This is a genomic window from Micromonospora sp. CNZ322 (genome assembly GCF_007827755.1).
The window spans coordinates 706,252-763,540 of record NZ_VITD01000001.1 but is presented as its reverse complement, the minus strand read 5'-3'; the positions used below and the strand labels follow the sequence as shown (position 1 = coordinate 763,540).

Annotated in this window: 51 protein-coding genes (2 of these 51 running past the window's edge); 22 read left to right on the top strand and 29 right to left on the bottom strand. The window is 71.6% G+C overall.

Annotated elements, in window-relative coordinates:
- Window positions 1–56 carry the 5' end (the start) of a hypothetical protein gene (locus tag FB453_RS34760; protein ID WP_225855241.1) on the bottom strand. Its footprint begins 238 nt before the window's first position, so 56 of the gene's 294 nt are visible here — the first part of the coding sequence; the start codon lies at window positions 54–56; the stop codon falls past the left edge of the window.
- A gap of 502 nt (window positions 57–558) precedes the next feature.
- Here FB453_RS34760 and FB453_RS03475 point away from each other — a divergent pair.
- From FB453_RS03475 to FB453_RS03460, 4 genes are all read left to right on the top strand, one after another.
- Window positions 559–4,194: a nitrate- and nitrite sensing domain-containing protein gene (locus FB453_RS03475; RefSeq protein ID WP_145787412.1), complete on the top strand. Its 3,636-nt coding sequence runs from the start codon at window positions 559–561 to the stop codon at window positions 4,192–4,194.
- Window positions 4,191–4,595 (top strand): roadblock/LC7 domain-containing protein, encoded by a 405-nt coding sequence (locus tag FB453_RS03470; protein ID WP_030329023.1) that lies wholly within the window; start codon window positions 4,191–4,193, stop codon window positions 4,593–4,595. The genes FB453_RS03475 and FB453_RS03470 overlap by 4 nt, the downstream gene beginning before the upstream one ends.
- Before the next feature lie 98 nt (window positions 4,596–4,693).
- Window positions 4,694–5,071, top strand: coding sequence for a DUF742 domain-containing protein (locus FB453_RS03465; RefSeq protein WP_091397239.1), 378 nt, complete (start codon window positions 4,694–4,696; stop codon window positions 5,069–5,071).
- Window position 5,072: 1 nt separating this feature from the next.
- Window positions 5,073–5,666, top strand: a complete 594-nt coding sequence (locus tag FB453_RS03460; RefSeq protein WP_007455465.1) for a GTP-binding protein — start codon at window positions 5,073–5,075, stop codon at window positions 5,664–5,666.
- A gap of 273 nt (window positions 5,667–5,939) precedes the next feature.
- On the opposite strand, the gene FB453_RS03455 is transcribed toward FB453_RS03460, so the two are convergent.
- On the bottom strand, window positions 5,940–8,384 hold the full coding sequence (locus FB453_RS03455; RefSeq protein ID WP_145787410.1) for a transposase: 2,445 nt from the start codon (window positions 8,382–8,384) through the stop codon (window positions 5,940–5,942).
- A 39-nt stretch (window positions 8,385–8,423) separates the two neighbouring features.
- Complete coding sequence (locus tag FB453_RS03450; protein ID WP_112588239.1) at window positions 8,424–9,365, bottom strand: DNA primase; 942 nt, start codon at window positions 9,363–9,365, stop codon at window positions 8,424–8,426.
- Window positions 9,366–9,525: 160 nt separating this feature from the next.
- Here FB453_RS03450 and FB453_RS03445 point away from each other — a divergent pair, with 160 nt between their 5' ends.
- A complete protein-coding gene (locus tag FB453_RS03445) occupies window positions 9,526–9,864 on the top strand; it encodes a PadR family transcriptional regulator (RefSeq protein ID WP_091394524.1) in 339 nt (112 codons plus the stop codon).
- 21 nt (window positions 9,865–9,885) lie between these two features.
- Here FB453_RS03445 and FB453_RS03440 read toward each other — a convergent pair whose 3' ends face one another.
- The 7 genes from FB453_RS03440 to FB453_RS03410 all read right to left on the bottom strand — a co-directional run bounded on the left by FB453_RS03440 (window position 9,886) and on the right by FB453_RS03410 (window position 18,017).
- On the bottom strand, window positions 9,886–10,560 hold the full coding sequence (locus FB453_RS03440; protein WP_145787407.1) for a permease prefix domain 1-containing protein: 675 nt from the start codon (window positions 10,558–10,560) through the stop codon (window positions 9,886–9,888).
- A 68-nt stretch (window positions 10,561–10,628) separates the two neighbouring features.
- Window positions 10,629–12,416, bottom strand: coding sequence for a thiol reductant ABC exporter subunit CydC (gene cydC, locus FB453_RS03435; RefSeq protein ID WP_145787405.1), 1,788 nt, complete (start codon window positions 12,414–12,416; stop codon window positions 10,629–10,631).
- Window positions 12,413–14,089 carry a thiol reductant ABC exporter subunit CydD gene (gene cydD / locus FB453_RS03430; RefSeq protein ID WP_145787403.1) on the bottom strand — a complete coding sequence of 559 codons (1,677 nt, stop codon included), beginning with the start codon at window positions 14,087–14,089 and terminating at the stop codon, window positions 12,413–12,415. The genes cydC and cydD overlap by 4 nt, the downstream gene beginning before the upstream one ends.
- Complete coding sequence (locus tag FB453_RS03425) at window positions 14,086–15,093, bottom strand: cytochrome d ubiquinol oxidase subunit II (RefSeq protein WP_145787400.1); 1,008 nt, start codon at window positions 15,091–15,093, stop codon at window positions 14,086–14,088. Before FB453_RS03425 ends, cydD begins: the two co-directional genes overlap by 4 nt.
- A gap of 10 nt (window positions 15,094–15,103) precedes the next feature.
- A complete protein-coding gene (locus FB453_RS03420; RefSeq protein WP_145787397.1) occupies window positions 15,104–16,357 on the bottom strand; it encodes a cytochrome ubiquinol oxidase subunit I in 1,254 nt (417 codons plus the stop codon).
- 271 nt (window positions 16,358–16,628) lie between these two features.
- A complete protein-coding gene (locus FB453_RS03415) occupies window positions 16,629–17,534 on the bottom strand; it encodes a M56 family metallopeptidase (protein ID WP_112588227.1) in 906 nt (301 codons plus the stop codon).
- Window positions 17,535–17,543: 9 nt separating this feature from the next.
- On the bottom strand, window positions 17,544–18,017 hold the full coding sequence (locus FB453_RS03410; RefSeq protein ID WP_112601951.1) for a BlaI/MecI/CopY family transcriptional regulator: 474 nt from the start codon (window positions 18,015–18,017) through the stop codon (window positions 17,544–17,546).
- A gap of 94 nt (window positions 18,018–18,111) precedes the next feature.
- On the opposite strand from FB453_RS03410, the gene FB453_RS34755 reads away from it, so the two are divergent.
- The gene (locus FB453_RS34755; RefSeq protein ID WP_486480140.1) at window positions 18,112–18,237 is read left to right on the top strand and encodes a hypothetical protein; all 126 of its coding nucleotides are present in this window, start codon (window positions 18,112–18,114) and stop codon (window positions 18,235–18,237) included.
- 184 nt (window positions 18,238–18,421) lie between these two features.
- Here FB453_RS34755 and FB453_RS03405 read toward each other — a convergent pair whose 3' ends face one another.
- The 3 genes from FB453_RS03405 to deoC are packed head-to-tail and all read right to left on the bottom strand — an operon-like array spanning window position 18,422 to window position 21,635.
- On the bottom strand, window positions 18,422–19,246 hold the full coding sequence (locus FB453_RS03405) for an aldehyde dehydrogenase family protein (RefSeq protein WP_145787395.1): 825 nt from the start codon (window positions 19,244–19,246) through the stop codon (window positions 18,422–18,424).
- On the bottom strand, window positions 19,239–20,669 hold the full coding sequence (locus FB453_RS03400) for an aldehyde dehydrogenase family protein (RefSeq protein ID WP_145787393.1): 1,431 nt from the start codon (window positions 20,667–20,669) through the stop codon (window positions 19,239–19,241). The genes FB453_RS03405 and FB453_RS03400 overlap by 8 nt, the downstream gene beginning before the upstream one ends.
- Before the next feature lie 6 nt (window positions 20,670–20,675).
- Complete coding sequence (gene deoC, locus FB453_RS03395) at window positions 20,676–21,635, bottom strand: deoxyribose-phosphate aldolase (protein ID WP_091394490.1); 960 nt, start codon at window positions 21,633–21,635, stop codon at window positions 20,676–20,678.
- A 133-nt stretch (window positions 21,636–21,768) separates the two neighbouring features.
- Between deoC and upp the strand changes: the two genes are divergently transcribed.
- Together upp and FB453_RS03385 are read left to right on the top strand one after the other, a co-directional pair.
- Complete coding sequence (upp, locus tag FB453_RS03390) at window positions 21,769–22,401, top strand: uracil phosphoribosyltransferase (RefSeq protein ID WP_124862038.1); 633 nt, start codon at window positions 21,769–21,771, stop codon at window positions 22,399–22,401.
- Between the two features lie 72 nt (window positions 22,402–22,473).
- Window positions 22,474–23,151 carry a GOLPH3/VPS74 family protein gene (locus FB453_RS03385; RefSeq protein ID WP_145787391.1) on the top strand — a complete coding sequence of 226 codons (678 nt, stop codon included), beginning with the start codon at window positions 22,474–22,476 and terminating at the stop codon, window positions 23,149–23,151.
- A 13-nt stretch (window positions 23,152–23,164) separates the two neighbouring features.
- Here FB453_RS03385 and FB453_RS03380 read toward each other — a convergent pair whose 3' ends face one another.
- Window positions 23,165–24,832: a phospho-sugar mutase gene (locus tag FB453_RS03380; protein WP_145787388.1), complete on the bottom strand. Its 1,668-nt coding sequence runs from the start codon at window positions 24,830–24,832 to the stop codon at window positions 23,165–23,167.
- 48 nt (window positions 24,833–24,880) lie between these two features.
- Window positions 24,881–26,947: a serine/threonine protein kinase gene (locus FB453_RS03375; RefSeq protein ID WP_145787385.1), complete on the bottom strand. Its 2,067-nt coding sequence runs from the start codon at window positions 26,945–26,947 to the stop codon at window positions 24,881–24,883.
- A 206-nt stretch (window positions 26,948–27,153) separates the two neighbouring features.
- Here FB453_RS03375 and FB453_RS03370 point away from each other — a divergent pair, with 206 nt between their 5' ends.
- Together FB453_RS03370 and FB453_RS03365 are read left to right on the top strand one after the other, a co-directional pair.
- Entirely contained in the window at window positions 27,154–28,737 is a 1,584-nt protein-coding gene (locus FB453_RS03370; protein ID WP_112601946.1) for an acyl-CoA mutase large subunit family protein, read from the top strand.
- A 456-nt stretch (window positions 28,738–29,193) separates the two neighbouring features.
- On the top strand, window positions 29,194–30,453 hold the full coding sequence (locus FB453_RS03365) for an amidohydrolase (RefSeq protein ID WP_112601945.1): 1,260 nt from the start codon (window positions 29,194–29,196) through the stop codon (window positions 30,451–30,453).
- Here FB453_RS03365 and FB453_RS03360 read toward each other — a convergent pair.
- Window positions 30,410–31,372 (bottom strand): DUF4349 domain-containing protein, encoded by a 963-nt coding sequence (locus tag FB453_RS03360; RefSeq protein WP_145787382.1) that lies wholly within the window; start codon window positions 31,370–31,372, stop codon window positions 30,410–30,412. The genes FB453_RS03365 and FB453_RS03360 overlap by 44 nt on opposite strands.
- A 93-nt stretch (window positions 31,373–31,465) precedes the next feature.
- On the opposite strand from FB453_RS03360, the gene FB453_RS03355 reads away from it, so the two are divergent.
- From FB453_RS03355 to FB453_RS03340, 4 genes are all read left to right on the top strand, one after another.
- Complete coding sequence (locus FB453_RS03355) at window positions 31,466–32,098, top strand: MBL fold metallo-hydrolase (protein ID WP_112588209.1); 633 nt, start codon at window positions 31,466–31,468, stop codon at window positions 32,096–32,098.
- A 4-nt stretch (window positions 32,099–32,102) separates the two neighbouring features.
- On the top strand, window positions 32,103–33,086 hold the full coding sequence (locus FB453_RS03350; protein ID WP_112588207.1) for a hypothetical protein: 984 nt from the start codon (window positions 32,103–32,105) through the stop codon (window positions 33,084–33,086).
- A 104-nt stretch (window positions 33,087–33,190) separates the two neighbouring features.
- Entirely contained in the window at window positions 33,191–33,925 is a 735-nt protein-coding gene (locus tag FB453_RS03345) for an SCO6745 family protein (protein ID WP_112588205.1), read from the top strand.
- Between the two features lie 62 nt (window positions 33,926–33,987).
- Window positions 33,988–34,947, top strand: coding sequence for a GNAT family N-acetyltransferase (locus FB453_RS03340; protein WP_145787380.1), 960 nt, complete (start codon window positions 33,988–33,990; stop codon window positions 34,945–34,947).
- 75 nt (window positions 34,948–35,022) lie between these two features.
- Here the strand turns inward: FB453_RS03340 and FB453_RS03335 are convergent, their stop codons facing one another.
- The gene (locus FB453_RS03335) at window positions 35,023–35,478 is read right to left on the bottom strand and encodes a gamma-glutamylcyclotransferase family protein (RefSeq protein WP_091394460.1); all 456 of its coding nucleotides are present in this window, start codon (window positions 35,476–35,478) and stop codon (window positions 35,023–35,025) included.
- A gap of 106 nt (window positions 35,479–35,584) precedes the next feature.
- Here FB453_RS03335 and FB453_RS03330 point away from each other — a divergent pair, with 106 nt between their 5' ends.
- Window positions 35,585–36,988: an NAD(P)H-quinone dehydrogenase gene (locus FB453_RS03330; RefSeq protein WP_091394456.1), complete on the top strand. Its 1,404-nt coding sequence runs from the start codon at window positions 35,585–35,587 to the stop codon at window positions 36,986–36,988.
- Here FB453_RS03330 and FB453_RS03325 read toward each other — a convergent pair.
- A complete protein-coding gene (locus FB453_RS03325) occupies window positions 36,966–37,586 on the bottom strand; it encodes a DUF998 domain-containing protein (RefSeq protein ID WP_145787377.1) in 621 nt (206 codons plus the stop codon). The genes FB453_RS03330 and FB453_RS03325 overlap by 23 nt on opposite strands.
- Before the next feature lie 186 nt (window positions 37,587–37,772).
- Window positions 37,773–38,402: a DedA family protein gene (locus FB453_RS03320; RefSeq protein WP_145787375.1), complete on the bottom strand. Its 630-nt coding sequence runs from the start codon at window positions 38,400–38,402 to the stop codon at window positions 37,773–37,775.
- A gap of 508 nt (window positions 38,403–38,910) precedes the next feature.
- Between FB453_RS03320 and thrS the strand changes: the two genes are divergently transcribed.
- Window positions 38,911–40,128, top strand: coding sequence for a threonine--tRNA ligase (thrS, locus tag FB453_RS03315; protein ID WP_145787373.1), 1,218 nt, complete (start codon window positions 38,911–38,913; stop codon window positions 40,126–40,128).
- Window positions 40,129–40,167: 39 nt separating this feature from the next.
- Here thrS and FB453_RS03310 read toward each other — a convergent pair whose 3' ends face one another.
- The 4 genes from FB453_RS03310 to FB453_RS03295 are packed head-to-tail and all read right to left on the bottom strand — an operon-like array spanning window position 40,168 to window position 44,951.
- The gene (locus tag FB453_RS03310; protein WP_373861103.1) at window positions 40,168–42,273 is read right to left on the bottom strand and encodes an ABC transporter ATP-binding protein; all 2,106 of its coding nucleotides are present in this window, start codon (window positions 42,271–42,273) and stop codon (window positions 40,168–40,170) included.
- The gene (locus FB453_RS03305) at window positions 42,270–44,003 is read right to left on the bottom strand and encodes an ABC transporter ATP-binding protein (RefSeq protein WP_112588189.1); all 1,734 of its coding nucleotides are present in this window, start codon (window positions 44,001–44,003) and stop codon (window positions 42,270–42,272) included. The genes FB453_RS03310 and FB453_RS03305 overlap by 4 nt, the downstream gene beginning before the upstream one ends.
- Window positions 43,997–44,479 (bottom strand): MarR family transcriptional regulator, encoded by a 483-nt coding sequence (locus FB453_RS03300; protein ID WP_145787371.1) that lies wholly within the window; start codon window positions 44,477–44,479, stop codon window positions 43,997–43,999. The genes FB453_RS03305 and FB453_RS03300 overlap by 7 nt, the downstream gene beginning before the upstream one ends.
- Before the next feature lie 25 nt (window positions 44,480–44,504).
- A complete protein-coding gene (locus tag FB453_RS03295) occupies window positions 44,505–44,951 on the bottom strand; it encodes a DoxX family protein (protein ID WP_112601938.1) in 447 nt (148 codons plus the stop codon).
- 83 nt (window positions 44,952–45,034) lie between these two features.
- On the opposite strand from FB453_RS03295, the gene FB453_RS03290 reads away from it, so the two are divergent.
- Window positions 45,035–45,595, top strand: coding sequence for a TetR/AcrR family transcriptional regulator (locus tag FB453_RS03290; protein WP_145787369.1), 561 nt, complete (start codon window positions 45,035–45,037; stop codon window positions 45,593–45,595).
- 139 nt (window positions 45,596–45,734) lie between these two features.
- On the opposite strand, the gene FB453_RS03285 is transcribed toward FB453_RS03290, so the two are convergent.
- Together FB453_RS03285 and FB453_RS03280 are read right to left on the bottom strand one after the other, a co-directional pair.
- Complete coding sequence (locus tag FB453_RS03285; RefSeq protein ID WP_112581885.1) at window positions 45,735–47,174, bottom strand: GuaB1 family IMP dehydrogenase-related protein; 1,440 nt, start codon at window positions 47,172–47,174, stop codon at window positions 45,735–45,737.
- Window positions 47,175–47,333: 159 nt separating this feature from the next.
- Window positions 47,334–47,930 carry a LysE/ArgO family amino acid transporter gene (locus FB453_RS03280; protein WP_145787367.1) on the bottom strand — a complete coding sequence of 199 codons (597 nt, stop codon included), beginning with the start codon at window positions 47,928–47,930 and terminating at the stop codon, window positions 47,334–47,336.
- 70 nt (window positions 47,931–48,000) lie between these two features.
- Here FB453_RS03280 and FB453_RS03275 point away from each other — a divergent pair, with 70 nt between their 5' ends.
- Window positions 48,001–48,894, top strand: coding sequence for a LysR family transcriptional regulator ArgP (locus tag FB453_RS03275; RefSeq protein ID WP_145787365.1), 894 nt, complete (start codon window positions 48,001–48,003; stop codon window positions 48,892–48,894).
- Between the two features lie 15 nt (window positions 48,895–48,909).
- Here the strand turns inward: FB453_RS03275 and FB453_RS03270 are convergent, their stop codons facing one another.
- Window positions 48,910–50,661: an ATP-binding protein gene (locus FB453_RS03270; protein WP_145787363.1), complete on the bottom strand. Its 1,752-nt coding sequence runs from the start codon at window positions 50,659–50,661 to the stop codon at window positions 48,910–48,912.
- Window positions 50,662–50,811: 150 nt separating this feature from the next.
- Here FB453_RS03270 and FB453_RS03265 point away from each other — a divergent pair, with 150 nt between their 5' ends.
- The 3 genes from FB453_RS03265 (at window position 50,812) to FB453_RS03255 (ending at window position 53,278) form a co-directional block, all read left to right on the top strand.
- Window positions 50,812–51,423, top strand: coding sequence for a PadR family transcriptional regulator (locus FB453_RS03265; protein ID WP_112581892.1), 612 nt, complete (start codon window positions 50,812–50,814; stop codon window positions 51,421–51,423).
- 121 nt (window positions 51,424–51,544) lie between these two features.
- Window positions 51,545–52,504, top strand: coding sequence for an ATP-binding cassette domain-containing protein (locus FB453_RS03260; protein ID WP_112581893.1), 960 nt, complete (start codon window positions 51,545–51,547; stop codon window positions 52,502–52,504).
- 18 nt (window positions 52,505–52,522) lie between these two features.
- Complete coding sequence (locus FB453_RS03255) at window positions 52,523–53,278, top strand: ABC transporter permease (RefSeq protein WP_091394415.1); 756 nt, start codon at window positions 52,523–52,525, stop codon at window positions 53,276–53,278.
- A gap of 96 nt (window positions 53,279–53,374) precedes the next feature.
- Here the strand turns inward: FB453_RS03255 and FB453_RS03250 are convergent, their stop codons facing one another.
- From FB453_RS03250 to mycP, 3 genes are all read right to left on the bottom strand, one after another.
- Complete coding sequence (locus tag FB453_RS03250) at window positions 53,375–54,028, bottom strand: O-methyltransferase (protein WP_145787361.1); 654 nt, start codon at window positions 54,026–54,028, stop codon at window positions 53,375–53,377.
- Complete coding sequence (locus FB453_RS03245; protein ID WP_112624412.1) at window positions 54,025–54,693, bottom strand: Maf family protein; 669 nt, start codon at window positions 54,691–54,693, stop codon at window positions 54,025–54,027. Before FB453_RS03245 ends, FB453_RS03250 begins: the two co-directional genes overlap by 4 nt.
- Window positions 54,694–54,945: 252 nt before the next feature.
- Complete coding sequence (gene mycP, locus FB453_RS03240; RefSeq protein ID WP_145787359.1) at window positions 54,946–56,118, bottom strand: type VII secretion-associated serine protease mycosin; 1,173 nt, start codon at window positions 56,116–56,118, stop codon at window positions 54,946–54,948.
- An 842-nt stretch (window positions 56,119–56,960) separates the two neighbouring features.
- On the opposite strand from mycP, the gene FB453_RS34000 reads away from it, so the two are divergent.
- A protein-coding gene (locus FB453_RS34000; protein ID WP_186718022.1) for a hypothetical protein crosses the window boundary here: on the top strand, window positions 56,961–57,289 show its 5' portion. Its footprint extends 181 nt past the window's final position; the window shows 329 of its 510 coding nt (coding positions 1–329); its start codon is at window positions 56,961–56,963; the stop codon falls past the right edge of the window.

Sequence of the window (57,289 nt, the reverse complement as noted above, 5' to 3'; positions counted from 1 at the left end):
AGGCCGCGGCGACGGCACTCCTCGACGATCTCGGCGGCGAAGATCCCTTCGGCCACGAAAAGTGGCGATCCGGCGACATCAAATGGCCGGGTGGCCACCCGTCGATCGGCACCGATCGCATAAACCGGCACATCGGCTCGGCCCTCGCGGGCAAGTTGGGCAATGATTTCCACCGCACTGGGGGCGTCCCAGGAGTGCGGCGATTCCCAATCCACCTGGCCGTTTCGTCTCGGCAACGTAGGGTCATCGCCGTCTTTGTAGAAGTCGTCCAAGCACAACACCGGCAAGCCGGTTTGCTGCGCTATGTACGACTTTCCGGACCCAGATGGGCCGGCCAGTAGGACAACTCGGTGCGGATGTTCCATTACCTTCAGTTACTCCGGCCAGACAGACTGCTATCAAATCGCATCAACATCTCATCACACCTTCGGTCTGGGACAACCTGGGCTTTCTTCTTGTCGACCGGCGTGATGGAATCTCGGGGGTCCGACCCGCCGGGTCGGTCGCTGGGCGTTGCCCGGGGCAACGCGTTCAAGCTGTAATCGCGAGGGCGGTGACGTGAGCAAACGGCCAAAGACGGCGGGCTCCTTCCTGTCGCGGCTGCGCCGGCCGGCCAGCCGGCTCCGGGACATGCCGATCTGGTCCAAGCTCGGTCTCATCATGATCGTGCCGACCATCGCCACGGTCGTGGTGGGCACCAGTGGTCTTATCGACCACGTGGAGACGCTCAACAATGCCAACCGAGCTGGCGACCTGGCGAATCTGTCGAGTTATTCAGGTGACCTGGTCGACAGCCTGCAGGACGAGCGGACCGCCGCCGTGCTGCTGCTGGGCGCGGACGGGACGCAGCCGACGGCGCAGTACCAGGAGGCATACAACCGGGTGAACTCCCGGGTGGATCAGGATGCGATCCCCTACCGGCAGCAGCGGACCGAGATCGAGGACCTGCCGGGCAGCCTGGAGAGCCTGCTCGACAGCATCGACCAGAACCTGCAGGACCTGTCGGGTGTCCGCAGCCAGGTGTTCAACGGGAAGCTCGCGCTCACCGAGACCGTGCAGGCGTACGAGGGTCTGATCAGTGACCTGCTCGCCATCCGCGACTCGTCCACGCAGCTCGCCGGTGACAACCAGCTCAGCGACCGGATGCGCGCCGCCGCGGCGGTCGCCCGGGAGAAGGAGTTCCTCGCCGTACGCCGGGTCGTGGTGCACCGCGCGCTGGGTGTGAAGGGCAAACAGCGCATGACCCCGGCACTGCGCAGGGACTACGTCGCCAGTGACACCGGCCAGCAGCAGGCCCTGCAGAGCTTCAAGGCCGTCGCCACCCCGGACGACGCGAAGTTCCACGACCAGACCGTCGCGGGCGGCGACCGCCGGCAGGCACAGAACTACACCGGCTGGATCGACGGCAACACCACCGGCAACATGCGCGGTGCGCCGTTCGGCCCGGACCAGTGGGAAGCCGCCATGACGGCCAACGCCAAGCTGATCCGCACCGTCGAGCGGAAGCTCGACAGTGAAGTGGTCAACCAGGCCGACACCCTCCGCTCGGACGTGCAGCGCCAGGTCTTCCTGGAGACCGGCCTGCTGCTCAGCATGCTGCTGCTGGCGATTCTCTTCGCCTACCTGGTGGCCCGCTCCATGGCCCGCTCACTGCGTGAGCTGCGGCAGGGCGCGCTCTCCGTGGCCCAGTACGGCCTGCCACAGGCCGTGGCCCGTCTGCGCGACCCGCAGGTCGTCGGGCAGCTCTCACCGGTGCAGCTGGCCAACCAGATCGCCGAACCGCTGCCGGTGCGCAGCAAGGACGAGTTCGGCCAGGTGACCGAGGCGTTCAACGCCGTCCACCTGGAAGCCGTCCGTACGGCCGCCGAGCAGGCGGCACTGCGTGCCTCCGTCGCGACCATGTTCGTCAACCTGGCCCGTCGTTCGCAGATCCTGGTCGACCGCCTCATCGGGCACCTCGACCGGCTGGAGCGCGGCGAAGAGGACCCGGACCGGCTGGCCGAGCTGTTCCAGCTCGACCACCTGGCCACCCGGATGCGCCGTAACGACGAGAACCTGCTGGTGCTCGCCGGTGCCGACTCCACCCGCGTGCAGCGTGAGCCGGCCGCCCTCATCGACGTGCTGCGCGCCGCGCAGTCCGAGGTCGAGCACTACACCCGGATCGAGTTCGGTGTCATCGACCGCGACATCGAGGTCGCCGCGCACGCGGTCAACGACCTGGTGCACCTCGTCGCGGAGCTGTTCGACAACGCCACCGCGTTCTCCCCGCCCGACTCGCAGGTCATGGTTGAGGCCCGGCGTGTCGGCGACCGCTCCTCGCTGTACGTCGAGGACCGCGGTATCGGCATCAGCGCCGAGCAGTTGCACGACCTCAACGAGCGGCTCGCGACGCCGCCGCAGGTGGACGTGGCCGTGTCCCGGATGATGGGCCTGGTCGTGGTGGCCCGGCTGGCGTCCCGGCACGGTGTCCGGGTCGAGCTGCGCCCCGGCAACGATCGCGGCACGGTCGCCGACGTGACCCTGCCCACCTCGGTGCTGGTGCCTCGGGCGCTCACCGGTCGGGTGCAGCAGCCTCCGGCGCTGCCGGCGGCCGGTGCTCCCCAGTTCGGTGGTCCGCAGTCCGGTGGGCCCGCGCCGGTCTTCGGCGCGCTGCCCGCGCTGGGCAACGGCCCTCGCCCGAGCGAGTCCGGCAACCAGGTCACCCTGGGCGGTCGCCCGTTCGACCCCGCGACGCGCAACGGTGCCGGCACCCCCGCCAACGGTGGCGCGTACCGGTCGATGCCGGCGTGGTCCGATCTGACCGGCGCGGCCGGGACGAACGGCGTCAACGGCGGCGACGGGTTCACCCCCCGGTCGGCCAATGGCCAGGGCACCGACCCGCTGCCGCAGCGCCGGGGCGGGGACGAGACCCCGACCACCGGCCAGCAGCCGTCCATTCCGCGTCAGCTGCCGAGCAGCCCCGAGGCGCACCCGTACTCGGCGCCGCCGGTCTCCGCGCAGCCCTACTCCGGTGCGCCGGTCTCCGCCTCGCCGGCCTCCGGCCAGCCGTACTCCGGGCAGCCCTACTCGGGTGCGCCGTACGGCGGCGCGCCGGTGTCCGCCGCTCCGGCCTCCGGGCAGCCGTACGCCGGTCCGCCGGTGTCCGCGTCGCCGGTCTCGGCCTCGCCGGCGTCCGGTCAGCCGTACTCGAACCAGCCGTACTCGGCGCCGCCGGCCTCCAGCCAGTCGTTCAGCGGCTTCGCGCCCCGGTCCGCCCCGCCCGCGCAGGCACCCAACGCCCCGGCGCCGCCGGCCTGGCCGCCAGTGCCGGGTAGCGACCGGGACACGGCCACCCCGCCGGTGCCCGAGCGGCTCGCCGCCGCGCTGGACATGACGACGGAGCTGCCGCGGGTGCCGCGACCCGGCGAGCAGCCGGCCGCAGCCCAGCCTCCGGCTCCTGCACCGACCCCGGCGGCAGCGCCGGCGCCGGCTCCGCAGACTCGGCCAGCACCGCAGACTCGGCCGGCACCGCAGCAGCCGCAGGCACAGAACCGTCAGCGGTACGCGGATGAGACGATGGAGCTGCCGATCTTCCGGGAGCTCGAGTCGGCCTGGTTCCGTACCCGTCGCCCGGGCTCCGAGGAGACCGCGGCCGGTGCCCAGCCAGCGACGAACGGCGACTCCGCGACCCAGCAGTTCGCCACGGTCGAGGCCACCGGTCGGGCAGTCCACAAGACACCACCCGGGACGACAGGTAACACACCGATGGCAGACACTCCGACGGTCGGAGGAGCGCCGCGGGACAACGGCTCCACAGCGAACGAGGGCACCCGCCCCAGCCTCGCCGAGAGCCTGCCGAACCGCCGGCCCCAACCGCAGAGCAACGGCTGGCAGACCGCCGCCGACGACGGCTGGCGTGCTGCCTCCGCGGCGGCCGGCGCGGCGCCGGTGAGCGAGACCACCACGACCGGTCTGCCGAAGCGCAAGCCGATGGCGCAGCTGGTACCCGGTGCGGTAGAGAAGCCCACCACCTCGGTCCAGCGGCGTTCCCCGGAGGCGGTTCGTGGTCTGCTCTCCGCCTACCACCGGGGCGTGCAGCGAGGGCGTAGCACCTCGGACAACCCGACCAGCCCGGAGGCGACTCCGGGAGGGCAATCCTCGCAGTCTGGCTCAGGCCCGGTGGCCGGGAGCGGGCAGAAGGAGCAAGAAGGATGACAACTACGCAGGATCTTGGTTGGCTGCTGGCCAACTTCGCCGACCGGGTGCCCGGCGTCGCGCATGCGGTCGCCGTATCGGCGGACGGCCTACTCCTCGCGTCGTCACGGGATCTGCCGCGCGACCGGGCAGACCAGCTCGCCGCGATCTCATCGGGTCTGGTCAGCCTGACCCAGGGGGCAGCACGCTGCTTCGAGGGAGGCGCGGTGTTGCAGACCGTCGTGGAGATGGACAATGGCTTCCTGTTCCTGATGTCCATCTCGGACGGCTCGTCCTTCGCCGTGCTGGCAGCTCGCAGCTCCGACGTGGGCCAGGTTGGCTACGAGATGGCGCTGCTGGTCGACCGGGTCGGCGACGCACTGACCCCGCAGCCGCGTGCGGCTGCGGGCATGCTGGGCTGACGTCTCGCCGATCGTGAGGTCGGCACGACTGCAAAAACGACAACGACGGGTTTCACCGGTGGGAGCCGGTAACGGGTGCGAAGGAGGTGAGCGGCGAGATGGCCGATCGTGACGAACCAACCGGAGCGTTGGTCCGTCCATACGCCGTGACCCGTGGTCGCACCCGTCCCCGGCTCGACATCGCGCTGGAGGCGCTCGTCGAGACGACGGTGCGCGGCCGGGCCCTTGCCAATGGCAACGGTGGCCAGGGCCGCGAACACCAGTACATCGCCGCGCTGTGTGACGGACGCGTGCAATCGCTCGCGGAGATCGCGGCGCGGATGCAGCTCCCGCTCGGTGTGGCCCGGGTGCTCATCGCCGACATGGCGACGGACGGCCTGGTCGCGGTCCACGAGCCGACCATTTTGGACGACTCCGACGACGCGGTGGGCACTGAACTGCTGGAGAGGGTGCTGAGTGGACTTCGCAGGCTCTGACATGTCGCACCGCCCGCCGAACCCGAGCGGCCGCGTGACGTCGGCGAAGATCGTTATCGCCGGTGGATTCGGCGTCGGTAAGACGACGCTGGTCGGCTCGGTCTCGGAGATCACGCCGCTGACCACCGAGGCCATCATGACCTCCGCTGGCGTGGGCGTCGACGACACCCGGCAGGTGCCGGGCAAGACGACGACCACGGTGGCCATGGACTTCGGCCGGATCTCGATCGACCGTGACCTGATTCTGTACCTGTTCGGTACGCCGGGTCAGACCCGTTTCTGGTTCATGTGGGACGAACTGGTGCGGGGTGCGATCGGTGCGGTCGTGCTGGTGGACACCCGCCGGCTGGCCGACTGCTTCGCGGCGATCGACTTCTTCGAGCACCGACGCCTGCCGTACCTGGTGGCGATCAACTGCTTCGACGGGATGCAATACCACGACCCGCAGGACGTCCGGGACGCCTTGGCGATCTCGAGCGACGTGCCGGTGGTGGCCTGCGACGCCCGTAACCGGGAGTCGACGAAGCACGTGCTGATCTCGCTGGTCGAGTACGTGCTGACCATGCGCCGTACGCGCGCCGTCGCCCCGGCCTGATCGGGACGCTGCACGCCCCGGTGGTGGCTCCGGCCGCCACCGGGCGCTGCCAGCCGCCCCGGTGCGTGCCTCCGCGCTGGTTCGTCGCTCAGACGAGCCAGCGCGCCGCCAAGCCGCCTCCTGACGACCTGGAAGCTGTCGGCCCCTTCCCGGGGCACAGGCCCACCCACGGTCCTCGCGAGGCGGCTTCTGCGTGCCCGGGGGGATCACCCTGCTAACGCGGAAGCGCCCCCAGCCAGCTGGCTGGGGGCGCTTCCGCGTGTGAGAAGGGGATCAGGACTGGTAGCCCGCCGAGCGGTACTCGTACTCCCGGTCGTCGTCGCGGTCCCCGTGGTCGCGGCTGAAGTCCCAGCCGCCGGCAGCCTCGCGACCGGGCCGGCCACCCACCGCGAAACCGCCGATCTCCTGGCCGCGACGCCAGCCACGGAAGTAGCCGGTCGTGTTCTCCGCGAGGCTTGCCGCATCACGCACTATGCGCAATGGGCGCTCCTCGCGCAGAGGCGAACCCGGCACCAGGTTGGCCTGCGGCACGCGCTTCGGCAGCCCGGCGTTGGTCTCGGCGCCCACCGCCGGGCGGGCGGCCTGCTCCGCGGCCTGCCAGCCGGTGTCGGCCGTGGTCGACCAGTCCAGGTCGGACTCCTCGGGCTGCCCCACGAACCAGGCCGACTTGGCCTGCGCGAAGATCAGCAGATCGCCGTCGCCCTCGTCGGCGACCGGCGGCGGCCGGTGCTCCATCGGCGGTGGCCGGTGCTCGACCGGGGGCGACGGCCGGTGCTCGGCGGGGCGCTCGGTGCGGGCGGCCGCCCGACCGTTGCGAGCGGCCTGCTCGCGGTCGACCAGGCGCAGCGGTGGCGTCTCCAGGTGCTGGTCCGCGGGAGGGCTGAGCCCCTCGCGCAGCGCCCGGTCGGCCAGCGGCGGCGGCTCCACCAGCCGCAGCATCGGCGGCTCCGGTGGCAGGTCGTCCGCCAACCACGGCGGGGTGACCCGACCGTCGGCCCGACCCGGGTCGGTCGGGGCGTCGACACCGCGGCTGCCGCCGTACGAGTAGGCCACCGGGTTGTTCGGTGAGCTGTCGGACGGGTCTTCCGGGTTGTTGACCAGTGGCCAGTTGGCACGGGAGCCGGGCGGCGGGGCCTCCTGACCCGGTCGGGGGGTCGGCACCGGAATGCTGAGATCGGTGGCGCTGAACCCGCCGGTGGGTGCCTCGTCGACCGGACGTTGCAGGTGGCTCGGCCGGGGCTCGCCGTTGGTCTTGGGGCGGGGCGGAATGACAGTCCGCTGCCGCTCGGCCCGCGCGTTGTTGATCGCGGCAGTGGTCAGCGTCGGCCGGAACGGCTCACCGGCCTCGGCCGGCGGCACCATGCCGCGCTGCGCCGGCGCGATCGGGGTGATCCCGGGCGGCGGAGGCGGCGGCGAGGAGACGGGCCGGTTGGTCGGGCCGTCGATCCGGCTGGGAAGCGGCTCGCTGCGACTGGGCAGCGTGGACGCCGGCGGACCAGCCATCGCCGCCGGAGTCATCGGCGCGGGTGCGACCGGCGGCGGCGTGACCGGCGCGGGGGCGACCGGCGGTGGCCCGAGCGGGCGGGGCGACGCCAACGGCGCGTTACCGGGGACCGGCTCGGGACGGCTGCGCCGCCCGACAGCGGGTGCCGGGTCGGCGGCTGGCGGGGTGGGTCGGACCGACCGCAACCCGGCGTTGGTGCCGGCCAGGCCGGTCAACCCGGCGTTGGTGCCGGCCAGGCCGGTCAACTCGCCGACGGACTCGCCACGGCGGGCCGCGGCCCGGCGGCCGGGTGCCTGGACAGGCGTGCTGACCCGTGAGCTGAGCGCGCTGACCAGCGCCTCACAGCCGGCGTCGCAGGCCCGTACGGAGGCGACGGCCTGGCGGACCGTCTCGGCCACCGCGGACGTGAGCGCCCGGTTGACCGCAGCACGTCGGGGTGTCTCGGAGATGGCGACCCGCAGGGCGGTGACCGCCTCGTTGATCTCCTCGGCATCGGCGACCCCGTCGGCGGCGAGGTGCGCGGCGATGGCATCCGCCGCGACCGACACCTCGCGGCCCCGGGCCACGGTGCCGCCGAGCATGCCCGGCTCGGGCAGCGCGTCCAGCACGGCCAGGGAGACCGGCTCGGCCGGGTCCGGGTATGCGCGCAGGGCCGCCGGGTAGAGCTCACGCAGAACCTCGCGCAGCGCCACGGCGGCGGAGTGTCGGCCACTGGCCAGCGCGGCGTGCGCGGAGAGCACCTGCTTGTAACCGGCGAGGTCCCGGGGCGCCGGCAGGGTGACGGCGGAGAGCGCCCCCGCCTGCAACGCGCGGGCGAGGCCGACCGCCCGCCGTTCGGCCGGAGGTGACTGCATCTCCTCAAGGGAGTCGTCGTCGGCGAACCGCTCGGCGAAGTCGTCCACCGAGTCGTCGTCGGCGATCGCCAGGGGTCGCCCCGCCGCGCTCAGCAGCGAGGTGACCGTGTGGTCGTCGCTGTCGGCGGCGATGGCCGCACCGCTCGGCCCGCCCGACCGCTCCACGAGCAGCGCGACGAGCTGGGCGTAGCCAGCGGCGTCATCGCTGATCTCGCAGACATGCAGCAGACGGCCTGCGTCGTCGACCACAGCGGACGTCAGCGTCGAACCGGCGGAGGCCGGTCGGTCAGCCGGATCCGCCGAGGCCAGACCGCAGTAAACGCGCACGAGCGCCACGGCGTCGTCCTCCTCCCGGGACAGGTCTTTCCTCTGCCAGCAACTGATGCTCCCCGGTACGGGTCAGTCGCGCCAGTCCACCACCGCAGAGATCTTGCCGACAATGGTGCGCCAACCCAAACTTGCGGTCTGCGCCCCGATCTTCTTCAGCCGTCGCCGAGCCATGAACGCGCCGATCCCACCGTTGGCGGTGCCACGCAGCGCCTCGTCCAGGTCGTCGAGGCTGGAGCCGGCGGAGAGCATGTCGAGTACCGCAGGCAGCCGCAATGCGTACGAGAGGTCACGCGCGGCCTCGCCCGCCTCGATCAGCAGGGTCGAATCCCACGTGTCGTGCCCGCCGCGCAGGTTCTCCACGACCAGGTCGAGCTCGTAGGTGTCCTCGTCGAGCGGAGCGATATCTGCCGGCTCCACCCGTTCGGACAATTCATTCCAGCTGTCCAGTTGGGACAGATCGTTTGGCGCACCGGATCGGATGAAACTGACAAGCGACTCGGGGGTCTTGAACAGCAGCAGCTTGCCTCGGTGGCTGAGGAAGACCGGCACCTCCTCGTCGTCCGCCTCGTCCGTGACGGCCTCGTCCGACTCGTCGTCGGTCTCGGTGGCGGCGCTGTCCCGGCGGCGCGTCGACTCGTCGTCCTCGTCGGCGAACTCCTGGGCCAGCTCCTCGTCGAGGATGACGACGGTCTCGTCGTCCTCCTCCTCTTCGATCGCCTGGCGGCGGGCGAGGAACGGGTCGTCCTGGTCGCGCTCGGTCACGTCGGTGGGAGTCAGCGAGCTGGCCGGTCGGTACGCCCGGAGCGTGAAGCCGGTGCCGGCGGGCAGGGCGATCTCCACTGGGTCGATGCGCAGCTCGTCCCAGAGTGAGCGGTCGGTCGACGCCGACGCGCGCTCGGTCTCGTCTGGCTCGGCCGCGCCGGTGGTGTCGTCGAGCTCGGGCTCGTCGGCGTCGGGCCGTTGGGGCGACTGGCGGGCCACGCTGACCTCCGTGTGCTTCGGGTTGCCCACCCACCGGGGTCTCTGACCGGCGAGTGACTCTGGGCACATACCCTAGTCGGCAGCCCTGGGTGACCGATGCCCGCACCCCGGTGGCCGGTTGGCGCACGGGTCCGACCTGCTGGTCGTCACCGCTGGCGAAGCGGCGGTTCGACAAGTAGCGTAGCTACGTATGAAGGCCCAGGCGCTGCACGGCCATCTCGACGCTCTCCTGCTCGCCGTGCTCGAACAGGGCGCGCTGCACGGCTACGCGATCATCGAGGCGCTGCGCGCCCGCAGTGACGGCAGTCTGGATCTGCCCACCGGCACCATCTATCCGGCACTCCGTCGCCTGGAACGCGCCGGCCACGTGGCGAGCACCTGGAGCACTGTCAGCGGCCGGGAACGGCGGACGTACCAGCTCACCGACTCCGGCCGGCGGGCGCTGGCCGGGGAGCGGGCCGGCTGGCGCGAGTTCCAACTGACCGTCGGCCGGTTCCTCGATCCTGGCAGCCCGCCCACCCCGGCCTGATCCGCTCGGATCCGCCGCCGATCAGCGGGTGGTGGCCAGCAGCCAGCCGCGCGCCGCGCGGGTCAGCGAAAAATACCCGCCGCCCACCAACACCGCCCCGATCATCATCGGGGGCCAGTGCGCCGCCGCGTCCCAGAGGTTGAGTGACCAGGTGAAGAGTGCGCTGCCGGCCACTATGCCGAGGACCAGGACGCCGGTCAGGCCGGCGCCCACCGCGCGCTGGGCCAGAGCCAGGCCCGGCCGGGACGCCCGCGCGCTCGCCCAGACCACCAGCAGACCGGCCACCGCGAGCAGCAGCGCACTCATCCAGATCCAGTCGACCGAAGCGGCGAGCAACTGGTAGCCGGCCGGAGGGGGCGGCCCGCCACTCCAACTCGACCCCCGCCAGGTCAGATCACCGGCGACCACCCCCACCCCGGCGATCGCCAACATCCGCAGAGAGAGCCCACGCAGGGCGCCCACCGCCAGCTCGGCCTGCCAGGATGGGAGCAACTGCGCCGGTGAGCCGAACTCCACCACCGCCCGGCGCTGCGCCTCGGTGGGGGGCACCCCGCTCTCGCGGTACGCCTCGACGGCGTCCAGCAACCCGTGCCGGGCCTCGGTCAGCAGGTCGGACTTGAGCCGCGCCGGCCCCTGCAGTCGAGCGGCCAGCTCCCGCAGGTGCTCGTCGACCATCACGTCCTCACCGCGCCCCATGGCACCACAGTGCCACGGACTCCGGTCGGTCGACGTCCGGGAGAACCCTGGTCCGCCCCCGAGTCGGGTCAGGGGGCGAGCGCCAGGTAACCCCGCTCGGCAGCAGCCTGGAGCAGCCACTGGTCCCGGTACCAGCCCGGGGCCGTTACCAACTCGGCGTGCCGACCGCGCTGGATCACTCGCCCGCCGTCCAGGACCACGATCTCGTCCAGCTCGGCCAGCCCGCTGAGCCGGTGGCTGATCAGCAGCACCGAGTGCCCGGCGGGGGTGGCGGCGAGGGCGGACGCGAGCACCGCGTCCGCGGCGGTCGGGTCCAGACCTTCGGTGGGCTCGTCGAGCACCAGCACCGGCGGCGCGGCGAGCAGGGCCCGGGCGAGCGCCAGCCGCTGCCGCTGCCCGCCGGAGAGTTGCCCGCCCTCCTCACCGACCAGCGTGTCCCAGCCAGCCGGCTGAGCGCGGACCCAGTCCAGCAGGCCGGCGGCGGCGGTGGCCGCGGTCAGCTCCTCCTCGCCCGCTCCGGCCCGCCCGAGCAACAGGTTCTCCCGCACCGTGGCATGGAAGACGTACGCCTCGGCCAGCAGCCCGCCGACCGCGCGCGGCAGCGCCTCCTCGGCGTACGCCGAGAGGTCGTGACCGTCCAATGTGACCCGGCCGGACGCGGGCCGGACGGTGCCGGTCAGCACAGCGGCCAGGGTGCTCTTGCCGGCGCCGCTCGGGCCGACGACAGCGATCCGGCGTCCCGCCGGCAGGTCCAGGCTGACCCCGTCCAGGGCGGGCGCCGCACCGGCCCGGTACCGCACCGTCACGTCCACGAAGCGCAGCTCGTGCGGGCCGGTCAGATCCGCTGCACCGGTCGCCGGCGGCGCGGTCGGCGGGTCGGTGTCGAGCAGGTCGGCCACCCGGGTCAGGCCGGGCCGCAGCTGGGTCCACTGCCGGGCCGCCGCTACCAACGCCAGCGTCACCTCGACGGCGGCCAGTGTGCCGACGGCCAGGACGCCCACCAGCACCCCCGGCACGTCCGCGGCGAGCGCGACCAGCACCACCGCTGCGGCGGTCACGCCGGCGGCCAGCACTCCGGCCGCGTCCACCGCGAACCCGGTGGCGGCGAGCTGACGTTCCAACCGGGCCAGCCGGTGGGCGCGCTGCTCGGCGGCGCGCAGCGTGACGTCGGTCGCCCCGAACGCGGCCAGGTCGGCCGCGCCGTGGGTGAGGTCGATCGCGTCGGTGGCCAGCGCACCCCGCAGGGGGGCCACCTCGGCCGCGCTGCGGCGGGTGACCGCGGTGGCCAACGCGGGCAGCGCCACACCGGCGACCAGCAGCCCGACGGCGAGCGCGCCGGCGGCCGGTGGTGAGATCAGCGCTGCCACGGCGACCGCCGACACACCGACCACTGCCGCCGCCGAGGCGGGCACCAGCACCCGCAGCAACAGGTCCTGGACGGCCTCCACGTCGGAGACCAGTCGGCTCAGCACGTCCCCCGAGCGGTGCGCCGTGCCACGGCGGGCCGCCAGGGTGGCGAAGACCCGGGCCCGGACGTCGGTGATCATGCGGAGCACCGCGTCGTGCCCGGCGAGCCGTTCGGTGTAGCGGAACACGCCCCGGCTGATCGCCAGCGCCCGGACCGCGACGATCGCCACGGTGAGGCGGTCCAGTGGAGGCTGACCGGCGGCGCTCATCAGCAGCCAGGTGGCGGTGGCCATCAGGGCCAGCCCGGCGAACTCGGTGGCGGCCGCCAGCAGCCCGGCTCCGACCAGGCGGCCCAGGTACGGCCGGGCCAGTCGCAGCACTGCCCGCTCGGCGGCGGCCCGCCCGGCCGGTGCCGCGTCGGCCACCACCGGCCCGTGTTCGGCGGTCATCGGGCGGCCTTTCCGGTCGGTGCGGGCGTCAACTCGGTGACCCGACCGTCCTCGATGCGCAGGATCCGGTCGGCGTCGGCCAGCAACGCCGGTCGGTGCGCGACCAGCAGCGCCGTCCGCCCGGCGACCAGGCGACGGGTGGCGTCGAGCACCACCGCCTCGGCCGCCGTGTCGAGTCGGGCGGTGGGTTCGTCGAGCAGCACCACCGGGGCGGCGCGCAGGAACGCCCGGGCCAGCGCCACCCGCTGCCGCTGCCCACTGGACAGCCCGTGACCGCGTTCACCGAGCAGGGTGTCCAGGCCGTCGGGCAGGCCGGCCACCACGTCGTCCAGGGCGGCGTCGTGCACCGCGGCGGTGAGTACGTCGGCAGTGGTGTCCGGCGCGCCGAGGCGGATGTTGTCAGCCAGCGAGGCGGCGAAGAGGTGCGCCCGCTGCGGCACCCAGGCGAGCTGCCGGCGCCAGGCGTCCGGGTCGGCGGTGGCGAGGTCGACCCCGTCCACCGTGATCCGGCCGCTGGTCGGCGCCACGAAGCCCAGCAGCAGGCCGAGTAGCGTGCTCTTGCCGGCGCCGCTGGGCCCGATGATGGCGATCCGTTCACCGGGCCGGATGGTCAGTGTCACGTCGCGCAGGGCGGTGGTCCGCTCGTACGCCACTGTCACGCCCTCGAACCGGATCTCGGCCCGAGCGTTGGGGACGGAGGCACCCTCGGCGGCCCGGGGCGCGGTGGGTGCGGCGGAGACCGTCAACGCCTCGTCCAGCGCGGCCAGCCCCTCCATGCTGGCGTGGAAGCGGCTACCGGCGGCCCGTAGCGGTAGGTACGCCTCCGGGGTCAGCAGCAGCACCAGCAGCGCGGTCTGCAGGGCCAGCCCGCCGCCGAGCAGGCGGATGCCGACCGGTACCGCGACCAGCGCCACCGAGAGGGTGGCGACCAACTCGAGGACCAGCGCGGAGAGGAACGCGATCCGCAGCGTCTTCATGGTGGCGACGCGGTGACCGTCGGCCATCCGGCGCACCACGTCGGTCTGCGCCCGGGCCCGCCCGAACGCGCGCAGCGTGGGCAGCCCGGCGACCATGTCGAGGAAGTGCCCGCCGAGCAGCGCGAGCCGCCGCCACTGCCGCTCGGTGGCGGCCTGCGCCTGCCAGCCGAGCAGCGCACCGAAGACCGGGATCAGCGGCAGGGTCACCGCGATGATCACCGCCGAACTCCAGTCGGCGAAGACGACCCGGGCCAGAACCGCCAGGGGCACCGTCACGCTGAGCACCAGTTGCGGCAGGTACCCGGTGAAGTACGCGTCCAACGCGTCCAACCCACGCCCGGCCAGGGTGGCGATCTCACCGGCCCGCTGCCCGGCCACCCACCCGGGCCCGTGCCGGCCCACCGCGCCGAGCAGCTCGGCCCGCAGCGTGGCCTTGACCGTGGCGGCGACCCGCGCCGAGACCGTGCCCTGCGCCCAGACCACTGCCGAGCGGGCGGCCACCGCGACCACGAAGCCGGCCAGTGCCGGTCGATCCAGCCGACCGTCGATCGCGGTGGCCAGCAGCGACGCGAGCGCGGTGGCCTGCGCCACGATCAACCCGGCGGCCAGCACCCCCAGGAGCGCGAGCACAGCAAGATCGCCCCGGGCCGCAGGGACCCGGCGCAGCAGACGCGGGTCGAACGGACGGCGGCTCACCAGTACACCGGTGCCCTACCGTCGGTCCGTCCTCGGAAAACCCACCAGCACATCGCCTGGAAGCCTAGTAGGGCCGGAAGTAGCGGCAGCGCCACCCAGCCCAGCAGCCGCAGTGTCGGCGCGCTGGCGGCGGCGTCGGCCACCCGCAGCGAGGCGTCCGGATCGGTCGTGGACACCAGCACGTAGGGCCAGAGAGCGGCTCCGACCAGCAGCACCGGCAGCGCCAGGGCCGCGCCGGTGGCGACCAGAGCCCACCCAGGCCGCTGCCGGGTCAGCGCCGCGCGGGCCGCCAGCAGCGCCGCCACGAGCAGCACCGGCAGGAGTACGGCCACCGCCGGCCGCTGCACGGCGTCGCGTACCCGGGCGGAGAGCAGGCCCACGACTGTGGCCAGGGCGACAGCTGTGAGCGCCACCGGCACCAGCCGGCGGGCCGTACGGCCGACCACGGCGGCGGCCTCGGCCGACAGTCGCACTGTGAGGAAGGTCGCCCCGTGCACCGCGACCAGGGTGACCATGGCCAGCCCGGCGGCGGCCGCGAACGGGGTGGCCAGGTGTGTCACCCCGGCGACGTGCCCGTCGGCCTGGAGGGGTACGCCCTGCAACAGCGCGGCGAGCAGCGCACCCCAGCCCAGCGCGGCGAGGGCGCTGCCGATCACCACGACGCGGTCCCAGCGGGCCCGGATCCGTTCGTCGTCGGGTCGGCTGCGTAGCTGTACGCCGACGGTGACCAGGATGACGCCGACCAGGGCACCGGCGACGACCGGATAGCAGCCGGCGAGCAACTCGCCCTCCAGGAGGGGGAACGCGCCGAAGAGGATGCCCACGGCGGCCACCAGCCAGACCTCGTTGCCGAGGAAGAACGGGCCGAGCGCGGTGAGCGCCTCCCGCCGCCCGGCCGGGCCGACGCCGCGGGCGAGCAGCAGCCCGACGCCGTAGTCGTAGCCGGCGAGCACCAGGTAGCTGGCGAAGAAGAGGCCGAGCAGGGCGTACCAGGCGAGGTCCACTGTCTACTCCTCAGAGGAGGGCGGGTTCGGGGTGGGCCGGCTCGCTGGGCGGTGCCGGCGGGCGGCCGAGCGCCGGGTCGGCCGCACCGCGCCTGGCGTGCCGGGCGAGCAGCACCCAGTTGGTGACGGCGAGGGTGCCCAGCAGCAGGCTGAACCCGATCAGCGAGGCGAGCATCAGCGGTGCGCTGACCGGGGAGACGGCCTGCTCGGTGGGGAGCAGCCCGTACGCCACCCAGGGTTGACGGCCGACCTCCCGGGAGATCCAGCCGAGGATCACCGCGATGAACGGCAGCGGCAGGGCGAGCAGGATCAGCCAGAGCGGGAAGCGCAGTCGGATGACCCAGTCCCGGAAGAGCAGGGGCAGCAGGAGCCATACGCAGCCGAGGGTGAAACCGATCAGGATCATGAAGCCCAACCCGACGCTGGCCAGCACCGGCGGGGTGTAGTCGCCGGGGCCGAACCGCGTGGTCCACTCGGCGATCAGCGCCTGGCTCTCCGGGCCGTCGCCGCCGAACTTGGTCGGCTGCACCGCGCCCACTGGGCCGAACTGGGCGAAACCGAAGCCCTGCACCATCGTGATGGCCAGTGCTGCGGTGACCAGGCCGATCCGCAGCGAGGTGCGGAAGAGCGCGAAATCCGGGGTACGCCGGATCAGGTGCCCGGCGCTGACCGCCGCCATCAGCATCCCGCCGACCAGCAGCGCCGCCGAGACGACGTGCCCGAAGGCCATGCCGAGGCTGGGGTTGGTGAGCAGCGCGCCGAAGTCCGTGAGGTGGGCGATCCCGTCGCGGACCTCGTAGCCGACCGGATTCTGGAGCCAGGAGTTGGCCACCATGATCCAGAACGCCGAGGCGTACGCGGTGATCGCCACGCCCCAGAGCAACGCGAGGTGGACGCCCTTGCCGAGCCGGTGCCAGCCAAAGATCCACATCCCGAGGAACGTGGACTCCAGGAAGAACGCCACAAGCGTCTCGATGGCCAGCGGTGCGCCGAAGACGTTGCCGACGTAGCGCGACAGGCCGCTCCAGTTCAGCCCGAACTGGAACTCCATCACGATCCCGGTGGCGATGCCGAGCACGTAGTTGATCACGTAGAGCTGGCCCCAGTAGCGGGTCAGTCGCTCCCACTTCGGGTTGCCGGTGAGCACCCAGGCGGTCTGCATGCCGACCAGCAGGGTGACCAGCCCGAGCGTGACGACCACGAACAGGAAATGGATCGAGGTGGTGGTGGCGAACTGCAGGCGGGCGAGGAGCAGGGTGTCCATGACCAGCCCTCCATGGCGTTGGCTGCCTTGTCGTAGCCACCCTACACGTAGTTTGCCTACTGGTAGGAACTACTACGCCCTGTCGTAGGCAACCCTACTACGGCGCGTAGTAAATCCGGGAGATCGCGCTCGATCCTGGATGTAGTGGTCTCGCGGCCCGGGGATGCCAGTCGATCCTGGATCGGGTGCGATCTAGCGAGGGGGGCCGGGGGCGCGGGGCAGCGCCCTCCGCGCGGGTCTGCGGGGTGGGCTCGGTGGCGCCTTGTTGGCGTCAGCTCAGGAAGAGGGTGACCGGGAGGGCGACCAGGGTGGTGGCGACCGCGAGGGCGGTGGCACCGAGAACCCGGGGCGGCCGGTCGCTGACCAGCAGGCGCTGCACCCGTACGTCGAGATCCCGGTCGCCCATGCCGAGCGCGCCGGCGGGGGTGATCCGGTGCCCGGCGGCGGCGAACCGGCGCAGCGCACCCGCCAGCGGAGCCTCGGCGTGCAACTCACGGGCCTTGTCGTCGGCCCGCATCTCGACCAGCAGGGCGACCCGCTCGTGCGCGTCGCGCACCCAGCCGAACCACGGCAGCGCCCGGCACAGCGCGGTGAACGGCAGCAGCACCAGGTCGTGCCGCTCGTGGGCGTGCGCACGCTCGTGGCTGAGAACCGCGGCCAGCTCGGCCCGGTCCAGCAGGCTCAGGGTGCCGGCGCTGACCACCACCTGCGGCTTCACGCCCGGCAGGCAGTACGCGGCGGCGCTCGGATGATCCAGCACCAGCGCTCCCGGCGCGGCCGGGTCGTTCCGGGCGACCAGGGAGAGCAGGTCCCGGTGGCGACGCTGGGCGCGTACGGTGCCGTGGATGCTGCGCACTGTCGTCGTGACCAGCACCGCCCCGATGCCGAAGCCCACGCCGACGCCGGCCAGGTGGAACGTGCCCACCCCGATCGGCAGGGCGCCGTGGGCGAGGTCGTTGGCCAGGGCGAGCAGTGCGCTACCGGTCGGCCGGCCGTACGCGCTCAACCCGAGCGCCATCGGCAGGCCCATCGCCGAGAGGCCCAACGCCAGCCCGACGGCCTGCCAGCAGATGATCGCCACCCGGGGGCTGCGCCACGTCCAGGTGGAGCGGGCCAACACCTGGGCGGTCAGATAGCAGGCCAGCATGGTGGCGGCGAAGTGCACGGCGTAGGCCATGGCGCGCGCCTACCGCTCCGCTGCCTCGCCGGCGGGTCGTCGGCCCGCCGGCCCGTCCACCCGGTCGGTCAGGGTGTCGGCCCCGCCCGCGTCGCCGCCGGTGGAGCCCGGCCCGGTCAGGCCGGCCTCGCTGCCCAGGGCCGCTCGCAGCACCTCGGCCTCGGTGCCGGTCACCGAGCGGGCGAACCGCACCAGCGCGGCGTCCCGGCTGCCGCCCAGGTCGAGGGCGTCGAGCATGAGTTGAGCGATGTGCGCCTCGCGGCTGGCCGCCGGACGGTACCGCCAGGCCCGCCCCTCCCGCTCCCGTTGCACCATGCCCTTGCCGGCGAGCCGGTCCAGCACTGTCATCACAGTGGTGTACGCCAGCTCACGGCCATCGAGCGCGTCGGCCACCTCGCGCACGGTCACCCCGTCCGACGTGCCGGGAACCACGTCCCACAGCACGTCCATCACCGCACGCTCAAGATCGCCCAACCGAGTCACGAACCAATCCTACCCCCGGTAGTAGACCCCTTACCGACCCGACCAGGCCGTCCCCACTCCACCCACCCAAGCCGTGATCATGAGGTTGACCGGCTTGACGGAGATCGAACACCCCGCCAATCCCATGATCACCGCAGAGATCGGCGGAGAGCCGGTCAAGATCCAGACAGGAACAGGGTTGTTGCTGCCTCAGGCGCACGAGAGGCAGCAACAACCCTGAAGTTGCGCGGATCTTGACGGCGCCCGCTGACCGGCAACCCAACCCGAGGCAGTGCCCCGAGCTGACCCACCCGACGAACCCGGTCCACGTCAGGTTTTCCGGGGGAGCCCGCCCACGCAGGGATCAAGCCTGACCGCCCGGAGTGGGCGGGCTCCCCCGGAAAACCCAAAGGCCGGGAACGAAATCACACCCCCTTGGGATGCCACACAGTCTTCGTCTCCAACAGCGCCGTCATCCGATCCAGGCCCGGGTCGACCGACCAGTCGTGGTCGGCCGGGGCCGGTCGGAGCACCCGCTTGAGGTTCTCCGCCGCCTTGACCTCCAGATCGGTGCCGAGCGCGGCGTCGGTGACCCCGGTCAGGTCGATCGCGTTGACGTCCATGTGCGCGGCCAGCGTCGGCGCGGTCTCGGTGATCGCGCCGGTGAGGATGTTGACCACGCCGCCGGGCAGGTCGGAGGTGGCCAGCACCTCGGCCAGCGTCACCGCCGCCAGCGGCTCGCTCGGGGATGCCGCCACCACGACTGTGTTGCCGGTGACGATCGCCGGGGCGATCACGCTGACCAGGCCGAGCAGCGCCGGGCTTTCCGGGGCGACCACCGCGACCACGCCGGTCGGTTCCGGCGCGGAGATGTTGAAGTACGGGCCGGCGACCGGGTTGGCGCCGCCGTACACCTGGGCCAGCTTGTCGGCCCAGCCGGCGTACCAGACCCAGCGGTCGACTGCGGCGTCCACCTCGTCGCCGGGGATGCCCAGGGCGACGAACTGCTCGCGGCGGCCCTCCAGCATCTCGGCGGCCCGGTAGAGGATCTGACCCCGGTTGTACGCGGTCGCGCCGGCCCAGCCCTTGACGGCGGCGCGGGCGGCGACCACCGCGTCCCGGGCGTCCTTGCGGGAGGCCAGTGACACATTCGAGGACTGCACGAGATACGACCGTCCCGACTCGCTGCGCGGGAACTTCCCGCCGATGAAGAGCTTGTACGTCTTGCGTACCGCGACCCGCTCAGACATTGAGGTAGCCCTCCAGCCCGTGCCGGCCGCCCTCGCGACCGTAGCCCGACTCCTTGTAGCCACCGAACGGCGAGGTGGGGTCGAACTTGTTGAACGTGTTGGCCCAGACCACACCGGCGCGCAGCCGGTCGGCCATCCACAGGATCCGGGAGCCCTTGTCGGTCCAGATCCCGGCCGACAGCCCGTACGGCGTGTTGTTGGCCTTCTCCACGGCCTCGGCCGGAGTGCGGAACGTGAGCACCGACAGCACCGGGCCGAAGATCTCCTCGCGGGCGATCCGGTGTGCCTGGGTGACCCCGGTGAAGATGGTGGGCGCGAACCAGAAGCCACGGTCGGGCAGGTCGCACGGCGGTGACCAGCGCTCGGCGCCCTCGGCCGAGCCGGCGTCGGACAGCTCGCGGATCCGCTCCAGTTGGGCTGCCGAGTTGATCGCGCCGACGTCGGTGTTCTTGTCCAGCGGGTCGCCGACCCGCAGCTGAGCCATCCGTCGCTTCAGCGACTCCAGCACCCGGTCGGCCACGTTCTCCTGGACCAGCAGTCGGGAGCCGGCGCAGCAGACGTGCCCCTGGTTGAAGAAGATGCCGTTGACGATGCCCTCGACGGCCTGGTCGATGGGTGCGTCGTCGAAGACGATGTTGGCGGCCTTGCCGCCCAGTTCCAGGGTGAGCTTCTTGCGGGTGCCGGCGACCGACCGGGCGATGGCCCGGCCCACGTCGGTGGAGCCGGTGAAGGCGACCTTGTCCACGCCGGGGTGCTCGACCAGCGCGCGGCCGGTGTCGCCGGCGCCGGTGAGGATGTTGACCACACCGGCCGGCAGCTCGGCCTGCTGGCAGATCTCGGCGAAGAGCAGCGCAGTCAGCGGGGTGGTCTCGGCCGGCTTCAGCACCACGGTGTTGCCTGCGGCGAGCGCCGGGGCGATCTTCCAGGCCAGCATGAGCAGCGGGAAGTTCCACGGGATGACCTGCGCCGCCACGCCGATGGGCTGCGGATTCGCGCCGAAGCCGGCGTGCTCCAGCTTGTCGGCCCAGCCCGCGTAGTAGAAGAAGTGTGCGGCGACCAGCGGCAGGTCGACGTCCCGGGACTCGCGGATCGGCTTGCCGTTGTCAAGCGATTCCAGGACGGCCAGCTCGCGGGAGCGCTCCTGGATGAGCCGCGCGATCCGGTACAGGTACTTCGCCCGGTCCCGGCCCGGCATCGGGCCCCAGACCTTGTCGTACGCCCTGCGGGCGGCGCGCACCGCGCGTTCCACGTCCTGGGCGCCGGCCTCGGCGACCTCGGCCAGCACCTCCTCGGAGGCGGGGTTGATCGACTTGAAGCTGCCACCGTCGGTCGGGTCGACGAACGTGCCGTCGATGAACAGCCCGTACGAGGGTTTGAGGTCCACCACCGAGCGGGACTCGGGGGCGGGGGCGTATTCGAACATCGGCTATCAGTCCAGGGTGAAGTAGTCGGGACCGGAGTAGGTGCCGGTCGTCAGCTTGGTGCGCTGCATCAGCAGGTCGTTGAGCAGGCTGGACGCGCCGAAGCGGAACCAGTCCGGGTCGAGCCAGTCCGGGCCGACGGTCTCGTTGACCATCACCAGGTACTTGATCGCGTCCTTGGTGGTCTTGATGCCACCGGCGGGCTTCACGCCCACCTGCCGCCCGGTCGCTTCGCGGAAGTCGCGCACCGCTTCCAGCATCACCAGGCTCACCGGCATCGTCGCCGCGATCGGGACCTTGCCGGTGGAGGTCTTGATGAAGTCGCCGCCGGCCAGCATGGCCAGCCAGGAGGCCCGCCGGACGTTGTCGTAGGTGGCCAGCTCGCCGGTCTCCAGGATCACCTTGAGGTGGGCATCCCCGGAGGCCTCCTTGGTGGCCACGATCTCGTCGTAGACCTCCTTGTACCGCCCGGCCAGGAACGCACCCCGGTTGATCACCATGTCGATCTCGTCGGCGCCGGCCGCGACGGCGGCCCGGGTGTCGGCCAGCTTGATCTCCAACGGCGCCTGCCCCGATGGGAACGCGGTCGCCACGCTGGCCAGGTGCACCGCACTTCCGCGCAGCACCTCCGCCACGTAGGGGACCATCGCGGGGTAGACGCAGACCGCGCCGACGTGCGGGCAGGACGGGTCGGCCGGGTCCGGACGCAGGGCCTTCGCGGCGAGCGCGCGCACCTTGCCCGGGGTGTCCGCCCCTTCCAGGGTGGTCAGGTCGACCATCCGGATCGCCAGGTCGATCGCCTGGGCCTTGGCGGTGGTCTTGATGGAGCGGGTGCCGAGCTGTGCCGCCCGCTGCTCCGCGCCGACCTGGTCCACGCCGGGCAGGCCGTGCAGGAAGGTCCGCAGAGCGGTCTCGGATCGTCCCAGCTCGGAGAGCTCCGACCGGGCCGACGTCGTTGTCGCCGTCATGTCGAGAAGTCTACGCACGAGACCGCCGAGTGATCTTGCTCACGACCGCTCGATGACGTGCCGACGTGAGCGGCGTCCCTGGTCCGACCGCACCCGCACCGCCGCGCGGTACGGACCGGTAGGTTGAGCGATCGTGGACGTACACGTCATTGACCACCCGCTGGCCCAGTCCAGGTTGACTGCCATGCGGGACGCGCGCACCGATTCCTCGACGTTCCGGGCGGCGCTGCACGAACTGACCACCATGCTGGTGTACGAGGCGGCGCGCACCTTCCCCGTCGAGCGGTACCCGGTGCAGACGCCGGTCACCGGCACCGAGGGCACCCGGCTGGCCAACCCGCCGCTGCTGGTCCCGGTGCTGCGCGCCGGCCTGGGCATGGCGGACGCCGCGTTGGGCCTGCTGCCCGAGTCGTCGATGGGTTTCGTGGGTCTGGCCCGCGACGAGGTGACCTACGAGCCCCGCGCGTACATGGAGTCGCTGCCGCGCGACCTGGCCGGGCTGCCGGTGCTGGTGCTCGACCCGATGCTGGCCACCGGTGGTTCGCTGGAGCACTCCTGCCGGTTGCTGGCCGACCGCGGCTGCACCGACATCACAGTGCTCTGTGTGCTCGCCGCCCCGGTCGGCATCGAGCGGCTGGAGCGCTCCGGCCTGCCGTTGCGCCTGGTCACGGCCTCGATCGACGAGGGGCTCAACGACCGCATGTTCATCGTCCCCGGCCTCGGCGACGCCGGCGACCGCCAGTTCGGTGGCATGCCCCGCTTCTGAGGGGACACCCGGTCGGTGCCGGGTCCGGCGGGTCCGTGCGCGGGGTGCCCGGACCCGCTACCGTCTCCGGCCATGACTGGTGTTGCGCTCGCCGAGGAGTTGCTGCTCCTCGCCTACGACGACACGACCGGCAAGGCGACAATGCCACGGATCAGCCTGGACCTGGGCATGGCTGCCGCGGTGCTGGTTGAGCTGGCTCTGGCCGGCCGGATCGCGTACGCCGCCGGGTCCCTGACGGTGATCGACCCGACGCCGACCGGCGAGCCGTTCAGCGACGACGTCCTCAGCCGGATCGCCGCCGACACCCCGCACACTCCGGCGTCCTGGGTGCAGCGTCTGCGGCACGGCCTGCGCGACCGGATCCTCGCCGACCTGTGCCGGCAGGGCGTCGTCCGGGACGTCGACGAGACCGAGCTGGGCTTCATCCACGTGCACCGTTACCCGGTCGTGGACACCTCCGTCGAGGCGGAGACCCGGCAGCGGCTGGCCGAGGCGCTGACCGGCGCGGCAGCCCCGGACGAGCGGACCGCCGCGCTGGCCACCCTGGTCGTGGTGCTCCGGATGGAGTCCGCGCTCGGGGTGAGCGGCGAGGCCGCCGCCGATGCCCGCCGCCGGCTGACGGAGATCGCCACCGGCGCCGGGTTCTCCGGCGAGGTGAGCACCGACGACTCGGTGGTTCGCCCGTCGGTCGGTCTGGTCGTCGCGGCCCTGGCCAGGGCCGTCGACCAGGCCCTCGGCCCGCGCCGCTGACCCAGCGCGCCGGTCAGAGCCCCAGAGCCGCGGCGATCTCGCCACGCAGGGCGGCGACCGCCTGCGCCGCGCTGCTGCGGGCCGTCTGGACGTCACCGTCCACGACCGGTTCCACCACCTCGAGGTACGCCTTGAGCTTCGGCTCGGTGCCGGACGGGCGGATCACCACCCGGGCCACAGCGGTCCGCAGGATCACCACGTCCGACTCGGGCAGCAGGTCCCGGACGCTGTCCACCGGCTGCCCGAGCAGTGTGGCCGGGGTGTCCGCCCGGATCCGGGCCATCGCGTCGGCGATGACCCGCAGGTCGTCCACCCGGGCGGAGAGCTGATCGGTGTGGTGCACGCCGAACTCGGCGGCCAGTTCGTCCAGCCGGTCGGTCAGCGTGCGACCCTGCGTCTTCAGGCCGGCGGCCAACTCGGCCACTGTCAGCGCCGCGGTGATGCCGTCCTTGTCCCGGACGTGTTCCGGGGCCACGCAGTAGCCGAGCGCCTCCTCGTAGCCGAAGACCAGCGGCGCGCTTCCGCCGCCGGCCCGCACGATCCACTTGAAGCCGGTCAGCGTCTCGTCGTAGGGCAGGCCCCGAGCTGCGCACATCGCCCGCAGCAGTGACGACGACACGATGGTGGTGGCGTAGAGCCCGGTCACCCCCCGGCGCATCAGGTGGTCGGCGAGCAGGACGCCCAACTCGTCGCCGCGCAGCATCCGCCAGCCGTCGCGGTCGTCCCGGACGACCACCGCGCAACGGTCGGCGTCCGGGTCGTTGGCGATGGCGAGGTCCGCGCCGGTGGAGTCGGCCAGGGCGATGAGCCGGTCCACAGCACCCGGCTCCTCCGGGTTGGGGAACGACACGGTGGGGAACGCCGGGTCCGGCTCGGCCTGGTCGGGCACCACCCCGGGGGTCGGAAAGCCCGCGCGGGCGAAGGCGGCGGTGAGCACCGCCGCGCCCACACCGTGCAGCGGGGTGTACGCCACCGTCAGGTCCCGGGGCCCGTCCGGGTCGATCACCGCGGTGGCCCGTTCGACGTACGAGGCGACCAGGTCGTCGCCGAGCACCTGACCGGGCTGGCCCAACGGCACCTGGGCCAGTGGCCCGACCGATCGGATGGCGGCCTCGATACCGGCGTCGGCGGGTGGCACGATCTGCGCCCCGGCGCCCAACTCGCCGCCCAGCTCCGCGCCGAGGTAGACCTTGTAGCCGTTGTCCTGCGGCGGGTTGTGGCTGGCCGTGACCATCACTCCGGCGACACCGCCGAGGTGCCGCACGGCGTACGCCAGCACCGGGGTGGGCAGCGGGCGGGGCAGCAGCAGTGCCGGACGGCCAGCGCCGGTCGCCACCTGGGCGGTGCGCTCGGCGAACTCCCGGGAGCCGTGCCGGGCGTCGTACCCGATCACCAGCGGGCCGGTGCCGCCCTGGGCCGCGAGCCAGGTGACCAGGCCGGCAGCGGCCTGGGTGACCACGGCGAGGTTCATGCCGTTCGGGCCGGCGCGCAGCGGGCCGCGTAGGCCCGCCGTGCCGAAGGTCAACGGGCCGGCGAACCGGTCGGCCAGCTCCGGGGCGCTCGCCGGAAGCCCGTCGAGCACCGCCGTCAGCTCGTCCCGGCTGGCCGGGTCGGGGTCGTCGGCCAGCCAACGCCGGGCTTGCTCGCGAATGTCGTCGATGTCAGTGGTGTCCGCCGCCATGCCCCTTGATAGCACGGCGACGGATCACCCCTGTGGGTTCCCTCCGGCTCAGCCGTTCCCGGTGAGCTGGAACGTCCGCGTCATCTCGTCGAAGATCGGCTTGCTCTCCGCGAACTTGGCGTCCGTGGCGGTGAGGTAGAACGAGTACGCCTTGCCGTCCTGGGCCACGCCCCGCCAGACGCCGTGCCGCATCGCGTCACCCTCGCCGCAGGTGTACTCGAATTCGGCTGCCGGCTTGCTGGCCAGCTCCGTCTCGGTGGAGGAGATCTGGTTGTACGGCTTGACGCAGGAGGTGCTCCGGGTCTTGAGGCCGTTCTCGGCCGTCTCGGCCCACCGGGTGGAGCTGCTGGTCCACTTCTCGGTGATGATGCGGACCTTGCGGCCGCTGTCCGCCGGGTCGATGTAGTCGGTGTACGAGCCGCCGGTGGCCTTCTTCCAGCCCTTCGGCACCATGACCTGGATTCCGCGGGCCGTGTGCTCCTGCATCTCGACCGTGGGGGCCGCCGGGGCGGACGTGGTGGGCTGTGCGGCCGGGGTGCTCGGCGGTGTGTCGTCGCCGCCGGAGAGCGCCACCGCGGTGATCAGCAGCACGACGACCAACCCGCCGGCCGCGGCGAGCTGTACCTTGCGCGGCCAGCCCTTGACAGTGGTGACGAGCTGACCACCGGTGGCCCGGACCTTGTCCAGCGCGCTGCCGCCCGAAGCGGCGGGCGCGGTGGCCCAGGGCTGGCCGGTGCCCGGCACCGACCACTGGTTGCCGCCGCCGTAGGTGCCGCCGACGCGCTGGGTGGCCTCCGGTGCCGCGCCGCCGTACCCGACCTGCTGGGTGGCATCGGCCGGGCTGCCGTAGCTGACCCGCTGGGTGGCGTCGGGGTGCCCGCCGGTGTCCACCCGCTGGGTGGCGTCCGCATTGCCGCCGTAGGTGCGCCCGGCCGCCGGTCGGCCGGGAGTCGGCATCGCGCCGGTCGGCGTGTGCAGCGGGCCGGCCAACGCGTCGGCGCTGGTCTCGTCCAGCCCACCGGTGGTGCCGGCGGCTGGAGCTGCCTGCGGGCGCTCGCCCCGGCGCAGCGAGGCCAGCCGGTCGGTCAGGGACTCGCCCGGGGCCAGCATCGCCTTGCCACCGATCTGGCTGTCCGGCTTTGGCTCCGGCTGGGCCGGCGGGAGGACGGGGATCGGACGCTGCTGCACCGGCACCACTGCGTACGGGTCGGTGACCGAGTGCACAGCCGTCGCCGTGCTGCCCAGCGGGCCGGCGAGCAGCTCGCGCAGCATGGCCCGGGAGGTGTGCACGTCGAGTCGGCGCGCCGGGTCCTTCTCGAGCAGACCCATCAGCACCCGGGTCAGCGGGCCGCTGCGCTGCGGTGGGGCGGGCGGGTCCTCCACCACGGCGTGCATGGTCTCGATCGGGTCGCCCTTGTCGAACGGGGGCCGCCCCTCGACAGCGGTGTAGAGCGTCACACCCAGCGAGAAGAGGTCACTGGGCGGGCCGAACTCCTGGCCCATGGCCCGCTCGGGTGAGATGAAGTGCGGCGACCCGAGCACCATGCCGGGGGTGGTGAGCTGCACGTCGGTGGGCATCCGGGCGACCCCGAAGTCGGTCAGCACGCAGCGCCCGTCGGTGCAGATCAGCACGTTCGCGGGTTTGACGTCGCGGTGCAGCACGCCGATCGCGTGCGCGACCTCCAAGGCGCCGAGCAGCGCGATGCCGATCTTGGCGACGGCGCGGGGCGCGACCGGCCCGTCCTCGATCACCATGTCGGCGAGGCTGCGGGCGTCCAGCAGCTCCATCACGATCCACGGCCGACCGGCCTCGGTGACCACGTCGTACACCTGCACCACAGCGGGGTGCTGGATGGCGGCGGCGGCGCGGGCCTCGCGCAGGGTGCGTTCGTACATCGCGTCGCGGTCGCTGGGGGCCAGCCCCGGGGGCAGGACGACCTCCTTCACCGCCACGTCACGGCGCAGCAGGGTGTCTGTGGCGCGCCACACCGTGCCCATGCCGCCGTTGCCCACCGAGGACCGCAGCGAGTACCGGCCACCAATGGTGGTGCCGGGCGCCGCTCGTCCGTTGGCGGGACTAACTGGTCCGCCGCTCCACGTCGGGATCTGAGTCACAGAAAAGCCACCGGGGGAAATCGAGGGGGGCTGGGACACAACCCCCCTATCTTGCTGGTTCCGACGCCCGATGCGAAAGCCGACGCGGCGGACGTTTATCGAAGTCGACAGAACGTGCCCTGTCGTTCACCTGGTGTCGACCGGTCGGGACGCACTGTGCGGTATCCCTCACCCGACGACGTGGCCAGGCGTCCTACCATCCGGGGATGAACCAACGGCGGTCAAGTGAGTCCGGTTTCCCGATCAACGGCGTCTACACCGAGGCCGATCTTCCGGAGGACCTGGACTCCCGGCTCGGCAGCCCGGGCGAGTTTCCGTACACCCGGGGTGTCTACCCCACCATGTACACCTCCCGCCCGTGGACCATGCGCCAGTACGCCGGCTTCGGCACCGCCACCGAGTCCAACGCGCGGTACCACCAGTTGTTGCGGGCCGGGACGATGGGCCTCTCGGTCGCGTTCGACCTGCCGACCCAGATGGGCTACGACTCGGACGAGCCGATCGCGCACGGCGAGGTCGGCAAGGTGGGTGTCGCGATCGACTCCATCGAGGACATGCGGCTGCTCTTCGCCGACATCCCACTGGACAAGGTGTCCACCTCGATGACCATCAACGCGCCCGGCTCGGTGCTGCTGCTGCTCTACCAACTCGTCGCCGAGGAGAACGGGGTGCCGGGCACGGCGCTCAACGGCACCATCCAGAACGACATCCTCAAGGAGTACATCGCCCGCGGGACGTACATCTTCCCGCCGAAGCCGTCGCTGCGCCTGGTGGCCGACACATTCGCGTACTGCCGCAGCGAGGTGCCGAAGTGGAACACCATCTCCATCTCCGGCTACCACATGGCGGAGGCCGGCGCGACGCCCGCGCAGGAGATCGCGTTCACGCTGGCCAACGGGGTGGAGTACGTACGGGCGGCGCTGGCCGCCGGGCTCGCCGTCGACGACTTCGCGCCCCGGCTGTCGTTCTTCTTCGTGGCCCGCACCACGCTGCTCGAGGAGGTGGCGAAGTTCCGCGCCGCCCGGCGGATCTGGGCCCGGTTGATGCGGGACGACTTCGGCGCCAAGGATCCGAAGTCGATGATGCTGCGGTTCCACACCCAGACCGCTGGTGTGCAGCTCACCGCCCAGCAGCCGGAGGTGAACCTGGTTCGGGTGGCGGTGCAGGGTCTGGGTGCCGTGCTCGGTGGCACCCAGTCGCTGCACACCAACAGCTTCGACGAGGCGATCGCGCTGCCCACCGAGAAGGCGGCCCGGCTCGCGCTGCGTACCCAGCAGGTACTGGCCTATGAGACGGACCTCACCGCCACCGTCGACCCGTTCGCCGGGTCGTACGTGGTGGAGGCGATGACCGCCGAGATCGAGGCCGCCGCCGTCGAGTTGATGGAGCGGGTGGCCGACCACGGCTCGGCGGTGGACGCGATCGAGGCCGGGTTCCAGAAGCGGGAGATCGAGCAGTCCGCGTACCGGATCGCCCAGGAGATCGACTCGGGGGAACGGGTGGTGGTCGGGCTCAACCGGTTCACCGTGGACGAGGAGGAGCCGTACGAGCCACTGCGGGTCGACCCGACGATCGAGGCGGCCCAGGCCGACCGGCTGGCCCGGCTGCGCTCCGAGCGGGACGCCGACGCGGTGACGCGGGCGCTCGCCGATCTTCGGGCCGCTGCCGAGGGCACGGAGAACGTGTTGTACCCGATGAAGGAGGCGCTGCGGGCCCGAGCGACAGTGGGTGAGGTCTGCGGGACGTTGCGTGAGGTCTGGGGCTTGTACCGACCCACCGACCGATTCTGAGCGGCAGGCGGCGACTGGGGCCTCGGGGCGCGGTGTGTCCGGTGCTCTCAGCGGGTATCCGGTCGGTTGAGCCGGGACGCACACCCTGTGCGCCCACGGTGGGTGGGTGCGTGTGAGCGTCCTTATCCGGCTCGTTGCGGTGTGTGGTCGGCTAATTGTCGGAGTGTCAGTTCATCACCCCGACTAATGCGACAATTTGGCAACGGGTCTCCGACTGGCGCCGGGATTCGTGGCCGCCGCGATCGGTTACGCGTTGTAGGAGGTGAGGGGCTGATGACGGCGTTTGACCGTGATCTACCTGCTGTCCCCCGCCTTGACGAGCGCTCCCAGCAGGGCATACGTGACTCTGTGCGGTCCGATCATCACCGTAACGAGGTTGCGCAGCGTCACCGTCGGAGGTCTAGGCTGTCTGCTGTCCCCGATGATCCATCCATTCCTAGTGATCGAGAATTCGACGTGACGAGTGCGTTGACGCTGCCCACAAGTGGCCAGCTGGCGTCGTCCTGGCCGGAGACGCCACCGGGATCCCAGCCCTTGCCCCGCGAGCTGGACCACCTTCTCGCGCTCCGGGTACCGGGGCTGATCGCTACGCGCCGTCACCTCCACTCGCACCCGGAGCTTTCCGGCAACGAGTTCGAGACGGCCGCGCTGATCGCCCGGGAGCTGTCGCTGGCCGGGCTGAACCCGCGCCTGCTGCCCAAGGGCAACGGCGTGATCTGCGACGTCAACGGACGGCCGGACGGCCCGGTCGTGGCGCTGCGCGCCGACATCGACGCCCTGCCGCTGGACGATCCCAAGGACGTCCCGTACCGGTCGACAGTGGAGGGCGTCTGCCACGCCTGCGGGCACGACGTGCACACCACGGTCCTGCTCGGCGTCGGCATGCTGCTGGCCCAGCTCGCCGACCTCGGTGAGCTGGACGGCCGGGTCCGGCTCATCTTCCAGCCGGCCGAGGAGATCCTGCCCTGCGGTTCGCTGGAGGTCATCGAGGCCGGCGGCCTGGACGACGTGGTGCAGATCTTCGCGCTGCACTGCGACCCGAACCTGCCGGTGGGTCAGGTCGGCCTGCGGGTCGGCCCGATCACCGCGGCCGCCGACAACGTGACAGTTCGACTCTCCGGCCCGGGAGGGCACACCGCCCGCCCGCACCTGACCGTCGACATGGTCGACGCGCTCGGTCGGCTGATCACCGAGGTGCCGGCCCTGGTCAGTCGTCGGGTGCCGGCCAACAGCGGCCTGCTGCTGGTCTTCGGCCACGCCTCGGCCGGCACCCGCTACAACGTCATCCCGTCCGAGGCGAGCGCCTCCGGCACCCTCCGGGTGATGGACCGCGACACCTGGGAGCAGGCTCCCAAGATCGTCGCTCAGGTGGTGCGGGACGTGATCGCGCCGACCGGCGCCACTGTCGACCTGGAATACCTTCGCGGCCGGCCGCCGGTGTGCAACGACGCCCGCGCCATCCAGGTGCTGACCGCCGCCACCGCCGCCGCCCTCGGCCCGGACGGGATCGCCGAGACACCGCAGAGCATGGGCGGCGAGGACTTCTCCTGGTATCTGGAGTACGTCCCCGGCGCCCTCGCCCGGCTCGGCGTGGGGCGCTCCGGCCCCAACGTCGACCTGCACCGGGCGAGCTTCGACGTGGACGAGCGGTCCATCGCGGTCGGCGTCCGCGTCATGGTGCAGACCGCGTTGCGGGCACTGGCGGCGGCGCGCTGACCGGCGCGACCAGAGCCGGGGACTTACGTCGTCGGCGCAGCGCCACCAGCAGCGCCACCAGCGGTACGCCGAGCGCCACCAGCCAGGGCAGCAACGCGCCCAGCACCGTGAGCAGGACGGTCATCGAGACGACGAAGGCCTTCCAGCCGCCCCTGAGCCCGACCAGGAAGCCGGTCTCGGCCTCCTCCTCGGTGTCCTTGGCCGCCGGCCCCGCCAGCGACACGGTGATCGTGGAGAGGGCGGTCAGGTCGGCCAGGCGTCGCTTCTTGGCCTCCAGCGAGGCCAGGTCGGCCTCCCGGCGACCCAACTCGTTCTCCAGCGACACCAGGTCGGTGATCGAGGTGGCCCGGGACAGCAACCGGCGGGCGCTCTCCACCCGGGCCCGCTGACTGGTGATCCTGGCCTCCAGGTCGACGGTCTCCTCGGTGACGTCCTGGGTGTCGATCTGCCGGCTCTGCTGCCGACCGAGCTTGGCGATCTCCTCCACCACGCCGTTGAACTTCGCCGCCGGCACCCGCAGCTCCAACTCCGCCACCGCGTCGGCGTCGGCACTGCGCCGCTGGTCGCCGCCGACGAAACCGCCGGCCTGGGTGGCCACGGCGGTGGCCTCGCGGGCGGCGGAGTCCACATCGTCCACCTGCACCCGCATCCTCCCGGTGTAGATGATCGCCCGCTGGTCGACCCGTAGGTCCGGTGCGCCGGCGCCGGCGCCCTCCGGCGCGCCCGCGGCGGCGTCCCGGCCCGCCTCGCCGCCGTTGGCGGCTGGCGCCTCGGCCGCCGTGCCCGCGCTGTCCTGCGCCCCGCTGTCGCCGGCGCCGCACCCCGTCAGCGCCAGGGCCGCCGCCAGTGTCGTCGCCGCCAGCAGCGCACCGCGGCGTCGTCCCACCTGTCCGTCCATCCCCGCTCCCATCGTCGTCAACCGGTGTGGCGATAGCTCGGACGCGACGCACACACCGGCTGGTTCCGGCAGACTGCGCTGAGGACGTCACGATTCGATAATCGAGGAGTCACGATGCGGCTCACCAAGTACGCCCACTCCTGCCTTCGGGTGGAACACGACGGGGGAGTGCTCGTCGTCGACCCCGGTGTGTTCAGCGACGCCGCGGCGGCGCTGGACGGTGCGGACGCGGTGCTGATCACCCACGAACACCCCGACCACCTCGATCTGGCAGCGGTGCGCCTCCAACTCGACCGACAGCCGTTCCCGATCCACGGGCCCGCCTCGCTCGGCGAGACCCTGGGCGACGCGGCCGACGTGCTGCGCCCGGTCAGCGTCGGTGAGTCGTTCACCGCCGCCGGGGTCGCGGTGCGCGCGTACGGCGGGCGGCACGCCGTGATCCACCCCGACATCCCGGTGGTCGACAACCTCGGTTACCTGATCAACGACGTGGTCTACCACCCGGGAGACTCGCTGGTGGTGCCCGACGAGACACCCGTCGACACGCTCTTCGCGCCGATCCACGCGCCCTGGTCGAAGTTCTCCGAGGTGGTCGACTTCATCCGCGCTGTCGCACCGCGGCGCGCGTACGCCCTGCACGACGCGTTGCTCAACGACAACGGGCTGGGCGTGCTCGACCGGCAGTACACAGCTCTGTCCGGCACCGAATACCAGCGACTGGAGCCCGGTACCCGGGTGGACGTCTGACCCGATGCCCGGCCTCTCCGCGGAGCTGGTGCAGCAGCTCTACCGCACCCCACCGGACCGGTTCGTGGCCGCCCGGGACGCCGCCGTGGCCGAGGCCCGCCGTGCCGGTGACCCGACCACCGCCCGGCAACTGGCCCGGCTGCGTCGCCCGACGGTGGCCGCCTGGTTGGTGAACCTGCTCGCCATCCGACGCCCGGAACTGGTCGCCGATCTGGTCCAGCTCGCCGACGCCCTGCGAGTCGCCCAGCGGGAGTTGCGTGGGCCCCGACTGCGAGAGCTGTCCGCGCAGCGCCGGGCGGTGGTCGGCGCACTGGTCGCCGAGGTTCGCAAGCTCGCCGCGGCCGAGCCGGACGCGCCACCGGCGAGCCGGCTGCCCCTGGCCGAGGTGGAGGCGACGCTGAACGCGGCGTTCTCCGACGCCGAGGTCGCCGAGCAGGTGCGGGCGGGCCGCCTGCTGCGGGCGGCCAGCTACGCCGGCTTCGGTGAGGTGCCCCGGCCGCAACTGCGGCTGGTCACCGACGATGACGAGGAGCGCGAGGAGGAGCGCCCGGCCCGCCGACCCGGCCCCCAACGGGGCCGTCCCGAGGCGGCACCCCGTACGGACCGGGCGGCCGAGCGTGCCGAGCAGGCCGAACGGGCCGCACAGCGGGCGGCCCGAGCCGAGCGGGCCCGGCAGCGCCGCGCCCTGGACCGGGAGTTGGCGAAGGCCCAGGCCGACCAGGAGCGGGCCGAGACCGAGCTGACCGAGGCGACCGGGCAGGAGCGCGACGGTGCGGCCGTACTCGATCGCCTTGAGGCCGAGCTGGCCGAGCTGGAGCGGCGGCGCGCGGTCGCCGAGCAGGACCTCAGCCGGGCCAAGCTCGCCCGGCGTGCCGCCGAGCGGGCGGTCACCGTGGCCCGGCGGCGCGCCGGTGAGGTCGAGGCGGCGGTCGAGGCACTGGCGGCCGAAGAGGGGGATGCGGACGCGGGCGGTGGCGCGGCAGACTGACCATCGATGGACGACGACGAGTGTGCGGACCGTACACGACGAGTGGCCCCGGGTCGGGGCGTGGTCGTGGTCGCCGGGGCGGGTTGCCCGAGCGGGGCGGCGCTGTGACTCCGGAGCAGGTCGCGGCCGCCAGTAAGCCCGTCGTGCTCGACCTGGGCGACGCCTTCAGCCGGGACCCGACCACGTTGCGCCGGGCCCGACTGCTCGGCATCTCCGGCTGGGCCTTCTACATCAGCGGCCGGGCCGGCGCGCTCGGCGGTGTGCGGGCCGAGACGGCCGCCGCCGCCCTCGGGTTCATCGCCCCGGACGCGGTCGCCGACGGTTGGGACGCCGCCGCCCGGGTCGTTCCGCCGTTCGAGGTGGCCGCCGCGAGCCTCGCCGAATGCTGCCGGTGGGGTGCGCAGCAGCTCGGCCCCCTGCCCGGCACCGAGCGCCTGTCGGCGCTCGTCGAGCGGGCGGTGGTGGCGGCGGAGGCCAGCGGGATGCCGCTCTTCGCCGCGTGGCGGGCCATGCCGCTTCCGGATCTCTCGCCCGGGGCTCGCAGCGCCGCCGGGCTGCGGCTGCTCCGGGAACACTTCACCGGCGCCTACCTGCTGGCGGTACGCGCCGCCGGGATGACCCCGCTGGAGGCCGTGCTGGCCGGGCCGGAGGGCGAGGCCGGGGCGGTGGCCTGTGGCTGGCCGCCGCCGTACCCGCCGATCGGGCCGTTGGTGCGCCGCCGGCTCTGGGCGGAGGCGGTGACCAACCGGTTGGCCGCGCCGGCGTTCACGGCCCTCGGGCCCGCCGACGGCGCGGAGTTGGTGGAGTTGCTGCACCGCACCCGGGCCGACCTCGGCTGAGCCTTTCGTCGGCCGAAAAAATGGGCGGCGCCGCAGCCGAGCGGCTGCCAGGATGTCCTGCCGTGACCCTTCCCGCTGGTTGGACGACGCGCCGACCCACCCTCGACGACGTGCCGGCGATCCTCGCGGTGGTGCACGCCGCCGACACCTTCGCCATCGGCCATCCCGACTTCGACGCCGAGGACGTCGCGGCGTCGCTGACCGCCCCCCACTTCGACCCGACCCGGGACTCCTGGCTGGCCATCGACCCGGACGACACAGTGGTCGGCTGGGCGACGGTGGACAACCCGACCGCTGTGGGCCGGGAGTTCGTGGAGGTCTACGTCGATCCGGTACGGGCCGCCGCCGTCCGCGCGCCGTTGCTGCTCCGCCAACTGGACCGGGTCGCCGAGCGCGCTGCCGAGCGGGGGCTGCCGTCGCTCACCGTCCGCTGCGCGGTCTTCGCCCCGGAACGTGACTGGGAACACGCCCTGCGCGGGCTCGGGTTCACCCTCGTCAAGCGGTACGTGCGGATGAGCCGGCCGTTGGACGACCTGCCCGACGAGCCGGCCGGTCCATCCGACGTCACTGTGCGACCGGTCCGCCCGGACGACGAGGCCGACCTGGTGGAGTTCCACCGGATCTACGAGGCCGCCTTCGGCGACACCCCGGACCACGAGCCACTGTCGTACGAGCGGTGGCGGGCCCGGATCGGCGACCTGACCGCCTGGGACGAGTGGTTCGTCGCCGAGGTGGACGGGGTACCGGTCGGCGCGTTGCAGTCCTCGGACCAGGCACTCGATCAGCAGTCGGGCTGGGTGAAGAGTCTGTCGGTGCTGTCCGCGTACCGGCGCAGGGGAGTGGGCGCGGCGTTGCTGCGCCGCGCCTTCGCCCGCTACGCCGAGAAGGGGCGGCGGGCGGTCGGCCTCGGGGTCGACCTCACCAACCCGACCGCCCCACTGTCGCTGTACCGGTCGGTGGGCCTGCGGGAAACCCAGTGGACCGACATGTACGAACTTTCCGTTCCGGCGGCCGGTGTGTGATTGACGACCCCGGCCCGGCCCGCCCGGCGCTCCGCTCGACAGCGGGAGCAGACTGGAGGCGTGCGATACGCGCTGCTACGGCGAGGCGGTGCCGGTGGGGCGGGCCCGCAGTTCGGTGACGTAGTCGTCCGGGGCGCCCGCCTTCTCGGCGGCGTTCGCGATCTCCGACAGATACCACGAGGTCGGCAGGCCACCCTCGTACCCGTTGAAGACGTAGATCCACGCGGTCACGTCGCCGTCGAGGGTGGAGACCCGCACGTGCAGCTTGCGGTACGTGCCGGCGGTCACCCCCTCGATCTCGTCAAGTTGGCCAGCGTCGTAGGGGTGGATGTCGTAGAGCGCCACGAAGACCCGGTCACCGGGAGACTCGACAAGGGTGCTCACCGCACCCTCCCAGCCGATCACGTCCGCCCCGGCGAAGGTCAGCCGCCAGCCCTCCAGCCAGCCGGTACCCACCATCGGCGAATGCGGACAGTAGGCGCGCATCCGGGCGGGATCGAGATTTGAGCCGTAGGCGGCGTGATGACGCACGGCGATGACGATAGCCCGGCCGACGGGTGGGGGAGAATACGACAGTGCGTGTCGAATGCGCTCGGGAGAAGAAAGTCACTGTGAGCATGGACGAAGGGCGAAAGCTGTGAGCCGGATCGTGATCATCGGCGGGGGGCCGGCCGGGTACGAGGCGGCACTGGTCGCCGCCCAGCTGGACGCCGATGTCACAGTGGTGGAGGCCGACGGTGCGGGCGGTGCCTGCGTGCTCTCCGACTGCGTACCGTCGAAGACCTTCATCGCCAGCTCGCAAGTGGTGACCGGTTACCGCGACACCGAGGAGTTCGGGGTGCACTCGGACGGCCTTGAGGCGGTCACCGTCGACGCGCGGGCGGTGCACGGGCGGGTCAAGCGGCTGGCCCTGGCGCAGTCCGCGGACATCCACGCCAAGCTGCTGAAGGCGGGGGTCACCTTCGTGGCCGGCACCGCCCGGCTCGGCGAGGACTCCCTCGGGCACACCCACCGGGTCGTCGTCACCCCCGCCGACGGCGGCGAGGAGTACTCGATCGACGCGTCCACCGTGCTGGTGGCCACCGGCTCGACGCCCCGCCAGCTGCCCACCGCCGTACCGGACGGTGAGCGCATCCTGACCTGGCGCCAGGTGTACGACCTGCCGGAGCTGCCCGAGCACCTGATCGTGGTCGGGTCCGGTGTGACCGGCGCGGAGTTCGCCAGCGCGTACCTGGCGATGGGGGTCGAGGTGACACTGGTCTCCAGTCGGGACCGGGTGATGCCGCACGAGGACGCCGACGCCGCCTCCGCCATCGAGCGGGTGTTCCGCAACCGGGGCATGGAGATCCTCAACAACTCCCGGGCCGACGCGGTCCGGCGTACCGCCGACGGCGTCGAGGTGGAGCTCTCCGACGGCCGCAAGGTGACCGGCTCCCACGCGCTGATCACCGTCGGTTCGATCCCGAACACCGCCAACCTGGGTCTGACCGAGTACGGGGTGGAGCTGGGCCGGGGCGGCTACCTGACTGTCGACAGGGCCTCCCGGACCAACGTGCCCGGCATCTACGCCGCCGGTGACTGCACCGGCGTGCTGCTGTTGGCCAGCGTCGCCGCCATGCAGGGCCGGATCGCCATGTGGCACGCGCTCGGCGAGGCGGTCCGCCCGCTGCGGCTGCGTACCGTCGCGGCGAACGTCTTCACCGACCCGGAGCTGGCCACCGTGGGTGTCTCGCAGGACGAGGTGGACGCGGGCAAGGTGCCGGCCCGGCAGGTGATGCTGCCGCTGTCCGGCAACGCCCGGGCCAAGATGGACGACCTCTCCGACGGTTTCGTGAAGCTGTTCTGCCGTCCCGCCAGCGGCCAGGTGATCGGCGGTGTGGTGGTCGCTCCGAAGGCCAGCGAACTGATCCTGCCCATCACCATGGCGGTGGAGAACAACCTCACCGTCAACGAGCTGGCCCAGACCATCACCATCTACCCGTCGCTGTCCGGCTCCATCACCGAGGCGGCCCGCCAGCTCATGCTGCACGAGCTGGAGTGACCTGCCGGGCCTGGAGCAGCGCCACGGTGGCCAGGACGGCCACCTCGGTGAGGATGAGGAGGCGTTCGGCCAGGCCGATGAGCATCCGGTCGCCGGGATAGGCGGACCAGATCATCGCCGCCGCCAGGACCAGGCTCAGCAGGACCAGGGTGCGTAGCGTCTGGGCGGCGGGCGTCAGGTCGGGGCGGCGGGCGAGCAGCCAACCGGCCGCCGGCAAGGCCAGGAAGGCGATCACCGACGCGTACCGGTGCAGGTAGGCGGCGGTGGTCATGGCGGTGCCCGGCTCGTTCGTCGGCACCACGGCGGCCAGCAGCAGCCCACCCACCCATGCGCCGAGCAGCAGCTCGGCCGTTCGACCGGAGCGCGGCCGGGGTGGGCTGGCGCGGCGCAGTCCGTACAGCAACGCCACGGTGGCGAGCGCGAGCACCACCATGGCGATGTCGATGACGCCGCCGCGGTCGGAGACCGCGAAGTCGCTGATGGTCAACGCCCACGGGTTGAGGTCGTCGTTGACTTCGAGGTGGCCGATCACGGTGAGCAGCGCCGCCAAGGCGATCCCGCCCAGGGCTAGCAGGCCGGTACTCCGGGTAACAGGCATGCCTCAGCCTGTCGCCGCAGACACCCCAGCCGAATCCGGGACAGCCACCGAAATCGACCCCCGGGACCACCCCTAGAGGCCTTCCGGCAGGTGGCCGCGATCTTGCATTTTCGGTCGTTCGTATGTGCGGCATGCCCCAGTTGCGGGGACAGGAAGTGCAAGATCGCGGAGACTGGGCAACGACACTCAGTCGATGGGGACGTCGACGGCGGCGACAGCGGCGGCGGCGCGGGCGTGGCGGGCGCTGACCACTGTCATCGCCCATCCGGCCGCGGCGAAGCCGGCCGCCGCGGCGGTGGCGATGATGGCCAGCCGCCAGGCCGACTCGGTCAGTGCGGTGCCGCCCAGGTGCCCGACCAGCCCGCCGTAGGTGGCCCAACCCAGCGCCGCGACGGCCTCGTAGAGCACGAAGAGGCGGTACGGGTAGCGGCTGCGCCCGGCCGAGAAGCAGGCTGCCATCCGACCGCCGGGTACGAACCGGCAGAGCAGGATGACCAGCGGCCCGGGTTGTCGCAGCCCCTGGGTGACCCGGCTGGCCACCCGGCGGGCGCGGCTCAGCTCGGCGTGCCGGGGTGACCGCCGATCCGGTGCGCTGCGCCCGAGCAGATAGCAGGCCAGGTCGCCGGCGAATACGCCGAGCGCGCCGACGGCGATGGTGACCGGCAGGCTGAGCCCGCCGTAGACGGTGAGCGCACCACTGGTGATCATGACGATCTGGGTGGGGATCACCGGCACGAAGGCGTCCGCGATCAGCAGCGCGAGCAGCACCAGGTACGCCCACGTCGGCGACGCGACGTCAGTCAGAAGTTCGGGCACGCCTGCCACCTCGCCGGATGCGGCCGATTGGGTGTCTTGAGCCTGACGTCGTGTCCGGCGTCACGGTGGACGGCCCCGGCCCGTCGTGACCGTCGACACGACTGGGCCACCCAGCTACAACGAGGCCGATCGCTTCCGAGTGACGGGTTCGGAGGCTGTTCCACCCGTTCGGGGCGGGCGGCAGAACGCCGTTCGTCGGCGTACCGTTGTCGGCGCGGCCACGCCCGTCGGGTCCCCCGTTCCTGACGATTCGGCCGCCAGGGCCGCCGGCGGGTCCCGCGCCGGCGGCCCACCCCTCCGCCGCAAATGCGGGTGCATCCCCGAACGTCGCGCGGGTACGGTCGCCGTATGCGCAGCGCGGTAGTGATGACCACGACGCCGGGTGTCCCCGGCGCGCCGCTCTGACGTCACCACCGTCGACCAGGCCCCGGGGCGATCCGCCCCCGAGGGCAGTGCGCCGTTCGGAGCTCAGGTCGCCTCCGGGTCGTACCCGATCCAGGAGCCCGACATGATCGACCACCGTAGGCTCGGCCGCGAGCTGGACCTCTTCGTCTCCGACCCGCTGGCCGGTGCCGGCCTGCCGATCTGGCTGCCGGCCGGCGCCGCCGCCCGGCACGCCGTCGAGGAGTACGTCCGGGAGTTGGAGCGCCGCTCCGGCCACCAGCACGTCTACTCGCCGCCGCTGGGCAAGCGGGAACTTTTCGAACTTTCCGGCCATCTCGGCTACTTCGCCGACGACATGTTCCCGCCGATGCGGCTGAGCGCCGACGACGAGTTCGTGCTCCGGCCGGCGCTCTGCCCGCACCACGCGTTGGTGTTCCGGGCGCGGGGCCGTTCCTACCGGGAGTTGCCGTTGCGGATCGCGGAGCTGGGCGGGATGTACCGCTCGGAGCGCTCCGGTGTGCTCGGTGGGCTGTCCCGGGTCCGCGCCATCTCGCTCAACGACGCGCACACCTTCTGCGCCCCCGAGCAGGTCGGCGCGGAGGTCGTCGAGATCCTCGGGCTGATCCGTGCCGCGCACGCCGCGCTTGGTGTCCGGCCGGCCGGGTTCCGGCTGTCGCTGCGCGGGCCGGGCGAGAAGTACGTCGGAGACGATGCCCATTGGGCCCGCGCCGAGGAGTTGCTCCGGGAGGCGCTGGCCGGGGTGGAGTACGTCGAGGCGCCGGGGGAGGCTGCCTTCTACGGTCCGAAGATCGACATTCAGATCGTCGACGCCGCCGGTCGGGAGTCGACCATCTCCACCATCCAACTGGACTTCGACAAGCCGGAACGGTTCGACCTGTCGTACACCGACTCGGACGGCAGCCGGCGTCGGCCGGTGATGGTGCACCGCAGCCTGGTCGGCAGCATGGAGCGGCTGTTCGCGTACCTCATCGAGGTGCATGAGGGGGCGTTCCCGGCCTGGTACGCGCCCGTCCAGTTGGTGCTGCTGCCGGTCGACGACGGCCAGGCCGACGCGGCGGCCGACCTGGCCCGACGGGCGGGCGACGCCGGCCTGCGGGTCGAGGTCGGCGCCGCCGGCTCGCTGGGCGCCCGGGTACGGGACGCGGCCCGCCGCCGCGTCCCGTACCTCGGGGTGTTGGGTGCCCGGGAGGTGGCCGACGGGCACCTCGCGCTGCGCCTGCGGGGCGGCCGCGCCCTGGCCCCGATGCCCGCCGACGCGGCTCTCGCCCTGATCGGCGGGCAGGTCGCCGCCCGCGCGACCGACCTGCTGCCGTCGGACTGACACGCCCACCGATCGTCTCGCGCGCACGGCCGCCCGACCTCAGACCGACGCCGGTTGGGCGGCCGGTTCCTCGTCGACCACCGCGCCGGTGAACTGTGAGCGGTAGAGCCGGTGGTACGCGCCCTGGGCGGCGAGCAACTGCTCGTGGGTGCCCTGCTCGACGATCCGACCGTCCTCCATCATCAGGATCAGGTCGGCGTCGCGGATGGTGGAGAGCCGGTGCGCGATCACGAAGCTGGTCCGGTCCGAGCGCAGCGCGGCCATCGCCCGTTGCAGCAGCACCTCGGTGCGGGTGTCCACCGAGCTGGTGGCCTCGTCGAGGATCAGCAGTGACGGCTCGGCAAGGAACGCCCGCGCGATGGTGATGAGCTGCTTCTCGCCGGCGCTGACGTTGCTGCCCTCCTCGTCGATGACGGTGTCGTAGCCGTCGGGCAGGCTGCGCACGAACCGGTCCACGAAGGTGGCCCGGGCGGCGGCGAGGATCTCCTCCTCGGTCGCGTCGGGCCGCCCGTAGGCGATGTTGTCCCGGATGGTGCCGCCGAACAGCCAGGTGTCCTGAAGCACCATGCCGATCCGGCCGCGCAGGTCGTCGCGGCGCATCGTGGTGATGTCCACCCCGTCGAGCGTGATCCGGCCGGCGTCCAGCTCGTAGAACCGCATCACCAGGTTGACCAGGGTGGTCTTGCCGGCACCGGTCGGGCCGACGATGGCCACTGTGTGTCCGGGCTCGGCGACCAGTGACAGGTCGTCGATCAGCGGCTTGTCCGGCTCGTAGCGGAACGAGACGTGCTCGAACTCGACCCGACCGTGCGGGTCGGTGACCCGGGCCGGCGCGACCGGGTCGGGGGTCTGTTCGTCCGCGTCGAGCACCGCGAAGACCCGCTCGGCCGAGGCCACCCCGGACTGGAGCAGGTTGGCCATCGAGGCGAGTTGGGTGAGCGGTTGGGTGAACTGGCGGGAGTACTGGATGAAGGCCTGCACGTCACCGAGGCTCATCGTGCCGGAGGCGACCCGCAGCCCGCCGACCACGGCGATCGCCACGTAGCTCAGGTTCCCGATGAACATCATCGACGGCATGATGATCCCGGAGATGAACTGTGCCCCGAAGCTGGCCCGGAACAGCTCCTCGTTCTTCGCGTGGAACGCGGCCTCGACCTCACGCTGCCGGCCGAAGACCTTCACCAGCTCATGACCGGTGTACGCCTCCTCGATCTGGCCGTTCAACTCGCCGGTGTGCGTCCACTGGGCGATGAACTGCTTCTGCGAGCGCTTGGCGATGCGCTGGGTGACCAGCACCGACAACGGCACCGCGACCAGGGCCACCAGGGCCAGCACCGGCGAGATCCAGAACATCACGGCCAGCACGCCGACGACCGTCAGCAGCGAGGTGAGCAGCTGGCTGAGGGTCTGCTGGAGGCTGGTGGAGATGTTGTCGATGTCGTTGGTGACCCGGCTGAGCAACTCACCGCGCGGCTGCCGGTCGAAGTAGGGCAGCGGTAGCCGGTTGAGCTTCTCCTCCACCTCGGCGCGCAGCCGCAGCACGGTGCGCTGGACCACCCCGTTGAGCAGCCAACCCTGCCACCAGGACAGCAGGCTCGCCGCGAGGTAGAGCCCGAGCGCCAGCAGCAGCACCCGGCTCAGGGCGCTGAAGTCGATGCCCACCCCGGGCACCACGTCCATCCGGGCCAGCATGTCGGCGAAGCTGTCGTTGCCGCTGGCCCGGGCCGCCGCGACGGCCTGCTCGGCGGTGGTGCCGGCGGGCAGTTGCCGACCGATCACCCCAGTGAAGATCAGGTCGGTGGCGTGGCCGAGGATCTTCGGCCCGGCCACGCTGAACCCGACGCTCACCACGGCCAACGTGATGATCGCGGCCAGGTGCAGTCGGTGCGAGCGCAGCCGGCCGAGCAGCCGTCGGGCCGACGGCCCGAAGTTCATCGACTTCTCGGCGGGCATTCCGGCGCTCATCCATCCCGGGCCGCCGCCCTGACGGCCGGGCGGCAGCCGCTTCGGCGTCGGCGCGCCACTGCTGGTCTCCGGCGCGGTTTCCCCGCCAGCTTGCTGCGCGGTCTCATCCGGCGTCCGTCCGTCGCCGGCCGGCTTCTGACTGGGTACGGCCGCGGTGCGCGGCTCGTCACGCTCGCTCATGCCGCCACCTCCGTGGTCTGCTGCGAGGCCACGATCTCGGCGTACGTCGGGCAGGTTTCCAACAACTCGGCATGTCGTCCCACTCCGACGACCCCTCCGTTTTCCAGGACGATGATCTGATCGGCGTCGATGATCGTGGAAACCCGCTGGGCCACGATCACCACCGCCGCCTGCGCGGTGACCGGCCGCAGGGCCGCTCGCAGCCGCGCGTCGGTGCCCAGGTCGAGCGCGGAGAACGAGTCGTCGAAAAGGTAGATCTCCGGTTGCCGGACCAGGGCCCTGGCGATGGCCAGGCGCTGCCGCTGCCCACCGGAGACGGTGGTGCCGCCCTGCGCGATCGGGGCGTCCAGCCCGCCGGGCATCTGGGCCACGAAGTCCCGGGCCTGGGCGATCTCCAGCGCCGTCCACAGCTCCTCGTCGGTGGCGTCCGGGTTGCCGTAGCGCAGGTTGCTGGCGACCGTCCCGGTGAACAGGTACGGCCGCTGCGGCACCAGGCCGATGCGTCGCCACAGCTCGTCCGGAGCCAACTCCCGTACGTCCACCCCGTCGACCAGCACCGCACCGTCGGTGACGTCGACCAGGCGGGGGATCAGCGACAGCAGCGTCGTCTTGCCCGCGCCGGTGCTGCCGATGATCGCCGTGGTGGTGCCCGGGGTCGCCCGGAAGGAGATGTCGCGCAGCACCGGCTCCACCGCACCCGGGTACTGGAAGCGCACCCTGCGCAGCTCCAACTCTGCTCGGGTGGGCAGTTCGGTGACCGGCGCGGCGGCCGGGACCACCGAGGAGTCGGTGTCCAGCACCTCGACGATCCGCTCGGCGCAGACCGCCGCTCTCGGCACCATCATCAGCATGAAGGTGGCCATCATGACCGCCATCAGGATCTGCATCAGGTACTGCAGGAACGCGGTGAGCGCGCCGACCTGGATCGCGCCGGCGTCCACCCGCTGCGCACCGAACCAGAGCACCGCCACGCTGGAGACGTTCAGCACCAGCATGACCACCGGGAAGATCAACGCCAGCAACCGACCGGTACGCAGCGCGGTCGCGGTCAGGTCGGCGTTCGCGACGCCGAAGCGGTCCGTCTCGTACGGCTCTCGAACGAACGCACGGACCACCCGGATGCCGGTGATCTGCTCCCGCAGCACCCGGTTGACAGTGTCGATGCGGGTCTGCATCAGCCGGAAGCCCGGCACCATCCGACGGATGATCGCGCCGAGGGCGATGGCCAGCACCGGCACGCTGACCAGCATCAGCCAGGAGAGCCCGACGTCCTCACGCAACGCCATGAACACGCCACCGACGCTCATGATCGGTGCGGCGACGAGCATCGTGCAGCTCATCAGCACGAGCATCTGCACCTGCTGCACGTCGTTGGTGTTGCGGGTGATCAGCGACGGTGCCCCGAACCGGGCCACCTCACGGGCGGAGAAGCGGTTGACGTGCCCGAACAGTTCGGCGCGTACGTCGCGGCCGAAGCCCATCGCGACCCGGGCGCCCAGGTAGACCGCCGCGATCGAGCAGACGATCTGGATCAGGCTGACCAGCAGCATCCAGCCGCCGGTGCGCACGATGTAGTCGGTGTCGCCCCGGGCCACACCCTGGTCGATGATGTCCGCGTTGAGGCTGGGCAGGTAGAGCGAGGCCATGGTGCCCACGAACTGGAGCAGCACGACCGCCAGCAACGGTCTCTGATAGGTGCGCAGTTGGCCGCGCAGGAGTCGGATCAGCACGCCGGGTCCTTCGTTTCGGTTGGGCGTCCGGCCATCCGCGGGTCGTCTCCGCTGCCGATGACCTCAAGCAGGAACTCCCGGATCACCTGGGCCTTCGCCGGGTCGGCGTCGACCGAGGTGAGGGGCCGTCCGGAGTGCATGAGCGCGCCGAGCGCGGCCACCCGTTCCCGCCCGGCGGGGGTGATGGCGAGTCGGATGCTGCGTCGGTCGTTGTCGTCGCGCTGGCGCTCGACCAGACCGTCGCGCTCGAGCGTGTCGACGATGCCGGTCAGGGTCGCCGGCCGGACGAACCCCTTCTCGGCGACCGTCCGGTGCGGCAGCTCGCCGTGTCGGGCGAGCGTCATCAGGGTGATCATGCCGGCCTGGGTGAGGCCGTGCTCCTCGGCGAGGTAGCGGTTCCACCGCTGCCCGACCAGGTGCCCGGCCACCACCAGCAGCCGGCCGAGCGGCACGTCCTGGAGGGTCACGAGTTCCACGAACGGTAGGTTAGCCCCCTGATAGTCAGGGGCCAAACGAAATTGCCGCAGCGGTGGCCACGAACACGATCTGTAGGGCGGTCCGCTGTGCGAGCGGGGTGACCGGGCGGCCGGCGAGGGTCAGTTCGCGGCGGGCGGCCGAGACGTTGGCCGGGAACATGGCGAGCATGAGCAGGCCGAGACCGGCCGCCGCGACCCGGGCTGTCGCCGGCACCAGGAGGCCGACCGCGCCGGCCAGTTCCAGTACGCCGGTCACGGTGACCAGCAGGTCCGGCCGGGGCAGCCGGGGCGGGACCATCGCGATCAGGTCGGCGCGGCGCTGGCCGACGAAGTGCGCGACGGCGGTGAGCGTGAACATCACGGCCAGCCCGACGCGCAGCGCGGGATGCCAGCCGTCCAGTGCGGAGATGCCCGCCAGGCCGGCGATTCGGGCCAGCGCTGTGCCGACGATAAGGGCGATCAGGGGTGCCATCGGAATCCTCCTCCATGAAACTTTCCAGTGACAAGATTGCGCGTCAGGGGTGCATCTTGTCAATGGCAAGATAGGATTCGCGTATGATCGACACCCGCGCCTACCACCACGGCGACCTGCGCCGCGCCCTGCTCGCCGCGGCGCTGGAGGCCGTCGGCGAGGTCGGACCCGCCGCGCTGAGCCTGCGCGACCTGGCCCGCCGGGCCGGTGTCTCGCACGCCGCGCCCGCACACCACTTCGGCGACAAGGCGGGCCTGCTCACCGCGCTCGCCGCGCAGGGCTTCGACCTGCTGGCCCAGACATTGACCGGGGCGGATGACGACCTGTTGGAGGCCGGCGTCGCGTACGTCGACTTCGCCGTCACGCACCGGGCGTACTTCGAGGTGATGTTCCGGCCGGAGCTCTACCGGGCCGACGACGCCGAGCTGATCGCGGCGCGGGGTCGGGCCGGCGCCGCGCTCCGCTCCGGGGTGGCGGCGCTGTCCGGCGGCGGCGCGCCCGCCGACACCGACCGGGACTCGCTCGCGGCCTGGTCGATCGCGCACGGCTTCGCCACCCTCTGGTTGGCCGGCGCGCTGCCCGACCGGGTGGGCGACAACCCCCGCGAGGCAGCCCGCGCCGTGCTGCGCCGGCTGTCGTCCTGACAGCGGGGTTCCCCGCGAACCCCGGCCCTCCTCGGTTGATCATGAGGTTATCGCCACGACACGCCGATGCGGGAGGCGATAACCTCATGATCAACTTTGCCGGGGGCCGGGGGCCGGGGGCCGGGGGCCGGAGGGCGGGTTACCAGCTGGTGGGGAGGGGCATTCCTTCGGTGAAGCCGGCGGCGCTCTGCACGCCGACGATGGCCCGCTCGTGGAACTGGGTCAGGTCCCGTGCGCCGGCGTAGGTGAAGGCGCTGCGTACCCCCGCGATGATCTCGTCGATCAGGTCCTCGACGCCGGGGCGGGCCGGGTCCAGGTGCATCCGGGCCGAGGAGATGCCCTCCTCGAACACCGCCTTGCGGGCCCGGTCGTACGGGCTGTCGTCGGCGGTTCGGGCACTGACCGCCCGAGCCGAGGCCATCCCGAAGCTCTCCTTGTACCGCCGGCCGTCCGCATCGGTGTAGAGGTCACCGGGGGACTCGTAGGTGCCGGCGAACCAGGAGCCGATCATCACGTTCGACGCGCCGGCGGCGAGGGCGAGCGCCACGTCCCGGGGGTGCCGCACCCCGCCGTCGGCCCACACGTGCCGGCCCAGTTGGCGGGCGGCGGCCGCACAGTCGAGCACGGCGGAGAACTGCGGTCGGCCCACGCCGGTCATCATCCGGGTGGTACACATCGCCCCCGGGCCGACGCCGACCTTGATGATGTCCGCCCCCGCCTCCACCAGGTCGCGTACGCCCTCGGCGGTGACCACGTTGCCGGCCGCCACCGGCACCCCCGGGTCCAGCTTCCGGACCGCCTGAAGGGCGGAGATCATCCGTGCCTGGTGGCCGTGCGCGGTGTCCACGACCAACGTGTCCACCCCCGCCTCCAGCAGCGCCGCGGCCTTGCCGGTCACGTCCCCGTTGATCCCGACGGCCGCCGCGATCCGAAGCCGACCCCGGTCGTCCACGGCCGGTGTGTAGAGGGTGGCGCGCAACGCGCCCTGTCGGGTCAGCACCCCAACCAGCCGACCCTCGGCGTCCACCACCGGGGCGAGTCGGCGACGGCCCGCCGAGAGCAGATCGAAACCGGTACGAGGATCCGCGTCCGCCGGGACGGTGTGCAGTTCGGTGGACATCACGTGACGCAGCTGCGCGAAGCGGTCCACGCCCGTGGTGTCCGCCTCGGTGACCACACCCATCGGCCGGCCGGCGTCGTCGACCACGATCACCGCACCGTGCGAGCGCTTGGGCAGCAGGTGGATGGCATCGCCCACGGTCTCGGTCGGGCCCAGCGTGATCGGCGTGTCGTAGACCAGGTGGCGCTGCTTGACCCAGGCGACGACATCCGCCACCACCTCGATCGGAATGTCCTGCGGGATCACCGTGATGGCGCCCCGGCGGGCGACCGTCTCCGCCATCCGCCGTCCGGCGACCGCGGTCATGTTCGACACCACCAACGGAATGGTGGTGCCGGTGCCGTCGCCGGTGGAGAGGTCGACGTCGAGCCGGGATCCCAGATCGGAGCGGGCCGGCGCCATGAAGACGTCGGTATAGGTCAGGTCGTGCGCGGGAGCCGCGCCGTGAAGGAACTGCACCAGGCAATCATTCCCGCTCGCGGCCAGTTCCACCGTCGGTGGTCGCGGAAAACACTCGCATCGTCGTTGGTCCTGGTCCCGGTGGCGCCGTCGGTGCTCGCCGGATGTGCCGGCAGCCCGGTGGAAGTGCCACGGAGAGCGCGGCCGGGTACGAACCGGTCAGCCCAGCAGAAGTGCCACGGCGAGCACTGCCATCACGACGGCGATGACCGCGTCCAGCACCCGCCAGGCGACGGCGCGGGCGAGCAGCGGTGCGAGGCGCTGCGCGCCGACGCCGAGCGCGGTGAACCAGACCACACTGGCCAGGGCGGCGCCGGCGCCGAAGACCCACCGATGTGGGTGTTGTTGGGCCACGCTGCCCAGGAGCAGCACGGTGTCCAGGTAGACGTGTGGGTTCAGGTAGGTGAAGGCGACGCAGGCGAGCAGGGTTACCCCCAACGTGGCCGGCGGCCGCTCGGTGGGCAGCAGGGCGCCGGGACGCAGGGCGCGGCGGGCGGCGAGCCCCGCGTAGCAGAGCAGGAAGGCCCCACCGCCCCAGCGGATCGCCATCAGCAGGCCCGGTCGGCCGGTCACCAGCGAACCGACCCCTGCCACTCCCGCCATGATCAGCAGTGCGTCCGACGCGGCGCAGGTGAGCACCACGGGTACGACGTGCTCCCGTCGCAGGCCCTGGCGCAGGACGAAGGCGTTCTGGGCGCCGATGGCGACGATGAGCGCGATGGAGATTGAGAAGCCGGCGACGGCGGAGGTGAGCACGGAGTCGACGCTAGGACCGTCGACAGCCACCAGTCCAACTAAAGATTCTGACGCAACTTAAGCTCTGCTGATGCATGGTCTCGATTCGGCACAGCTACGGACGCTCGCGGCGGTGGTGGCGGAGGGCAGCTTCGACGCGGCGGCCCGGCTGCTGCACGTCACGCCGTCGGCGGTGAGCCAACGGATCAAGGCGCTGGAGGAGACCGTCGGCCAGGTGCTGGTCCGCCGCGCCCGTCCGTGCGTGGCAACCGACGCCGGCCGTCCGCTGCTGCGCCTGGCCGGCCAGCTCGCGCTGCTCGAACGGGAGGCGCTGGCCGATGCCCGCGGCCCGCTGGCCGGCGGTGGCCGGATCCGGGTCGCGGTGGTGGTCAACGCGGACTCGCTGGCCACCTGGTTTCCCGCCGCGCTGGCCCGGTTGCCGCAGCGGGCCGGGCTCTCGTTCGACCTGCGGCAGGACGATCAGGACCACACCGCCGAGCTGCTCCGCGACGGTTCGGTGACGGCGGCGGTCACCGCCCAGCGGGAGGCCGTGCAGGGCTGTCGCGTGCTGCGACTCGGGGCCATGCGCTACCGCGCGTTGGCCACCCCGGAATTCGCGGCGTCCCACTTCTCCGGAGGATTCACCGCCGCCGCGCTGGCGAGCACCCCGCTCGTGGTCTTCGACCGGAAGGACCGGGTGCAACACCGGTTCATCAGGGCGGTGGTCGGTCGACCGCTCGACCCGCCGGTGCACTACGTGCCGTCGGTGCCGGCTTTCAGCGAGGCGATCCGGCTCGGGCTGGGCTGGAGTCTGGTGCCGGAACAGATCGCCCAGGCCGACCTGACCGCCGGTAGGTGCGTCGACCTCGCGCCGGGCCGACACCTCGACGTTCCGCTGTACTGGCAGCACTGGCGGTTGGAGTCCGACGTGCTGAACGCCCTGACCGCCACCGTCCGCGCGGTCGCCGCCGACGCCCTGCGCTGACCGCCGCCAGCCGGCTCAGGCGATGGTGCAGATGGGGGCACCGGCGGTGATCACGGCGCCGACCTCGGCGCTGAGACCGCTGACCGTACCCGCCTTGTGCGCGTGCAGCGGCTGCTCCATCTTCATCGCCTCCAGCACCACGACCAGGTCGCCCTCGGCCACGGTGTCGCCGTCCGCCACCGCGATCTTGACGATGGTGCCCTGCATCGGCGAGGTGAGCGCGTCGCCGCCGACGGGAGCACCGGCCTTGGCGCCGCCGCCGCGCCGGGTCGGCTTGCGGGCGGCGGGTGCCGCGGTGGTCGTACTCCCACCGAAGCCGGCGGGGAGGCTGACCTCAAGGCGCTTGCCGCCCACCTCGACCACGACGGTGTCGCGCTCGGCCGGCGCCTCGGCGGCGCCGGCGGCGGCGGTGAACGGCGGCACGGTGTTGTGGAACTCGGTCTCGATCCACCGGGTGTGCACGGTGAACGGCTCGGCGGTGAACGCCTCGTCCCGCACGACGAGCCGGTGGAACGGCAGCGCCGTGGCCATCCCGTCGAGGACCATCTCGTCCAGCGCGCGGCGGGCGCGCTCCAGCGCCTCGGTCCGCGTCTCACCCGTGATGATCACCTTGGCGAGCAGTGAGTCGAAGTTGCCGCCGATCACGTCGCCGGCCGAGATGCCGGTGTCGACCCGCACACCCGGCCCGCTGGGCAGGCGCAGCGCGGTGACAGTGCCGGGGGCGGGCAGGAAGTTGCGGCCCGGGTCCTCACCGTTGATCCGGAACTCGATCGCGTGCCCGCGCGGCGTCGGGTCCTCGGTGATCCGCAGCTTCTCGCCGTCGGCGATCCGGAACTGCTCGCGGACCAGGTCGATGCCGGCGGTCTCCTCGGTGACCGGGTGCTCGACCTGGAGTCGCGTGTTGACCTCCAGGAAGGAGATGGTGCCGTCGACGCCGACCAGGTATTCGACAGTGCCGGCGCCGTGGTAGCCGGCCTCGCGGCAGATCGCCTTGGCGCTCTCGTGGATCTGCGCGCGCTGGGCGTCGGTGAGGAACGGCGCGGGCGCCTCCTCGACGAGCTTCTGGTGACGTCGCTGCAACGAGCAGTCCCGGGTGCCCACCACGATCACGTTGCCGTGCTGGTCGGCGAGGACCTGCGCCTCGACGTGCCGGGGCTGGTCGAGGTACCGCTCGACGAAGCACTCGCCCCGACCGAACGCCGCGACCGCCTCCCGGGTTGCCGACTCGAAAAGCTGGGGGATCTCCTCCATCGTGCGGGCGACCTTGAGGCCGCGCCCGCCGCCACCGAAGGCGGCCTTGATCGCGACCGGCAGGCCGTGGTCGACGGCGAACGCCATCACCTCGTCCGGGCTGGCCACCGGGTCCGGGGTGCCGGGGACCAGCGGTGCGCCGGCCCGCTGGGCGATGTGCCGGGCGGTGACCTTGTCGCCCAGGTCGCGGATCGCCTGCGGGGTGGGGCCGATCCAGGTCAGCCCGGCGTCGATGACGGCCTGGGCGAAGTCGGCGTTTTCACTGAGGAAGCCATAACCCGGGTGTACGGCGTCGGCGCCGGCCCGAGCGGCGACGTCGAGCAGCTTGTCGATGCGCAGGTAGGTCTCGGTCGCGCTGTCCCCGCCGAGTGCGTACGCCTCGTCCGCGAGGGTGGCGTGCAGGGCGTCGCGGTCGGAGTCCGCGTACACGGCGACGCTGCCCAGGCCGGCGTCGCGGCACGCGCGGATCACCCGGACGGCGATCTCGCCGCGGTTGGCGATGAGTACCTTGCGCACCTTCGTGGCTCCTCCCGGGCAGGTTACTGACGGGGAGTGTATCGGCCGCCCTCGGCGGCCCTAACGATCGCTCAGTGTGGGATGCCGCACTGCACCCGCCACGGTTTAGTCAAACTTGGCTATTACGCTTATCGGGTGTCTTCGACTCGGATGATGATTCTCGGTCTGGTGCGGTGGATGCAGCCCGTGCACGGCTACGACGTGCGCCGTGAGCTGCTGAGCTGGAGCGCCGACAAGTGGGCGAACATACAGCCCGGATCGATCTATCACGCCCTGCGCAAACTCACCGAGGAAGGGCTGCTCCGCGCCGTCGCGACCGAGCAGGTGGGCGCCCGTCCGGCGCGGACCACGTACGAGGTGACGGTCAAGGGGGAGGACGAGTTCGAGACGCTGCTGCGCAACTCCTGGTGGACCATCACCGAGCCCGCCGACCCGTTCGTGGCGGCCTTCTCCTTCCTGCCGGCCATGCCGCGCGCCGAGGCGGCCGCCGCCCTGCGTAACCGGGCCAACCTGCTGCGCGCCGGCGTCGAGTCCATGCGCGCCTCGCTGGAGTCGGACTGGGTGCGCAACCGCAAGCCGGCGCACGTCGGCTGGATGTTCGAGCTGTGGTCGGCGCGGGCGGAGGCGGAGATGACCTGGTGCGAGCGGATCGCCGAGCGGATCGATTCCGGAGTGTCGTACCTGCCTGCTGAGCTGGATGAAGCGCAGGGTTGGTCGGGGTGGCGGGACGGCGTGGAACCGCTCGACACCGACGCGGAATAATCAACGTTGACTAAAAAAGCTATATCGCGTTAGCCTGCTGGCGGCACAGCGGGGGAGTGCGCCGTCCGGCGCCGTCCCACCCGACGGCCGGCCCGACCGGCCCGAACGACCAGGAGCAGAAATGATCGAGACCAGGGGGCTGCGGAAGTCGTTCCGCTCCCGCGCGGGTCGAGAGACGAAGACGGTGGACGCCGTGCGGGGCGTCGACCTTGACGTTGCCAAGGGCGAGATCTTCGGCTTCCTCGGCCCGAACGGCGCCGGCAAGACCACCACGCTGCGGATGCTCGCCACGTTGATCGAGCCGGACGGCGGCGAGGCCACCATCGCGGGCGCCGACCTGCGCAAGGACCCGGCCGAGGTGCGCCGCCGCATCGGGTACGTCCCGCAGGGCGGCAGCACCTGGGACGAGTCCACCGCCCGCGAAGAGCTGGTGCTGCACGCCCGGATGTACGGCATCAGCAAGGCCGACGCGCAGCGGCGCGCCGCCCGCGCACTGGACGCCTTCCAGCTCACCGAGTACGCCGACCGCAAGTGCAAGACCTACTCCGGCGGCCAGCGTCGCCGGGTGGAGATCGCCCTCGGCATCATCCACGAGCCGAAGATCGTCTTCCTGGACGAGCCGACCACCGGCCTCGACCCGCAGAGCCGCGCCCACATGTGGGACGAGATCCGCCGGCTCCGCGCCGACGGAATGACCGTCTTCATCACCACGCACTACCTGGACGAGGCCGACGCGCTCTGCGACCGGATCGCGATCATGGACAACGGCGAGGTGGTGGCCGAGGGCACGCCAACCGAGCTCAAGCGGGAGATCTCCGGCGACGTGGTGCTGGTCGGTCTCGACCTGGCCGCCACCCCGCAGGCCGCCCAGACGCTGGACGGCGAGCCGTACGTCAACAAGCTGGAGACGATCGACGAGGGCGGCCTGCGCCTCTACGTCGACGAGGGCGCCACCGCCATTCCGCAGGTGCTGCGCCGACTCGACCACGCCGGGCTGGAGCTGCGCTCGATCGAGCTGCACCGACCCAGCCTGGACGACGTCTTCCTCACCAAGACCGGCCGCTCGCTGCGCGAGTCCTGACCACCGGAGACGACTCTCATGAAATTCGCCCGTGACACGTGGCTGATCTTCCAGCGCCAGACTCAACTCCTGCTACGCAACCCGGTCTGGGTCTTCGTCGGCGTGTTCCAGCCGGTCATGTACCTGCTGCTCTTCGCCCCGCTGCTCAAGCCCGCACTGAACGCGCCCACCCAGGCCGCCGCCTACAAGATCTTCGTACCGGGCCTGCTGGTGCTGCTGGCCATCTTCGGTGGCCTGTTCCAGGGCTTCGGCCTGATCGCCGAGCTGCGAGCCGGCGTCATCGAACGCTCCCGGGTCACCCCGATCAGCCGGCTCGCCCTGCTGCTCGGCCGCTCGCTGCGCGACGTGGTCTCGCTCATGGTGCAGGCGGTCATCATCACGCTCCTGGCGCTCATCTTCGACCTGCGGGTGTTCATCGGGGACCTGCTGCTGGCGTACCTGATGCTCGCCCTGATCGCCCTCATGACCTCGGCCGTCTCCTACGGCGTCGCCCTCAAGGTCAAGAGCGAGGACGCGCTGGCCCCGCTGATGAACACCGTGGCGCAGCCGGTGCTGCTGCTCTCCGGCATCCTGTTGCCGCTGACCTTCGCACCCGGCTGGTTGCAGGGCATCGCCAACTGGAACCCGTTCTCCTGGGCGGTCGACGGCACCCGGGCGCTGTTCGCCGGTGACCTGGGCAGCGACAAGGTCTGGCAGGGCCTCAGCATCACCGCGGTCCTCGCCGCGCTGGGCGTCTACTGGGCCGCCCGCCAGTTCGCCCGCAGCGTCCGCTGACGCCTCCTTTGCCGTTCCTTGATATTGGGGTGTCCCCTGGTGGGGACACCCCAATATCCGTGTTCGGCGTTGCCGACGGTCAGCGATTGTCGGCGGTCAGCGGACGCGCGCGAGGGTGAGGCCGTCCGCGATCGGCAGCATCACCGGGTCCACCCGTACGTCCGCGAGGACCTCGTCGTTGAACGCGGCGATGGCCCGGTCGCCGGCGTCCTGCGGGGCGATGACCCGCCCGCCACGCAACACGTTGTCGACGGCGATCACCCCACCCGGACGCGTCCGGGGCACCAACTCCGCCCAGTAGATCGGGTAGCCGGTCTTGTCCGCGTCGATGAACGCGAAGTCCAGGTGCCGCTCGTGCGGCAACTCCCGCAGCCCGTCTGCAGCCGGGCCGATGCGCAGGTCGATCAGATCCTGCACGCCGGCCCGCGCCCAGTAGCGCCGGGCGATTCCGGTGAACTCCTCAGAGATGTCGAAGCAGGTCAGTCGCCCACCCTCGGGCAACCCGCGGGCGATCGCCAGCGACGAGAGCCCGGTGAACGTGCCGACCTCGACGGCCTGCCGCACGTCGAGCAGCCGGGTGAGGAATGTCAGGAACGCGGCCTGCTCCGGAGCCACCTGCATGGTGGCGTGCTCGGGCAGCACCGCCCGGGTCTCCTCGGCCAGGTCACGGATGATCTCGTCCGGCGGGGAGCCGTGTGCGACCAGATAGGCGTGCAGCTCGTTGGTGAGCGGGATCGACTTGGTGGTCATGACCGGACGTTACCGAGCGGCTCGACCGTTTGGCCGCCCGGCGCGACCTTCGTCCACAGGTCGGTGATCCGCAGATCCAGCTCGGCGAGGAGCCGGCGCAGCAGCGGCATCGACAGCCCGACCACCGTCCCCGGGTCACCCTCGATCCGTTCCACGAACGGCCCACCCAGCCCGTCGATCGTGAACGCGCCGGCCACCGCCAACGGCTCACCCGTGGCCACGTACGCGGCGATCTCGTCGTCACTGATGTCGGCGAAGTGGACAGTGGTCGACGCGACCGCCTCCGCCCGCCGACCCGCAGTAACGTCGACCAGGCAGTGCCCGCTGTGCAGAACGCCGCTGCGTCCCCGCATCCGCAGCCACCGCCGGGTCGCATCAGCCGCATCCGCCGGCTTGCCGAGGATCTCCCCGTCGAAGGCGAGCACCGAGTCGCAGCCAATCACCAACGTCCGCTGATCGGCGGTCGGGTTCAGCCGGGTCAACACCGCCTGCGCCTTCAGGCGAGCCAACTCCAGGCACAACTCCTCGGCCCGCTCGGTCACCACCAGGGACTCGTCCACCCCACTGACCAGCACCTCCGGCTCGACGCCGGCAGCCTGGAGCAACTTACGACGGGCAGGGCTCGCCGAAGCGAGCACGAGGCGGAGCGGCAAAGTCTCAGACACCAGCCCGACGTTACCGCCCAGCCCCCACCAAGACCGACACCCCGCCCAGCGCGGCCCTGTGGTCGGCGGCCGTGCGGTCGGGCGGTGGCCCTGTGGTCGGGCGTCCTGCGGTCGGGTGGTCGGGCGCCCTGGCCCGGCGGTCGGGTGGTCGGGCGCTCTTGATCCACTCGACTTTCAGAAAAACGCGGTATCCCCTCGCCCCGGACTCCGCGATTTCCTGAAAGTCGAGTGGATCATCGCTTCGTCGATCGATCAGCGACTGATTCTGGGCGGCGGATCATCACCGCGCCGCCGTCGCCGCGCTATCACGGCCCACCCGACCCCGGCAGCCACGAGCACCCCGAGCGTGGCCAGGCCACGCACGGTCGAGCTATCGCTCTCGTCACCCGGCCGAGCACCAGCCGTCGGGGTCGAGCCAGCACCGGCTGGAGCGCTCACCGATTCAAACCCGAGCGGCGGTACGTCTGCCGTCAGCGCCGCCACAAGATCGATCACTCCGTAGCCGTACTCGTCGTCGCGTCCAGGAGGTCCCTTGTCGACGGCGGTGGCCGTGAGCCGGTGCGCCACCTCCCGAGCCGGCAGGTATGGGTACTTGGACCTGATCAAGGCAGCCGCGCCCGCCACGATCGCCGTCGCGTCAGAGGTGCCGGTGCCTTTGCGGTACTTGCCGTCGATGCTCGTGCTGTATATGTCGACGGCTGGAGCAACCACGTCAATCTCCGGACCAGTGACCGAGACGGCGGCACGCTTGCCGTCCCGGTCGATTCCACCGACAGCGATAACCCCATCCTCTGACGCTGGATAACCAACTGCAGAATCCTGCGGGCGGTTGCCACTCGATGCCACAACGATCACACCTGCCGCGAGTGCCGCTCTTATTGATCGCCGCAATTGGATGCCGGCGCCGCCCACCGAGGAGATACTTATAACATCAGCTCCGCTGAGGACCGCAAAATCGATTCCGGCGGCCAAGTCTTCGGCCTTGCCTTCGCCATCGACGGGCGTGTCTCGAATTGGAAGTATCTGCGCATCTGGAGCTATTCCCAAGGCACCTGAGTTTCCCCCTTGCCCATGCGCAGCGATTAAACCAGCCATCCCGGTGCCATGGCTGTTCTGATCGTACTGCCCGCTGCCATCTCCGCCGGCGATGATGTCAGTGCCTTCTAGAAGGTTTTTTCGGAGGTCGGGGTGCGGTTGCACTCCTGTGTCTGGGACTGCGACAGTTACCCCTGCTCCTCGGGTGATGCGTTGAGCGTCGGAAGTATTGAGGTAACTGAGGTGCCACTGGTCCGATCTGATTCTGTTAATCTCGCCGGGCTCGCCACTCGGGAGTTGAGCACCTGTTCCCGCCGAAGCTTGCACTGCGGAAAGTGTTGCCGAAAAAATGACCGACAATATCCGCAGGGCTCGACGGTCGCGATTCATTAGCGGTTGAAGCCGATTGCGGGGCCAGGATCAGGCGGGCTCTGTTCCTCTGGTGGGCGGACGACAGGGTCTACCCCTTGGTCGATCTCCCACGGATGATCGGGATCCCAAGCTCGCCGATCTGCGTTCTGTCCCCTTTGTGAGGGATGGTTGGGCGGGTAGATGGCGCCCAGACCCGAGGCTGTAGCGCCGCCCAGCCCGGGGGCGCCACCGATGGGCGGAAGTTGATGCCGTCCAGGTAAACCCCGGCCTCCGGCTGGCCGGGCGCCGGCTCCACCTGTAGGCGCGGTGCCAGCGCCACCGCCACCAATTACGCCGCCAATTGGATTAACCTTTCGTGTCGGGCTAGATGGGGATACCGGCTGACCTAGGCCCAGGCCAGGTGGTCCACCGATAATTCCGCTCGGCGGCATTGACCGCGTCGGCGTCTGTGGGGAGGGGGCGCCATTGTTATTTCCGCGAACCTGCCGATTTTCGACTCCTGGCTTGCCCTCGGAGGGCAAGATTGGGGTCCGAGGTATCGGGCCAGGTGGGATCGGCGTCGGCGTTCCCATGCCGGGGGACGGGGTGGAAACTCCAATTCCGGGAATTCCAGGAATCTGAGCACTTGGCGCAGTTGCGGGGCTGGTGCCGCCAAGTATCGGACCTATCACGGGGGCGATCGAGGCGGGTTGCGAACCACCCATCGCGCTAGGTGGAGGCGAAGACGGTACTGCGCCGACAGTCATGGGTAGAGGTAGGATTGGCGGAATTGTTGGCGCGGAGTCATAAGCGTCTGAGTCTGACGGGTCTCGCCTTGGGCGCGGAGGAGCCACGGGTGGTTTTTGAAGGGTTGCTTGGGCTTGTTGGAGTTCGCCGCTGAGGTTCAACATCATCGATCGAGCCTGCACGTTGAGCCGTTCCAGCTCCCCATCAGCAACAGGCGGCGCGGTGGCCCGGTTGCCCATCACCGCTTTCGGGTCGGCGACCATCGACTCGTACGCCTGCTTCTGCTGGAACTTGGTCGCGTACTCCTCGTGGATCTTGCGGAGTGCGGCGCGGGTGGTGCCGATGGCCTGGGTTGCGGCGGAGAGTGCTGTGTAGTTCGCGGCGGCGGCGTCGTGAGTGCGCTGCACCTTGTCGATGAGTTCGTCGAGTTCGGCGAGGTAGGTGCGGGAGGCGGCGCTGGTTT

Bases quoted from the DNA above. Each gene is read 5' to 3' on its own strand.
- FB453_RS03470 (WP_030329023.1), top strand. From the start codon at position 4,191: ATGACAACTACGCAGGATCTTGGTTGGCTGCTGGCCAACTTCGCCGAC.
- FB453_RS03295 (WP_112601938.1), bottom strand. From the start codon at position 44,951: ATGGCACCCCTGATCGCCCTTATCGTCGGCACAGCGCTGGCCCGAATC.
- FB453_RS03290 (WP_145787369.1), top strand. From the start codon at position 45,035: ATGATCGACACCCGCGCCTACCACCACGGCGACCTGCGCCGCGCCCTG.
- FB453_RS03440 (WP_145787407.1), bottom strand. From the start codon at position 10,560: ATGGGGCGCGGTGAGGACGTGATGGTCGACGAGCACCTGCGGGAGCTG.
- FB453_RS03445 (WP_091394524.1), top strand. From the start codon at position 9,526: ATGAAGGCCCAGGCGCTGCACGGCCATCTCGACGCTCTCCTGCTCGCC.
- FB453_RS03465 (WP_091397239.1), top strand. From the start codon at position 4,694: ATGGCCGATCGTGACGAACCAACCGGAGCGTTGGTCCGTCCATACGCC.
- FB453_RS03420 (WP_145787397.1), bottom strand. From the start codon at position 16,357: ATGGACACCCTGCTCCTCGCCCGCCTGCAGTTCGCCACCACCACCTCG.
- FB453_RS03460 (WP_007455465.1), top strand. From the start codon at position 5,073: ATGTCGCACCGCCCGCCGAACCCGAGCGGCCGCGTGACGTCGGCGAAG.
- FB453_RS03385 (WP_145787391.1), top strand. From the start codon at position 22,474: ATGACTGGTGTTGCGCTCGCCGAGGAGTTGCTGCTCCTCGCCTACGAC.
- FB453_RS03250 (WP_145787361.1), bottom strand. From the start codon at position 54,028: ATGACCACCAAGTCGATCCCGCTCACCAACGAGCTGCACGCCTATCTG.
- FB453_RS03380 (WP_145787388.1), bottom strand. From the start codon at position 24,832: ATGGCGGCGGACACCACTGACATCGACGACATTCGCGAGCAAGCCCGG.
- FB453_RS03275 (WP_145787365.1), top strand. From the start codon at position 48,001: ATGCATGGTCTCGATTCGGCACAGCTACGGACGCTCGCGGCGGTGGTG.
- FB453_RS03355 (WP_112588209.1), top strand. From the start codon at position 31,466: ATGCGGCTCACCAAGTACGCCCACTCCTGCCTTCGGGTGGAACACGAC.
- FB453_RS03405 (WP_145787395.1), bottom strand. From the start codon at position 19,246: ATGTCTGAGCGGGTCGCGGTACGCAAGACGTACAAGCTCTTCATCGGC.
- FB453_RS03350 (WP_112588207.1), top strand. From the start codon at position 32,103: ATGCCCGGCCTCTCCGCGGAGCTGGTGCAGCAGCTCTACCGCACCCCA.
- FB453_RS03255 (WP_091394415.1), top strand. From the start codon at position 52,523: ATGAAATTCGCCCGTGACACGTGGCTGATCTTCCAGCGCCAGACTCAA.
- FB453_RS03400 (WP_145787393.1), bottom strand. From the start codon at position 20,669: ATGTTCGAATACGCCCCCGCCCCCGAGTCCCGCTCGGTGGTGGACCTC.
- FB453_RS03310 (WP_373861103.1), bottom strand. From the start codon at position 42,273: ATGAGCGAGCGTGACGAGCCGCGCACCGCGGCCGTACCCAGTCAGAAG.
- FB453_RS03415 (WP_112588227.1), bottom strand. From the start codon at position 17,534: ATGGCCTACGCCGTGCACTTCGCCGCCACCATGCTGGCCTGCTATCTG.
- FB453_RS03260 (WP_112581893.1), top strand. From the start codon at position 51,545: ATGATCGAGACCAGGGGGCTGCGGAAGTCGTTCCGCTCCCGCGCGGGT.
- FB453_RS03370 (WP_112601946.1), top strand. From the start codon at position 27,154: ATGAACCAACGGCGGTCAAGTGAGTCCGGTTTCCCGATCAACGGCGTC.
- thrS (WP_145787373.1), top strand. From the start codon at position 38,911: ATGATCGACCACCGTAGGCTCGGCCGCGAGCTGGACCTCTTCGTCTCC.
- FB453_RS03265 (WP_112581892.1), top strand. From the start codon at position 50,812: ATGATGATTCTCGGTCTGGTGCGGTGGATGCAGCCCGTGCACGGCTAC.
- deoC (WP_091394490.1), bottom strand. From the start codon at position 21,635: ATGACGGCGACAACGACGTCGGCCCGGTCGGAGCTCTCCGAGCTGGGA.
- cydC (WP_145787405.1), bottom strand. From the start codon at position 12,416: ATGACCGCCGAACACGGGCCGGTGGTGGCCGACGCGGCACCGGCCGGG.
- FB453_RS03325 (WP_145787377.1), bottom strand. From the start codon at position 37,586: ATGCCTGTTACCCGGAGTACCGGCCTGCTAGCCCTGGGCGGGATCGCC.
- mycP (WP_145787359.1), bottom strand. From the start codon at position 56,118: ATGAATCGCGACCGTCGAGCCCTGCGGATATTGTCGGTCATTTTTTCG.